Origin of the sequence: Companilactobacillus jidongensis (genome assembly GCF_003946575.1) — a bacterium.
Classification (GTDB): domain Bacteria; phylum Bacillota; class Bacilli; order Lactobacillales; family Lactobacillaceae; genus Companilactobacillus; species Companilactobacillus jidongensis.
Map to the genome: position 1 here is coordinate 57672 of NZ_RHOP01000009.1, position 43403 is coordinate 101074.

General features: G+C 35.5%; 32 protein-coding genes (1 of these 32 only partly in view). 10 read left to right on the top strand and 22 right to left on the bottom strand.

Annotation, left to right across the window (positions count from 1 at the left end):
• Nucleotides 1-1553, bottom strand: partial view of an ATP-binding cassette domain-containing protein gene (locus EKM68_RS07240; RefSeq protein ID WP_125589298.1) — the 5' portion only. 52 nt of this gene lie to the left of the window's left edge; the window shows 1553 of its 1605 coding nt (coding positions 1-1553); its start codon is at nt 1551-1553; the stop codon falls past the left edge of the window.
• Complete coding sequence (locus EKM68_RS07245) at nt 1487-2389, bottom strand: energy-coupling factor transporter transmembrane component T (protein ID WP_125589300.1); 903 nt, start codon at nt 2387-2389, stop codon at nt 1487-1489. Before EKM68_RS07245 ends, EKM68_RS07240 begins: the two co-directional genes overlap by 67 nt.
• A gap of 180 nt (nt 2390-2569) precedes the next feature.
• Between EKM68_RS07245 and EKM68_RS07250 the strand changes: the two genes are divergently transcribed.
• Entirely contained in the window at nt 2570-2923 is a 354-nt protein-coding gene (locus tag EKM68_RS07250) for a DUF4430 domain-containing protein (RefSeq protein ID WP_225422978.1), read from the top strand.
• Nucleotides 2924-3030: 107 nt separating this feature from the next.
• Here the strand turns inward: EKM68_RS07250 and EKM68_RS07255 are convergent, their stop codons facing one another.
• Nucleotides 3031-3993: an agmatine deiminase family protein gene (locus EKM68_RS07255; protein ID WP_125589304.1), complete on the bottom strand. Its 963-nt coding sequence runs from the start codon at nt 3991-3993 to the stop codon at nt 3031-3033.
• A 169-nt stretch (nt 3994-4162) separates the two neighbouring features.
• A complete protein-coding gene (locus EKM68_RS07260) occupies nt 4163-5512 on the bottom strand; it encodes an NCS2 family permease (protein ID WP_125589306.1) in 1350 nt (449 codons plus the stop codon).
• Between the two features lie 354 nt (nt 5513-5866).
• Here EKM68_RS07260 and EKM68_RS07265 point away from each other — a divergent pair, with 354 nt between their 5' ends.
• On the top strand, nt 5867-7846 hold the full coding sequence (locus tag EKM68_RS07265) for a glycosyltransferase family 2 protein (RefSeq protein ID WP_225422977.1): 1980 nt from the start codon (nt 5867-5869) through the stop codon (nt 7844-7846).
• A gap of 19 nt (nt 7847-7865) precedes the next feature.
• Complete coding sequence (locus EKM68_RS07270) at nt 7866-9719, top strand: ABC transporter permease (RefSeq protein ID WP_125589308.1); 1854 nt, start codon at nt 7866-7868, stop codon at nt 9717-9719.
• 169 nt (nt 9720-9888) lie between these two features.
• On the opposite strand, the gene EKM68_RS07275 is transcribed toward EKM68_RS07270, so the two are convergent.
• Entirely contained in the window at nt 9889-11985 is a 2097-nt protein-coding gene (locus EKM68_RS07275; RefSeq protein WP_125589310.1) for an ATP-dependent Clp protease ATP-binding subunit, read from the bottom strand.
• Nucleotides 11986-12002: 17 nt separating this feature from the next.
• Nucleotides 12003-12224, bottom strand: a complete 222-nt coding sequence (locus tag EKM68_RS07280) for a transcriptional regulator (protein WP_125565439.1) — start codon at nt 12222-12224, stop codon at nt 12003-12005.
• A 143-nt stretch (nt 12225-12367) separates the two neighbouring features.
• On the opposite strand from EKM68_RS07280, the gene EKM68_RS07285 reads away from it, so the two are divergent.
• Nucleotides 12368-14077: a DUF6792 domain-containing protein gene (locus EKM68_RS07285; protein ID WP_125589312.1), complete on the top strand. Its 1710-nt coding sequence runs from the start codon at nt 12368-12370 to the stop codon at nt 14075-14077.
• Nucleotides 14078-14110: 33 nt separating this feature from the next.
• Here EKM68_RS07285 and EKM68_RS07290 read toward each other — a convergent pair whose 3' ends face one another.
• From EKM68_RS07290 to EKM68_RS07335, 10 genes are all read right to left on the bottom strand, one after another.
• Nucleotides 14111-14962, bottom strand: a complete 852-nt coding sequence (locus EKM68_RS07290) for a lysophospholipid acyltransferase family protein (protein ID WP_125589314.1) — start codon at nt 14960-14962, stop codon at nt 14111-14113.
• Nucleotides 14959-15915 (bottom strand): glycosyltransferase family 8 protein, encoded by a 957-nt coding sequence (locus tag EKM68_RS07295; RefSeq protein ID WP_125589316.1) that lies wholly within the window; start codon nt 15913-15915, stop codon nt 14959-14961. Before EKM68_RS07295 ends, EKM68_RS07290 begins: the two co-directional genes overlap by 4 nt.
• 14 nt (nt 15916-15929) lie before the next feature.
• Entirely contained in the window at nt 15930-16751 is an 822-nt protein-coding gene (locus tag EKM68_RS07300) for a glycosyltransferase (protein ID WP_125589318.1), read from the bottom strand.
• Between the two features lie 2 nt (nt 16752-16753).
• Nucleotides 16754-17524 carry a lysophospholipid acyltransferase family protein gene (locus tag EKM68_RS07305; RefSeq protein WP_125589320.1) on the bottom strand — a complete coding sequence of 257 codons (771 nt, stop codon included), beginning with the start codon at nt 17522-17524 and terminating at the stop codon, nt 16754-16756.
• Nucleotides 17525-17638: 114 nt separating this feature from the next.
• Nucleotides 17639-18250: a TetR/AcrR family transcriptional regulator gene (locus EKM68_RS07310; RefSeq protein ID WP_125589322.1), complete on the bottom strand. Its 612-nt coding sequence runs from the start codon at nt 18248-18250 to the stop codon at nt 17639-17641.
• A 10-nt stretch (nt 18251-18260) separates the two neighbouring features.
• Nucleotides 18261-19652 carry an Nramp family divalent metal transporter gene (locus tag EKM68_RS07315; RefSeq protein ID WP_125589324.1) on the bottom strand — a complete coding sequence of 464 codons (1392 nt, stop codon included), beginning with the start codon at nt 19650-19652 and terminating at the stop codon, nt 18261-18263.
• A 278-nt stretch (nt 19653-19930) separates the two neighbouring features.
• Nucleotides 19931-23623, bottom strand: a complete 3693-nt coding sequence (locus tag EKM68_RS07320; RefSeq protein WP_164509386.1) for a beta strand repeat-containing protein — start codon at nt 23621-23623, stop codon at nt 19931-19933.
• A 323-nt stretch (nt 23624-23946) separates the two neighbouring features.
• The gene (locus EKM68_RS07325) at nt 23947-25842 is read right to left on the bottom strand and encodes an SLAP domain-containing protein (protein ID WP_164509387.1); all 1896 of its coding nucleotides are present in this window, start codon (nt 25840-25842) and stop codon (nt 23947-23949) included.
• A gap of 109 nt (nt 25843-25951) precedes the next feature.
• Nucleotides 25952-27292 (bottom strand): glucose-6-phosphate isomerase, encoded by a 1341-nt coding sequence (locus EKM68_RS07330; RefSeq protein WP_125589330.1) that lies wholly within the window; start codon nt 27290-27292, stop codon nt 25952-25954.
• Between the two features lie 51 nt (nt 27293-27343).
• A complete protein-coding gene (locus EKM68_RS07335) occupies nt 27344-27973 on the bottom strand; it encodes a VanZ family protein (RefSeq protein ID WP_318530725.1) in 630 nt (209 codons plus the stop codon).
• 101 nt (nt 27974-28074) lie between these two features.
• Between EKM68_RS07335 and EKM68_RS07340 the strand changes: the two genes are divergently transcribed.
• A complete protein-coding gene (locus EKM68_RS07340; protein ID WP_125589332.1) occupies nt 28075-30222 on the top strand; it encodes an LTA synthase family protein in 2148 nt (715 codons plus the stop codon).
• A 217-nt stretch (nt 30223-30439) separates the two neighbouring features.
• Nucleotides 30440-32602 (top strand): LTA synthase family protein, encoded by a 2163-nt coding sequence (locus EKM68_RS07345; RefSeq protein ID WP_125589334.1) that lies wholly within the window; start codon nt 30440-30442, stop codon nt 32600-32602.
• Between the two features lie 50 nt (nt 32603-32652).
• Here the strand turns inward: EKM68_RS07345 and EKM68_RS07350 are convergent, their stop codons facing one another.
• Nucleotides 32653-34155, bottom strand: a complete 1503-nt coding sequence (locus EKM68_RS07350) for a sensor histidine kinase (protein WP_125589336.1) — start codon at nt 34153-34155, stop codon at nt 32653-32655.
• Nucleotides 34156-34157: 2 nt separating this feature from the next.
• The gene (locus EKM68_RS07355) at nt 34158-34907 is read right to left on the bottom strand and encodes a response regulator transcription factor (protein WP_125589338.1); all 750 of its coding nucleotides are present in this window, start codon (nt 34905-34907) and stop codon (nt 34158-34160) included.
• A 102-nt stretch (nt 34908-35009) separates the two neighbouring features.
• On the opposite strand from EKM68_RS07355, the gene EKM68_RS07360 reads away from it, so the two are divergent.
• Complete coding sequence (locus EKM68_RS07360) at nt 35010-35789, top strand: Cof-type HAD-IIB family hydrolase (protein WP_125589340.1); 780 nt, start codon at nt 35010-35012, stop codon at nt 35787-35789.
• Nucleotides 35790-35824: 35 nt separating this feature from the next.
• Here the strand turns inward: EKM68_RS07360 and EKM68_RS07365 are convergent, their stop codons facing one another.
• On the bottom strand, nt 35825-36820 hold the full coding sequence (locus EKM68_RS07365; RefSeq protein ID WP_125589342.1) for a zinc-binding alcohol dehydrogenase family protein: 996 nt from the start codon (nt 36818-36820) through the stop codon (nt 35825-35827).
• Nucleotides 36821-36960: 140 nt separating this feature from the next.
• On the opposite strand from EKM68_RS07365, the gene EKM68_RS07370 reads away from it, so the two are divergent.
• Complete coding sequence (locus EKM68_RS07370; RefSeq protein WP_125589344.1) at nt 36961-37332, top strand: hypothetical protein; 372 nt, start codon at nt 36961-36963, stop codon at nt 37330-37332.
• Nucleotides 37333-37458: 126 nt separating this feature from the next.
• Here the strand turns inward: EKM68_RS07370 and EKM68_RS13810 are convergent, their stop codons facing one another.
• On the bottom strand, nt 37459-38157 hold the full coding sequence (locus EKM68_RS13810; protein ID WP_318530726.1) for a hydrolase: 699 nt from the start codon (nt 38155-38157) through the stop codon (nt 37459-37461).
• A gap of 306 nt (nt 38158-38463) precedes the next feature.
• Here EKM68_RS13810 and EKM68_RS07380 point away from each other — a divergent pair, with 306 nt between their 5' ends.
• On the top strand, nt 38464-39012 hold the full coding sequence (locus tag EKM68_RS07380) for an NADPH-dependent FMN reductase (protein ID WP_125589346.1): 549 nt from the start codon (nt 38464-38466) through the stop codon (nt 39010-39012).
• Between the two features lie 39 nt (nt 39013-39051).
• On the opposite strand, the gene EKM68_RS07385 is transcribed toward EKM68_RS07380, so the two are convergent.
• The gene (locus EKM68_RS07385) at nt 39052-41757 is read right to left on the bottom strand and encodes a glycoside hydrolase family 3 protein (RefSeq protein ID WP_125589348.1); all 2706 of its coding nucleotides are present in this window, start codon (nt 41755-41757) and stop codon (nt 39052-39054) included.
• A 49-nt stretch (nt 41758-41806) separates the two neighbouring features.
• Nucleotides 41807-42007 (bottom strand): hypothetical protein, encoded by a 201-nt coding sequence (locus tag EKM68_RS07390; RefSeq protein WP_125589350.1) that lies wholly within the window; start codon nt 42005-42007, stop codon nt 41807-41809.
• 77 nt (nt 42008-42084) lie between these two features.
• On the opposite strand from EKM68_RS07390, the gene coaBC reads away from it, so the two are divergent.
• Nucleotides 42085-43287, top strand: coding sequence for a bifunctional phosphopantothenoylcysteine decarboxylase/phosphopantothenate--cysteine ligase CoaBC (gene coaBC, locus EKM68_RS07395; protein WP_125589352.1), 1203 nt, complete (start codon nt 42085-42087; stop codon nt 43285-43287).
• Nucleotides 43288-43403: the final 116 nt, after the last annotated feature.

The following is a 43403-nucleotide window of genomic DNA, read 5'->3' on the forward strand; positions in this document are numbered from 1 at the left end:
GATGCTTTATTTATTTCTGTTGTATAAAAGAATTTATCTTTGAAGAAGTCCACTGGTCGTTTGAATTTACTGAGTTTACCATCAAACATCATCGATACGTAATTAAATTTCGTTGCGAACACCAGATCATGACTATTAGCGAATAAAATTCCTCCAGTCGCCAAGTAATCCTTTAACAAATCATGCAATTTCAAAATCATGTTTGGATCTAATCCTTTGGTCGGTTCATCCAAAAATAAAATTGCCGGATTCTTGATCAAACCGATTATTAAGGCCAAAAATTCTTGCTGACCTCCACTCAGATCATAAGGACTAGTATCCTTCAATTCAAACAAATCATACTGCCTTAAAATCAAGTCAACTTGCTGTGAAGTTATTTCTGGATTATTTTGTTTTAATTGAAATTCAACTTCTCCAAAAACCGTATCGGCAACAAACAACAGAGCGGGATTTTGTGGCAAGATAAACAACTTTTGATAAATATTTGTATTTTTATTATTGACAATTTTGCCATTTAAAATAATCTTGCCAGATTGTTGTTTAAGTTGTTGTGAAATAACTTTGATCAATGTGGACTTGCCCACTCCGTTTGGACCAACTAAACAATATGAAATTCCCTTATTCAACTCAAAATTAACTTCATCCACAATTTTTTTAGATTCAAAATCAAACCGAAATGACAGATTCTTAAGTTGTAATACCTCTTTGGATTCATTGATTTTGCGTGAATTATTAACATATTGTATTTCATGCTCGTGTCTATTTAGCAGCTTACTAAACTGGCGATTATTAAGTGGTAACTCTGTTTCATCCCTAAACTCCAATTCCATAAAAGACCTATTTATTTGAGACAAATAATTCTTATAAAACTCATCTTGATACATTTTCCGAAGTGCAGTATCAATTTTTTCATCCAACAATATTGATCCAGACTCAATGATAGCCAAGCGATTAGCATAAAAAGTATTACGTTCTAGTGAATGCTCGACCATAATGATCGTCACATTTAGTTCTGAATTAATTTTGTGAACCATTTGAAGCAGTTTCTCAGCCGCAATGGGATCCAGTTGTGATGTTGGTTCATCCAGTAACAAAATATCTGGGTCAACTATCAGAGCCGCTGCCAAATTGATCAATTGCTTCTGACCGCCTGACAATTCTTGTTCTGTTAGATCCAACAATTCGATGATACCAAAATAACTGGCTACTTCCGCAATTCTCATATGTCGTTCATCGACTGAATATCCCATATTCTCGAGAATGAAATTAAATTCGTCTCTGGCACATTCAGTTATCATCTGATTATCAACAAACTGTGAGATATACGAAATATTCTGATCATTAGTCTGACAATCTAAAGTACCTTCAGTAATATCACCGACCACTAGACCCGGTTTCAATTGTTTCAATAACGTACTCTTGCCACTCCCTGTTTTACCGATCAACAACAAAAAATCGCCTTTATCAATGGTTAATTCAACGTTACTTAGCGAAAGCTTTTGACTGTTGGCATATTTGAAGCTGTAGTTTTTGAAATGTACCATTTCCACCATAAGTATTGAGACACCCCTATTAAAATTGGCATTGTAATCATAAGTATGTTTAAAACACTGATGATTATTATATTAGAATTCATGATGAAACTAACGGAAGCCGAACCAAAACTAACCTTACCGTTTTTTAACAACACCATCGTCAAATTAAAAATAATTGCGGTAAAACTACCAATAGACAATATATAATCGGTCTTAGTGTTGGCATAGTTCCTTGAAACACTGCGGCGGCGATCATATCCTCTAGTTATTAGTACATCGGATACATTCATGAAACTAGCAATCGCCTTGTTTAAGACAATCTCCAATAGATTCATTTTTTTATAAGCATCTCTACTACGAAATTTATATAAATAATTAGTGTTCTCAAAAATTTCGATTATCTTTGGAATAAACTTAATTGTCAAAATAAAAACAATGGCAATATTTCGTAAACTTTTTGAAAGTAGATCAAAAATAACTTTGACATTAGTTAGCGCATCATAAATATAGAAAGCTAACAGTAAATTAACAAATGAAAAAGCTAAAATACCGGCATTCAAAAGTGATTCAGTTGTTATTTTTATTAATGGTATTTGGATAAGAATGTTATTGCCTCTTTGATTTATAACTAGATTAAATATAATGGTTGTTAAAAAAATAATTAATGTAAATTTTAAATAACCCTTTGAATTTTCCTTCTGAGTAAACTTGGCAACTGACAATAGTGAAATAAGAACTGCCAAAATAATTATTGGATTGTTAAAAACTAGCGATGAAATAATAATTGACAATAAATAGATTAATATTGAAAAATTATTAACTACTTGTCTAAATCCAGAATAAATTTTTTTCAACTACCAATCACCTTCCCGTCTACTCACTAGCACATTTAAGAATAACACAATTCCAATGTATTATTATTCACATGAAATCCTTATATATTGATAAACAAATTCTCTGATATAATTAGAAATCGCAAGTCAATTTTATCTGAGGGAGTATATATTATGAAAAAAAGAATCACCGTTTTATTAATGTCATTGTTATTGCTTATTGGCGTTATTGCACCAGCTGCCACAACAACTGCTGATGCGAAGACAAACAATATCAAAGTTACTTATGTCTTGAAAAAGAATAAGAAGCAAATCGCCAAGAAGACTGTTACCTTGAAAAAGAATGCTACTGTTATGACTGGCGTAAAAAAAGGCTGGAAAGTCACTGAAAAAGGTGGTTTCATTTCAGCCATCGATGGCAAGAAACAAAATAACAAAAAGAAGATCTACTGGACATTTACTGTTAACGGTAAGCAAGTTAATGTAGCGGCCAACAAAAAGAAGTTAAAGAACAAAGATAAAGTTACTTTTACATTATCAAAATATAATGGTTAATCACTCTATCTGAAAGAGGTCATGACACAACTTTCTTCGTTTAACTACATAAATCCTCGTATTTACTGTGTAAATACGAGGATTTTTTTGTGCTAAGATCTCTTTTTTTATTTATTAAACTTATTAGGAACTTCCCAGGTCAGACAATGAACAGAACCACCCAGTGTTGATATTTCACTAACATCGACTGGAACTACTTTTTTGTTAGTATTACTTTGAACAATTTTCATTGCTCGCATATCATTCTTCAGGCCATATTGTGGGAAATATATCGTACTTGTAGTTTCTAACATATTAATGTACAAACCTCGTGCAGAGGCTATTTTTTTGTCATATTGCCCCTTGTCAGTATATGAAGATGGGAGAACAACAAATTTCATTTTTGGTTCAATTGACAAAATCTGATTTTTAATTTTCTTCAAAAATCCTGGTTCATAACTGAAATCGTTAATATACATTTTGCGTGCGGAAATAAATTTAACCATCCCATCACTGTGACCCAATACATCACCAGGTTCTTTAGAAATAATAATCACATGTTTCACTTTAAGTTGATATTTTAATTCTGCAATAATTTCTTTTTTTGACCACTTTGAATTATCAGTCAAAATTTGCTTAGTAACAACCACAGTATCAGATCCATTCCACTGCACGTTACCACCATCTAACTTTAATTTCGAATTAGAATAATTATATCTACCTCTCAAAAATTTCTTAAATTGGCGGTTCAAATATCGGCTGTCAGATTTTTTTAAATAACTTGGTGAGTAATCGAATTTAACCATTCTAGTGGTTATTACTGGCGCAACATCCCGAATCCAAATATCTGGATAATAATAATTAACCGTATTAAACTTCTTTGGTTCCATCGATAAAGATGTAATTGTATTCTCATTAGAATTTAGTTGTAGGTCCTCATTGAATTGATTGAATGAATCTTCAAATGGCTGATAATATTTATCTTCAGAATCGGGCTGACTTGTATAAATAGTGTCAGCCTGAATATTGATTGTATCCATGCCAAGTAGTGTTGCGAAGCATAGAAATGCTGTAATAATAGTTTTTGTCATACTTATCTCCTCGTTTCGAAGAAAGTATATCAGGTGATTTTTTATATATAATATATAAAAAATATAAGTCTGATGTTAAGGCATAAATTTGGTATTGACAGGATCTGGATATAATAAATATATATATAAATAAAAGCGGATCTCCTCATTAGGAAATCCGCTTTTGTCATTAGCTATGTGGTAAAACATTAATAATATAAAGCAATAATAGAAAGACGAAGAACAATCCGTACATAATACCGTTAACTTCTTTTCTTCTTCCTGCAGCAATCATTGTCAGTGGATAAGCTAGAAATCCAAAGGCGATACCGTATGTAATATTATATGTGAGTGGCATTGCCAAAACTGTTAAGAACGCTGGCAAAGCGATTTCGAATTTTTCCCAATGGATGCCCTTCATTGACTGAGCCATCAAAGCACCAACAATAATCAAGACCGGTGCCGTTACATTTGATGTAACGACTGTCAATAATGGTGAGAAAAACATTGAGATAGCGAAGAAAATACCAACAACTACTGATGTCAATCCAGTTCTACCTCCAACAGCAATACCAGCACTTGATTCAACGTAGGCTGTTGGTGGAGTTGTACCAAAGATAGCCCCACTGACCATTGAGATAGAATCAGCCATCAAAGCACGACCAATTCTAGGCATTTTACCATCCTTCATGATACTTGCTTGTTCTGCAAGCCCAATCAAGGTACCGGCAGTATCAAAGAATGCTACCAATAGGAAAATAATCACTACAGCCCACATCTGAGGTTTATTAATGATGTCCCCCATGTGCGCCACACCAACACCGAATGTTGGTTTCAAACTAGGAATACCAGATACGATATGTTTTGGCATCGAAATCAATCCTGTAACCAATCCCGCAACTGTTGTAAAGACCATTCCAATAAAAATTGAACCAGGAACCTTTTTACACATAAGTCCAGCTGTAACAATCAATCCAGCTATCGTCAACAAGGTTGTTGGGTTAGTGAACGATCCAATTTCAACTAATGATGACTTGCTAGCTTCAATCAAGCCACCACCTTGTAATCCAACAAAGGCAATAAATAACCCTAACCCCGCTGAAACGGCAAGCTTCAAATCCTGCGGGATTGAATTTATAACTAATTCACGTAGCTTCAATAATGAAACAATTAAGAAAATAATACTGGCAATAAAAACACCTGCCATCGCTGTCTGCCATGGAATACCCATCGCAATAACAACTGAATAACTGAAGAATGCATTATCTCCAAGTCCTGGTGCAATAGCAATCGGATAATTAGCCAAGATCCCCATCAAGACAGATCCGACAATTGCCGTCAAAGCCGTAGCAGTGAATAATGAACCCTTATCCATTCCAGAATCCCCTAATACTTGAGGATTAACGAATAAGATGTATGCCATAGATACAAAAGTAGTTAATCCCGCTAAAACCTCACGTTTAACAGTAGTGTTAGCTTTTTTTAGATGAAACAAACGCTCTAAGAAACTTAGATTCTTTTCATCATTTAATGATTCCAATATAAACGCCCCTAATCAATTCTTTTTCACGAACTTATATAGTATTACAAAGTTGAATTGTTTTTTCAATACAAATATAAACATTTTCTATATAAATTTAATTATAGTTCGTGTTTTGCTGTTATTTTCGATATTAATCCAGTTATGTAACATTATGTCAATAAAATATAAATATCTTTTCAGAAATATTTGTATTTATTTTCTTCATATGTTCAATAATCAAAACTAGTAATCTAGTAAAACCCGAACATTATACACTTACATCTAAGATATTTAAGTTTTCCATTTTACTATTTCAATTTAGCGTTATTATTGAAATATAAGTTTTTTAATAAAGAAAAGTGGGCAGATTGAATGAGGATTTCAACCAAGAAAAAAATTATTTATATTTTGGCAATCGTATTATCGGTAATTTATTTGTTGTGGCGTGTATTCTTTACCATTCCTTGGCATGCTCATATTTTTACACTTATCTTTGCCTTACTACTGGTTGGTAGTGAATTGATCTCTAATTTTACTGCTTATGTTCTGATAATCTTTCGTATCATGCAGTCCAAAAAAAATCATAGTCTAGAAATCCCAAAATTCGATTTAACTCAGCCTATTCCAGATATTGATATATTAATTGTGACCCATAACGAAGATGTCGACTTACTGAGGAAAACCGTCAATGCAGCTACGTTCATGAGGTATCCTGATAAGAAAAAAGTCCACATTGTCATTTGTGACGATGGCTGTAGAGATGAAGTAAAAAAATTAGCTGATGAATATCGTGTTAACTACGTCAAAATGGAAAACAATAAAAAAGCTAAGGCTGGAAATATCAATCATGCTTTGGAACAATTGAGTTCACCATTGTTTGCCATCTTTGATACCGATATGATTCCATTCTCGAGCTTCTTATATAGTAGCGTTCCCTTCTTTACTAATAATTGGGTAAATTTAAAAGATGATCCGGACCACACAAAAGCTCTGGGATTTGTACAGACACCACAAAGTTTTTACAATGCTGATATTTTTCAATTCAACCTATTCGCCGAAAATTATGTTGCTAACGAACAAGATTTCTTCTCACGTGACGTCAACGTTCTCAATGGTTACAACCAGACCGCTCTGTTCACTGGTTCTAATGCCGTCTTCTTGCGCAAATCTGTCGATCAAGTTGGCGGATTCCCAACTGACACTATCACTGAAGACTTCGAGCTAGGAACACAGATCAATATGGAAGGATATACTAGTATTGCCACAACACAGCCAGTCAGCAGTGGTATTACACCGGTCGACGTCAAGGGTGTAATTAAGCAACGTACACGCTGGGCTCGGGGAGTTATTCAAAGTTGTCGTAACCTACATATCTTCACCAATCCTAATCTGTCCCTGTCGAACCGTATCATCTTGATCAATACTTATTTATATTGGTGGACCTTTACTCGTCGCTTAATTTATATCATAGCGCCATTATTGTATGCACTATTCAAAGTTCAAGTCGTTAATGCTAATTTTTGGATTTTAATGATCATCTGGGCTCCAGGATACTTTCTATTACATTATGTCCTAGGTGATGCTTCCAGTAAGATTCGTAACGAACGTTGGGGTGAAATTCAAGAAACATTTTTCGCACCATATTTGTTCATTCCGGTCTTCTTGGAAACAATCGGTATTAAAGCGAAAAAATTCAAAGTCACTGAAAAAAACGTTACTTTCTCATTTAAAGATCGACTATATATTTTGCCGTATCTCTTCCTATGGTTACTAACACTCTGGGCAATCATTAAGTTTAATTATGGTAAATGGGGTTCGGAAATCATTGTCGGAAGTGTTATTACTTTTTGGCTGGTTACTCACTTCATCAACTTAAGCTTTTGTCTTTTTGTATCTATGAAGCGAAATATTTATCGTAAAAGTGAACGTTTCTTGCGTGAAGCTACAGGAAAAATTCAATTGCCTGGTGAGACAGAACCAACCGCTGAATTCAAAACTCGTGATGTTTCCGAAGGTGGATTTTCATTTGAATTTAATGATCCTTCTATCAAATTAAAACAAAATGAAGAATTCAGTGGCATCCTGTATCACGATAAATTTTCGATCAACTTTACCAGTCGTGTCGTTCGTGTAGTTGAACAGGAACCAACCTGGTATGCCGTCACTATTAAGATTGACAGTGTAGCAGGACAAAATCACTACTTGGAATTGATTCACGATGGCGATAATGCCCTATTGCCAAAAATGCAAGATAACTGGATCACGCCACTTGATGAATTACATTTGAATGCTGTCATGCATATGAAATCGATCGAACGTACTTTATCCAAAGTTATCCGTAATAACTCTTAAAATATAGGAGTAAAGCAAATTGTCTGTATTCGGTTTTATAATTTTTATTATTGCCCAAATGGGTTATGCCGGAGGTCTTCGAGAATTCGGTATAAATAAGCATTTGTCCTGGATAACTGGAATGATCGTTCAAACATTGTTTCTGTACGTCTTTGCGATGCTCAAATTACTACCGTTTGCGCTAACTGCGGTGGTAATTTTTGGTGTCCTGATTGAAGCAATTAGAATAGTTTTATTACTACTTCATAAAGGGCGTACTAAATTTGAAGAAATGCATTATTTCGATGTTTGGATGTTAGTCATTGGTATCATCTTAGGCAAAACTCTAGCAAACAGCCCGCTACTCCATTATGACAACTACTCTCACTGGGCCCTGATCGTCAAATTTTTACTGTTCCAGGGTCATCTGCCTACCGCCACTGACTCACTGATCTCATTCACATCTTATCCACCTGCGACTGCACTATTCATTACTCAGTTCGTTCACTGGGTCGGATTCAGTGATGGCGCCATGTTGGTAGCTCAATTTCTACTCATTTGGGCAAGCTTTTATGCGATATTCTCTGTTTTGAGAGATCGCACTAGAGCATTAAATGCCTTCATCTTGTGCTTCATTATTTCAATTACGAACGTTTTTAATATTGCCATTCGAATGAACAACTTATTGGTAGACTTTGTTTTGCCAGTTGTAACGGCCGCTGGAATTGCCGGTATCTATACTTATCGTAAAAAATGGAAAATTGCCTGTTTCATTGCATTTGTCTTCAGTGCTGAATTACTGCTGATCAAAAACTCTGGTGCTATGTACGTTGTCATGACTGGTTTTTATCTTTGGTACACCTTAATGAAGAATACCAAAGGTAATTTGTTCGAACGTATCGGCAAAAGTTCGCTCTTATCTATTCCAACCATGGTGCTAGGTTATCTTCCATTCTTCTGGTGGAACTTACACGTTAAATCGACTTTTGCTGCTGTATCAAAACATCAAATCAGTTCACAAGCATACAAGCATCAATTATCCAACGAAGGTACAACCGTTATTCTAAAAATTGGTCGCAAGTTTATTCACGAAATCACGAGCACAAATTCTTTATCGACCAAGGGAGTCATTCTGATCAATATCGGTCTGATCGTTGCATGGTTGATAATTCGTATTTTTCTTGATAAGAAAACCAATCTATTTGCGACACTAGTTGCCTTAGATTTGAGTTTTGTTGCCTATTACATCAGTGTCTTTGCTATGTATATTGTTTCAATGCCCTACGCTGAGGCTATCAAGCTGGATGGCTGTGAACGTTATTTATCTAGCATGGTCATCTTGAACTTGCTTCTAGGCTCTATGGCATTAGTGGTAGCCATGGATCGAGCATATTTCGAACAAGATATTTCCAAGCGTTCATTACGTTCCTTCTATTCGATCATCACTAAGAATATGTATCAAATCATGGCATTAGTCTTGATGATTTTTTCAGTTATCATGATGTTCTCCGAGATCAACGGTATCGAATATAATGACACTTTGGGTAAAGAAGAATTACCCGTTCAGATGAAAAACCTTGCTTCACAGACAACCAAAATGAATCATACCAAAATTCTATTAGTCGATCCTCACGTCGTTGACGCTGACGATTACTACGCCGGATATGTCGGCAGATATTACTTCTTCTCGGACAAAGTTATTGGTCAGGAAAATTTCACTATGTCTAAAGAACAGTTCAAGGCTACAGTTAATGGCTATAAGTACGTTGTCATTCCTGAGTGGCACCGAACTTTTACCGTTATGACGCAAAGAGTCTATCATCAACACTTAAAAGTGGGAATCTTCAAAGTTACACCCAACAAATTAGTTAGAGTTAAAAATATTAAAGTATAAAAAATGGGGCTGTGGCATAACTATAAAATTACTCAAATTTGCAGTTTAAACGCGTAAAAAAACACAACTTCCTCCATCTAACTACAAAAAATCCCGTATTTACTATGTAAATACGGGATTTTTTGTAGTTATACTCAGAAGCTAAACGTGTTTTTTCACGCTCTTATTTTTATCCTTTAGTGATTTTAATTGTGCCATCTACTAAGTCAGCTTTGAGATTCTTAACATCCAAGTTGTCCAGGTAGAATTCAGCAACCTTATCTCTGATCTGTTGTTCGATGACCCGACGAAGTGGTCTTGCACCCATTGCTTCATCGTAACCTTCATCAATCAACCATTCCTTAGCTTCAGGAGTTACTTCAAGTGTAATACTCTTCTTAGCTAAGTTCTTACTTACATCATTTAATAACAAATCAACGATTTGATTCAAATCGGCTTTTGATAGATGAGTAAACTCAACGATGCCGTTGAATCTATTCAAAAATTCTGGACGGAAGTATGGTGCTAATTTGTCCATTAGTTTTTCATCTTTATTACTCTCGTCACCGAATCCGGCATTAGATGTGGCAATAATAATTGTATTCTTGAAGTCAACAACATTGCCTTGTCCATCAGTCAAACGACCGTCATCCATAACTTGCAATAACAATGTCAAAACTTGTGGATTTGCTTTTTCGATTTCATCTAACAAAACAATTGAGTATGGATTACGTCTTACTCGTTCTGTCAAAGTATTACCGTTATCCTCGTAACCAACATATCCTGCAGATGTACCTATCAACTTGGATACAGCAGTTAAATCAGAATACTCACTCATATCCAAACGAACAATGGCATCCTTACTGCCGAACATATCACTTGCTAATTGTTTTACCAATTCTGTCTTACCAACACCAGTTGGACCAACAAATAGGAAACTACCGATTGGACGATTACCTTCATCAAAACCAGCACGGTTACGACGAATAGCACGTACAACCATATCAACGGCCTCATCTTGACCAATTACATGACCTTTGAGACGTTTGCCCATTTCCTTTAGTCTCTCGATATCACTAGCACCCATTTGTGAAACAGGTACACCAGTTAATCTTTGAACTGATGCGGCAATGTCATTAACAGTCGCAATTGGTTCAGTTTCACTAGACTTGTCGTCATTTAATTTAGCATTCAAGTCTTCTATTTTCTTCTTCAAGTCAGCAGCTTTTTCGAAATCTTCTTTTTTAGCAGCTTCAGCCTTTTGCGTTTCGGCCTCCTTCAAGGATTTCTCCAAACTAACTTTGTCAGTTACCGGATTCTTAGCAGCCAAGTGAGCAGCCGTCATATCGATCAAGTCGATTGCTTTATCAGGGAGTGATCTTTGTGGAATATATTGAACTGAATAATCCACAGCAGCTTTCAAAACATCATCAGGCAACTTAACGTTGTGGTGATCTTCGTAAGCTTTGCGCAATCCTTTTAAGATCGCTACTGTAGCATCTTTACTTGGTTCATTGATTGTTACATCATTGAATCTTCTAGCCAAAGCAGCATCTTTCATGATCGTATTACGATACTCATCTTGAGTAGTAGCACCGATAATTGAAATTTCACCACGACTCAAAGCTGGCTTGATAATATCTGACAAACCTTTGCTACCAGCATCTCCGCCAGCGGCACCAGTACCAATGATTTGGTGAATCTCATCGAAGAATAGAACTACATTACCAGCTTTTTTAACTTCCTTAAGCAAGTTCTGAATATTCTCTTCAAATGAACCACGGTATTGAGTACCCGCTTCAAGCGAAGATACATCAACAGAAATGATCTGCTTATCTTTGATGGCTGCAGGAACGTCCCCCTTAACGATTGCTTGTGCTAATCCTTCAATAACCGCAGTCTTACCGACACCAGCGTCACCAACTAAAATCGGATTATTCTTAGTACGACGACTTAAAATCTCAGCCGTCTCTTGAATTTCTTTATCACGCCCAATAACGGGGTCAAGTAAACCGTCACGAGCCTCTTGTGTTAAATTACGTCCGATCTTGTCTAATAACTTACCATTACTTCCAGAATCAGCTTGTTGCGATTCCTCACTGACAGGAACTTGCTTGCCAGCTGTACGCATTTCTTGATATCTAGCCAATTCTTCAGGTGTTAATTCATGGCCGTTGACATAATACTTCGTGCCATTACCGTTATTGTTCTCACCCATTAATCTGTTGAAAATATCATCCATATCGTTGTTTGAAAATAAATCGTCATCCCAAAATGATCTTGCCATAAATAATTACCTCTCTCTCATTTTAGATAATGCAATTCCAAGTCACGTAGAACGCGCCACATTTCAATATCTTGTGCTTTGGCTAAGGCCTCAATATCGCGCAGATTGAGTGGCGTTGCGGAAGATTGTTCCTTATTAAAGGACTTATGCAGAGTGGTATAACCGTATCCACTCTTCTTCGCTATGAAGTAAATCGTTAAATGCTTATCCTCTAAATAAGTCTTAATGTCTATTTCCATATCTCCAACCTCCACAAGTACATTATAGCACATCTGTGATATAATACAAGTGTGAAGTACCACATGTGTGCTATGTTTTGTAATAATTATACTTTCATATCATTATTTTGGTACACTGAGTATAGAAGACTCGAGGTGATTTTATGAAAGAGCTACTCAAATCTTTAGACAGATTGAACAAGATTTATGAACAATTTGACCTGTTAAACTTTCGAGCACATAAGGCCATGCCATTGACCTTCAACAAAAAAGATAGCAAGGAATTACTACGCCAAAATAAGCGTATGTACTTCAGCTACTCTTATTTGAACAAGGAAAAAACCAGACTTACCAACTTGATATTATCCCAAACGGTAAATCTCAAAGATCCACTTTTTAAACAAAAAAGAATGCTTCATCCTGAACTAATCGACAAAGCACTCAAATTAAAAAATATTGACGAATCTCATGCCAAAGAAATGGAAGACATTCCCAATCGTAATCGTAAGATCAATAAGTTGAAGCGCTTGATAGCTATGATTCAAGATGAAAGTATTGGCTTATGTCAGGGCTATTTAACACAAATGAAAGTTTTGATCTATCAAAACAAAATGCACGTCTTCGAAGAACGAACTGAGAAATATCAACCTAAGGAATTATTGAATGATTTAGACTTCAGAACTAGAATCATGCAGTTTGATTACGATCGTTATATGTTCGAAGAATTCACTCCCGAAAGTTTCTTAGATTATTTGATTTTTGAAAAAATCCATCGTCACGCTACGTATATTCGTTCCTATGATGCCAGAGTTCTAATTCCTGAAGCCGATGTCTGTGGATTTTCAGGTATCGCATATGAAATCGAAGTAGACGGCATCCGTGAATGTTACGTCACCTTTAAGGGAACAGAAGCTGATATGGATTATACTGAAAGTTCACGACGTAAACGTTTGGACAAGTTTCTACTTGAGGGATATAAAGACTGGAATTATAACGTCAATGCCATTCTAATCGGTAATGACACTGAGAATCGGCAAATGTTAGTTGCGCGTGATTTTATCCGTTATCTTCAGAGTAATATTCAAGATAATTGTTCACTATATGGCTTAGGTCACTCTCTCGGTGGTCATTTTGTGCAGACCTTACAACTAACTGACGATTGTTTTAGCGGTGGTTACACGCTTAATTCCGCGCCAATAAATCTTAAGCAGGTTCAGATCATTGACCCTGAACTATTTGATTCAGCTACTTGGAATAAACTATTCGAGTTGACCGAAGATAAGACCAATGGCAACATTCGTAATAAGGAAATTAAAAAACTTTTGCCAAGAGAATATCCCGAGATAATCAACCAAAGTTTTCAACAAGATTTGACTCAGGTATTCTACGAAATTCCTTATACTATTTGGATCGGACACAAGTGGGAATACAATCTTAATACTTGGAAATATCCATTTAGAAGTCATTTAGCTTCATATTTGAATGCCGGTGAGATCCACTCATATCAACACTTTTTTGAGCAACTTTTTGCTTACCTGCAAGATTCAGAATCTGGCGCACAGTTGATGCGAAGTTCATTAGCGTTCTTACGAGCCCGTGTAAAGATACTTCATGATGATATCGACAAACCGCAGACGACTGAATTCTTCTACGCTTATTCTAATTACTTATTTGAATCAGGAATTTTTCTTGATCATCCACAACAAGTATCTGAAGACTTCAGCAAGTCACAACCGACAATGTGGAAATCATCACGTCGTGAATGGCCCTTCTTGAAGAGCCTCAATATGGACATGCTCGAGCTTTCAGTGTATTTCCATATCATATCCGGAGTTAAATATTTCTTGAATCGTACTCCAAACAAAATTGATTAAAATAAAAGAGCTTATCGATTTTTCGATAGGCTCTTAATTTCTCCAACCAACAATATCAGTATTTTCAAAATTATAATTCAACTCTTCACCATAGGCAGCCTCATAGGCGGCCTTTTTTTGTTGATAATCCTGATTCATCATTTCAATACTGTCATCTCTTATACTTTTTCCTTGTGGATAAATCGGTTTTAATACATGAACTATGTATTGTGTTTTATTGAATTCCTTGTTATCAGGTTTTCCTGTATCGATTATTTCAACAAAGCATGAAATGATGGGTACTTGAAATTTGGCAGCATAATAGTACGCTCCTCGCTTTGGAGGTCTTGGTTTCCGATAATTGAACCACATCTCTTGTTCTGGGTAGATAAGTACTAATTTTTTTTCATTTAACACCTTTTGAAGCATTTTGGGAAACTCTTTGCCGACATAGTCAATATCACTACTAATAGGAATAGTATCGTAAAAATTCATCAAGAATCCAATGAGACCCTTCATACATAGATTAGTATCTTCACTAACAATGAATAGCCTACGTCGACCAGCTTTATGTACCATTGCCCTGATAGCAGTATTTTCTAAAGGATTAAAATGATTGCTTGTAACAATTGCACCAGTCTGTATATTTTTGATGTTTTCCAGTCCAACAATACTGGTATTAATATTCAAAATCGAAGTCATAATATTTGCGATCGTTCTCGATACCAAATTATTTACTCGGTAAAACGGACTATGTAAATCATGTAAATATTTTTGAATAACATCCCGACTTTCATCTTTTGTAAGAACAGGATCATCGATCTCGACCTTATCATTGAATTTTTTGTCATTAATTGCTTGCTTGATATTCTTTATAACCTCAACCTTTGAATTACCAATAATCATAATTCTAAAGCTCGACTTGATTCAATCTTTTTACGGGTTTCACCCGCTTCAACTACTGACAAAGCTTTCTCTAATAAGTAATGAACATTTTTATTATCATTTTGCTTGTCTTCTTCCGAATACAGATCTCTTTCTTGTCGCAATAATACATAATAATTAGAGTTACTTGCGTAATTCCAAAAATATTTTTCATTTTGAATATCACTGTAATGCCATGGTTTGTAAAACAGGCAATAATGGATAATTTGTGGGTTACTATCATCGACTTTTTGAATTGTTGGTGTTGCATTCCAAATCCGCTCAAGAGGCAACACATGTCCAAAAGCCATCAAATTCAAATAATCTTGATCCGCCGCTAACACATCCAATTGATACGTATTCAAGAATTTCAAAAATCTACTTGCAAATTTAATCTCACGAAACTGTGCCAAATCCATTAATAGAACGCCAGAATTAAAGTACTTATTGATAGGTATTCCTAATGCATCCTGCACATACTTAACAGTTTCGGGATTATCAGTTGCAAATGTATCTGGGGCAGCCGCCAATAAATTACCTTGTAAATCAATGTGATAAAAATCAGCAATGTCACAATTTACAACCGTGTCAGCATCTAAATATATTGCCTTATCCAATTCGTCGAACATTTCAGCAATAAATAGTCTGAAATAAATTGTATATGTGAAATAGTCACCACGTAACTTAGTATGTTCAGATCCCATCTTTTCAGTGAAATCTTCATCCATAGATATGAATTCGATTTTTACATTATTTCTGTTTAACTTTGATAATTCTTTGATGCTTCCCTTACTCAATTTTTGATACAAAATTTTTATTCGGTAAATATTATCATCTGATGCATTTTCGATGATTGATTCAATTGACACTGATAAATAAGGAACATATTTGTCGTTGATAGAATAAAAAATTGGAATTTCTTTTAAATTTGTCATGTTTAAAACCTACCTTATAAATTTTCTTTTAGATTCTGATATTGATTTAATATGGAATCATATTCGTACAATCCTAATTTTGAATGCATTTCATCAACTTGCCATGGTTTCACAGTCAGCGTATGTATCCACGGAAACAATCTGAAGCTAGTCGTAAAATGCTGAAAAACTGTATTTTTATGAAGTTTACGTTGCTCATTGAATCTACGACCACAAACTTTTTTAGTTGTCGTTAATTTATTCAGCGACGATTGATCTGGCATGAACATCTTTTCATTGCGGCACATTGTTCGACATTTTCTGAATAATCCAGTTCTCCTGATCATTTCCAAATTCAATAACATTATTCCAGAGTTTAAATAATCAAAGCTGGTAATACAATTATGAAAAAGCCACTTACCGTAATAATCCAACACTCCAGCTACTTCATAACCATTCAGGTTCTGATAATAATAATCACTGAAGTCTTTCCGGCAAATAACATCAGTATCAAGATACAAAATTCTTGCTGGTAACAATGAAACCTGATCGGCATATAGTCGCAACATACATCCTGGAGTGAAAATAGTCTGCATATTAGCTGTTGGCTTATTAGAATCGAACAAATTCGTAATATCAATTTTGTTTATATTATTTTGTTGATTAGATTTTTTTAAAATAGAATCCAAATACTTTATAGTTCTGTCATCAATTGGATAATATTCTTTTTGACTTGTTTTGATATCAGCTGTTAAAACATAAATCTTAAAAGGTCCATTAGTATTTTTTATCAACGATAAAATAGAAATTAACAAACCATCTTTAATATTGCTATCCCCACAATATAAAATATTCAATTTTACCCCTTCTTTTTGTAATGAATGTATTCATACGTACTCAGTTGCGCTCGCTTTTTCATACAATTTCTTATTTCATCACTCAAATATCTTTGCTGTTCTTTTTCAGTTGCCAATTTGGACACGGTAAATGGTCCATCTATGAAAACTGTCTTTTTAGGTTTTTTAAAAAATTTTCTTCGTTGATAGGTCGTTGTCATGCAAAACGATTCAACATTATTCTCAACTGGAAAGTGAAAGGCTGCTTTTGAGAAAGGACGAATATCCGTGTAATATGGCCAAACATGTTGTTCAGGGTAAATCATCAAGAAATTATTATGTTTCAATCGCTTGATTATTTCATTATTAAAATTAGCCATTTGGTGCATCGAATCCGGTATTGGCAATCCTCCGCCATATTTGATGAGCTTACCAATTATTGGAATCCCAAGATTTGCAGGACTAGCAATGACATTAAAACTTGAACGTTTACTTAAAACATTAGGTAACAGAACATCTCCAGTTGGTTGAGTATGATTTCCATACATAATAAATTTCGATTCATTAGTTAACTTTTCGACTCCAACAATTGATATTCGCGTGAACTTGATATAACAAACTGCAATCAGCTTCAAAAAGAATCTGATAAAGAATTCAAATAATTTACCAATCCATGAATTAATCGACCAATCGTAATGATCTGCCACGGAAGCTTCTTGATTCTTACTTTTTATAATGTCATCCGAAAATTCTCGATAATAATTAGTCCTAACGAAATCATTTCTTGAAATCATGATATTGTCCTTTTTATTTTAGTAAGTGTTCAATCACTTTTCGACATTAATATACCATAACCAGAATAAAATACAAATATTTTTCACGAAAAAAGGAAGCCATATTATGACTTCCTACTTAGTAATCAATCTTATAAACAATCTAACCTGTGATACAGTGCGGTTTCTTACCTCTGGTCCGATTGATTTTTTATTTTTTATTAATAATTCTTCGTATATCGAGCGCTGCATTATCGCAACAATTATATCAGTCAAAGACGCTACATCTTCATCTGATATGCGAATTTGATTTTGAATCGATTTTACACTTGCCGTCAAATTCATCTTGATTCGCGTCAATACTTGAGAGATCCACTCAGATTGTTCATTCGATAAAATTGCGCGTTCTCTGATGGTGATCATAAATGATCGATATCCTTCTTCATCTGAGAAAATTTCACAGATTCGATCATACATATCCATAATTTGCTTTTCAAATTCTTCCAAATTATGAACTTCAACAGCGGAACGGACGACACCCTGTTCACGATGAATCATACCTTTTTTGACGATCATATTCAAAATTTGCTTTTTCCCATCTGGAAAGTAGTAATACAAAGAACCGTCAGAAATTCCAACGGCTCGATTTATTTCTCTCGTGGTAGTTGCTTCAAATCCCTTTTCGGCGAATAGATTTTGAGCGGCCTTTAATATTTTTTCTTTTTGAATGTCACTCTTTTTTACCATTTATCCTCCACTATGCTTCCGCAATTGTTTGAACAATCAAGTAAATATTTAATATTATTAAGACAATTGTTGCAAACCAAGCGCAATACTTGACCCACTTCTTATTCTTGAATTGACCCATTATCTTCTCATCACTAGTAAATAGTACTAGTGGAATAATAGCAAATGGCAAGGCAACACTCAAGAATACTTGTGAGAATGTCAGCAGATTCTCAATCTTAGCTTCATTGTCATGATAGTAAAATGCAAAAATCAAAACTGGTGTAACTGACAAAAGTCTTGTTAATAATCGCTGTGCCCACAATGGCATCTTTAATCTAATGAAACCTTCCATGATGATTTGACCAGAAAGTGTTCCCGTGATTGTTGAACTTTGACCTGATGATAACAATGCCACGGCGAACAACATACTCAAAATAGGACTGGCAATAGCACCAACAACTTGCTTATTGCTCAATGCGTTGAACAAATCAACGAAACGTCCTAATTCACTGTTTGTACCATAAAATAATGCAGCTCCTAATATCAAGAGCAAACTGTTTACGATGAAGGCTAAGAATAATTGAATATTTGAATCAATCGTTGAGAACTTGATTGCTTTAGCTATATCCTTCTTATCTTCACGATTAACTTTTCTAGTTTGTGAAATTGATGAACCTAAGTACAAATCATGTGGCATAACTGTGGCACCAACGATACCAAGTGACAGATACAACATACCATTGTTAGTAATAATGCTGCTCTGTGGGAAATATCCGTTAATAATTCCGGTAACGCTTGGCTTTGCCAAAAATACCTCATATAAGAACACTAATAAAATAACTGAAACTAATGTAGCAACGATGGCTTCGATCTTACGAAATCCTAACTTCATCAATAACAGTAAAATCAAAACATCGGCAGCTGTAATCAAAATACCAACTATCAGCGGTATATTGAACAACAGCTTAATCGCAATACCAGAACCAATGATCTCAGCAATATCAGTCGCCATGATCGCCAGTTCAGCGATAATCCAAAGGATTATTCCTCCAGACTTTGAAGTCTTCTCACGAGTTAACTGGGCCAGGTCTTTTCCGGTAACAATACCCAATTTAGCTGCCATCGATTGCAATAACATAGCAATCAAACTTGAGATAAGTACAACTGATAACAGCGTGTACTTATACTGAGCACCACCGGCAATTGACGTGATCCAGTTACCAGGATCCATATATCCAACAGCAATCAAAATACCAGGACCAGTGTAAGTCATCAACGTTCTCCAGAACCCGGCGCCTTCAGGAACTTCAATACTACCGTTGATTTCGTCCAAGCTCTTATTATCTGCAGAACTGGAACTTACGAGTTTGCTACGCTTTGCAGTTGTCTCGTTTGCTTCTACTTCACTACCATCTTTCATAGTAGTACCTCTTTTCTATTGGTTTAGAAATTCGGCGATATATTATCATTTATAACTTATGATGTTATCTCCGTATTTTTCATAGTTATTGAGCACACGATTAAGTCATACAGCACTTATAATTATATTAATAATGAATAATTTGAGCGTGCGCTCAATTAGCCATTGATATAATATCATGCTTTACAGAAAAAAGCATTGGTTTTTTTGTAAAAGCTAAAAATAATTTTATGTTTAATAAAAAATACTGAATCCCATATACGAGATTCAGTACTGTCTTAATCTTTTTTTCGTCTAAATCCAATTACACCTAAAATTGTTAGTAAGAACATCCCTAATTGTGCATACCAAGTAGTAGATTGTTCCCCCGTTTGTGGGAATTGACTACTGTTTGAACTGTCAGTTCCATTAAGATTGTTTTTGCTGGATTCATTTGTGCTTAATACGTTAGTAAAAATACTACCAGTCATATTAGTTGAATTACCTGACACAATAACATTTTCATCTTTATTAATTTTGTCGTTAATAACAGTTGATGAGGCAGTATCGCCAGAAGGATCAACTATAGTGGAAGAACCATTATCCCCTGTTGATCCATTATCAGAATTATTATCTGGTAAAACAGTTGTACCATTACCCGAATTATTATTTGAATCTCCGGTGTTATTTTCGTTATTAGAACCACTGCTTGAGCTTCCACCTGAAGATCTGCGTTTAATAGTCAAAATTGAAGTTGCGGTCTTAATATTCCCAACCGAATCTTTATACGTATATGTAATTGTATAAGTGCCAGGTTTGGAAGTATCTAGATTATCAGGATCTACAACATTACCATTCGAATCAGTCATAACAACACTTAATGTTTTATCTGCTAAATCTGAAGCAACAGAGCTTGTTACATCTTTGCCATTTTCATCAACTAATGACGTAATGTTATCAGCTGGAGACCAAATTGTACCAGTCGTAATAGTTTTATCTGGTGCAACAACATCAATACCAGAAGCAATGACCGTAACAGTTGTGGAACTTGTTACCTTGTTCCCAAGTGAATCAGTATAATCGTAAGTTACCTTGTAAACTCCACTAGGAGTACTACTGCTAATGACATTACCTGTAATAGGTTGACCGTCTGAGTCAGTTATTTTATACGTTAAACTATTATTTTCAAAAGCTTCTGATGCCGTCACGGACGGATCATTAGCATCAGTCAATGTAACTCCTATAGTTGGATCCCAATTAGACATACTTGGACCAGAAACCAGTGTATTCGATGATGCTGTGAGATCAGGAACGGTTATTTGACTATCATCATTGATCACATTGACATTTGCTGTCTGATTAATAGTTTTAAATCCATCGTTATAAGTATACGTAACGGTGTATGTTCCTGGTGTAATAGTATCTACATTATCTATGTATGTTAAAGTATTTCCCAAAACCTGGCTAATGGTTACTTGATTGCCATATGGATCAGTTATTCCAGAAACATTATCGGTCGGTGTCCAATTTTTGCCCACAGCAATGGTCGAATCCTTTGTGGAAATAACACTATCTTGAATAACGTTCAGTTTTGCTGTACCAATATCCGCATGTTCCACACCATTTTGATCAGTATAAGTATACTTGATTGTGTATTGACCTGGTTTAGCAGTATCAATTGCTGAAATTTGTGTGCCATCACTGTTAAAATATGTTTCCGTAATCTTGGCAGTAGATAGGTCAGTAATCGAATCACCATTACTATCAGTCAATGACTTGATATTATCTAGTGGAGTCCAACTTGTGTCACCTTTAGCAATTGTCATAGGTTGAGTCTCTAATTTGCTATCATTATCTGCAATCGTAATTGTTAATGGATCAGAATCAATAGTTTTACCCGTTGTAGGATCTGTATAATGATAAGTTATCGTCTGTGTTCCAGCCTTAGAAGTATCAATACTTGTAATTGGATCACCGTTTGAGTCAGTGGCTGTTAATGATTTAACCCATGCGGTAGCCGGATCTACTGAATTACCATTGCTATCAGTTAATGATGTAACACCATTTGACAAGGGCCAATCTTGTCCTGTTACCAAGTTTGGATTTGAAGTAGCAATGGAAGACTTATCCACATCTTTGACGGTTACCGTTGCTGTAATACTAGCCGTTTTTGCAACCCCAGTATTACCATTAATAAAGGTCTTATTTTTCTGAGCATCAACATAACTATATTTGACTGTATATGTTCCAGCTTTTGTAGGATCAACAGTCGAAATAACTGTCAGAACATTACCCTCAGTATCGGTATATGTATAAGTTCCAGGAGCCGATATAGCAGAACTGCCGCCAGTCATATCACTTATCTTAATTGAATTTCCACCCGGAGCAATGATTGAAACATTAGAATCAGGATTCCAAGTTGAATCACTACTTGCATTAATGGTTGAATCATTTCCCGTTAATTTAGTTTTTATTTCATTAACATAGACATAATAAGTATTACCTGCAACCGCACCTGTGGAACTTGTCTCTAGCTTTGTCGGTCTCAGAACCATTTCATCGGTCAGTGTTCCATCACTAATTGTCATTGAAGGGTACCAATATTTATCTGCTGTAAAATAATGAGTGATATTTGCTGGATTATCAGTTAAATCAGTTCGTTCATAGACAGTCCCATCTTGCCCCGTTACGATTTTTGGATATCCAATCCTAGCATTAATATCATTATCCCAGGCAATGTACGTATCAGTTACATCGACATGAGTGTATGTTAATGTCTTTGCAACACTATTTCCAAGAGAATTAGTATATGAAATACCAACCATATTTTTATCTGGTGCATTAATTCCTAAATCACTTGTAGCAATTGTTTTATATAATGGTTCAGTTGAAAAATTGTCACCGATACCGGCAAATAATACATCAGATTCTGGAACCTCAGCATCTTTTCCGGCATTTATGGTTATTGTGGCAGGGGTAGTATCAATATCTGCTCCAGTTTGAATCGGAAGTAACAGTTTTATACGTTTGGAATCAGTGGTACCTCCTTGATTGACATCAGGATCAGGTACTAATACGTGAGCATCATCATCAGGACGGAAGTAAAATACTTCACGTCCATCAGTAGTATTGTTCAATTGAGATACATTCAAACTGGAAAGCGATATATCTGTTGATGCTTCCTCTCTTACTACGTAGTCATCAGCAGCAGTCTGAAACTCATCCAAATCTCCCGTAACAGATTTTGGTAACACAATATAAAATCCGAATAATGGATCATTTTCTGCCATATGATTTGTACCATATGGTAAAACCGATGCGACAGCTTTAGCATTATAAAGTACATATTTTCCGCTAACTCCGATTTCGAAGTTCGCAAGAACAGGAACATAACTACCGTTATCTTTGGCAGTCGGAGTTGTCGAACTTTGTGTAGAATCAGTACTCTGCATATTTTCAGTATCTGACGAATTCGTATCCCTTGTCTCTATGCTATCAGCTTGTGGATTACTTGCGGCATAGCTTATTGGCTGCTGGTACTTACTATCATATGAACTTTTTTGAACACTAGCATATTCAGATACTGATGAATAGGATCGTGGTGTAGATACTGATGATACGTTATCAGTATCTTTGATATCCGTGACAGTTTCATTGTTACTTTGATTGCTATCGAATACTTCAGAATTATCAGTTGTTACAGATTGATCAGTCAAATCATCTTTGCCTGTAACATCTTTTTGACTTGTCTTTTTATCTAATATATCAGCATTAGTTGTTCCATCTGAACTATTAGTATTTGACTCACTTGTTGTAGGCTCATTATTGGTTGAACTTGCTTCATTGGTGGCAGCATTAACTGGAGTAGTCACAGCTAATCCTGCCACAATTGAGGCAGTTGCAAGTGGAACAGCAAGCCACAATTTGTCTGTTTTATATGGTTTCAGCTTATCGTCAGAATACAATAGTTTACGCCCATTACTTAACTTCATAAATAAAACTCCCATCAAAAGCAAGAATCAAACCATTAGAAAAATTGGTTCTGTACTTTATTAATAAATCGATAATAGCACTCTATTTAAACCTGTTTACGCCCATATATACAAATTGTATTTACGAATACTGATTTTTTTATAATTACGAGATAATTTGGGTATTTTTTCATAATTAACATCCAAGAACTCATTAATAAATCAAAAAATAATAATAATAATCGTTATATACTAGTATTATTATAAATCTATATGAAAAAATTAGACCAATTAAAATCAAAACGGGCAAAAAAATAGTGGCCATACTGGCCACTACCCAAATATTAATTAAATGTAACATCACTAGCTTTGACCCATTCATCAGTCGCTACTCGATACATTGTTTCATTATTAATAGATTTTGAAACCTTATCAGTGATGAATTCAGAACTTCTGGCTAAAGCACGATTGGACTTCTCACCAGTATCTTTATATAGAGTGGCTTGAACATTAGCTTTCACCACACCATTTATACTATTGATCAAAATAACATCGTCGGCTTTGACCCACTCATCAGTCGCTACTCGATAGTACTTAGTTCCATTGAATTCAGCCGATCCATTATACAACCAATCAGTTGTATGCTTCAAAGCACGATTCAATCTAACACCATTAAGATTCAATATATATTTATCTGAATCAGATTTAGTCTGTAATACACCCGATTCTTTAACATATTCTCTAACATCGTCAGCTTTGACCCATTCACCATCTGAAATTTCATAGTAAGTATTGCCATCGACGACATCCTTCTTAGTCGTATTAAAAGTTGTCAACTTGCTTAAAGTTTTATCTGATATTTTTTTACCATTTGCATCATAAATTGGAATTGAATCTGCTTTTTTTGTGATCAATGACAAATTATTGATATCAGATATATCTGATGCGCTGGAACTTGAGCCATTGCCTGAAGAATCACTTGCTTTTGGAGTGACTGTAACAGTTATTGTTGCAGGAGGTACGCCAGCAACAATATATGTCACATGGTATATTCCTGGTTTATTAGTATCGACTATATCACCTGTAACTGATATTTTGTCTGTGTCAACAAGCTGTTTAAATGCATCACTACTTATCGGGAGAAATTTACCCTGATCTGTATAACCAGATAACCCGCTGGATGAATCCCATGTTTGACCTTGTTTAATAGAAACATTATTTGTATTTAGACTTGGTAGCAAAGTTTTAGATGCCATTTGCTGAGTTAAAATGATCTCAAACGGATAATCCTTACCATTTATATTTAATTCTTGTTTAATTGTAACCGTCATTCTATCACCTGTTACTCCACCAACATTAATTGTTGACGTTGATGAATCATAAACCGCTGTAGGGTGACTACCATCATTAGGGTCAAATGCAGTAATAGATGGCGTAACTGTTGCATCCTTAGAATAAATGTATTTACTTAAGTCAACTGTTCCTGAATCTGCATCGACATAAAGTGGATCCATATTAATATTTTGTGTTCCTAAAGTAACATTTGTAAGTGATTTATTCGATTCAAGTGACTTGTAATCTTGAATATTGTTATCTCCGGACAAATTCAAGGTCTTCAAATTATTCAAATTTGAAATACCTGATATATCAGTTAGCTTTAAATTATTAGACAGATTCAAATCCGATAACGAAGTTAATCCTGAAAGATCATTAGCATCAGTTATGGCACCACCACTTAGATTCAACGATTTTAGTTGATTCATATTCTTCAATCCAGAAATATCACTAATTGTTCCGTCACTATTATCAGTGCCAACATCCAATGAAGTCAAATTAGTAAGCAGCTTTAAATCATCCAGATTATTAAAGTTCTTAACAAAATCTGTTCCATTTAAATTCAGGGTTTTTAAATTGGTCAAATTGGATAATGGACTTATATTTGACACATTACTATTATGTAAATCGATTAAACCCATTTTGGTACCATAATTCAATCCAGAAATGTCATTTAACGTGCTTCCTTGGATATATTCGAACTGTACCAAGTTTCCAATATATTCTGGAGTCACTATTTGCGGTACTCCCACAGCAATTTGATTTTTTAATTCTTCTGATATTCCATCAGCACTAACATCGGCTTTAACAATGTTAATAGATGGCTGACGTGTAACCATATTCGTACCCATCATAATCATTCCACCAGCAAGACCCGTAGCAATCAAAATCATACTTTTTTTCACAAATAACATCCCCGAATAACATATTTTATATAATACAATTATAATTCTTATTTTAGGACTCGATCAAATAAAAAAAGTGATTGCCATAACGGCAACCACTTTTAAAATATTACAGACGTTCGTTTAATTCTTTACCAAGTTCTTCAAAGCCTGGTTTGCCAAGCAATGCAAACATGTTCTTCTTGTATGCTTCAACACCTGGTTGGTTGAATGGGTTGATACCATTCAAGTATCCAGAAACACCAACAGCAATTTCGAAGAAGTAGATCAAGTAACCTAATGTATAGGCGTTTTGTTCTGGGATGTGAACGCTCATCACAGGAACGCCACCGTCAGTATGAGCAAGTACAACACCTTCGTAAGCACGTTTGTTTACGTAGTCCATTGACTTACCTTCAAGATAACCTAGGCCATCAAGATCTTCTTTTTCACTAGGAATAGCCATTTCAAAACGAGGTTTGTCGATGACAACAACTGTTTCCATCAAGTTACGACGTCCTTCTTGAATATATTGACCTAATGAGTGGAGGTCAGTTGAGAAGTTAGCTGATGACGGGTAGATACCCTTTTGGTCTTTACCTTCTGATTCACCCATCAATTGCTTCCACCATTCACCGAAGTATTGTAGGTTTGGCTCGTAGTTCTCAAGCAATTCTGTTGTGTAACCTTTACGGTATAAGATATTTCTTAGGGCAGCATATTTGTAAGCATCGTTCTTTGATAGATCAGCATCTGAGAAGTCATCACGTGCTTTAGCAGCACCTTCCATCAACTTGTCGATGTCAATACCAGCAACGGCGATTGGCAATAGACCAACAGCTGTAAGAACTGAGAAACGTCCACCGATGTCATCAGGAACAACGAATTCTTCGTAGCCTTCAGCATCTGATTCTGTCTTCAAAGCACCCTTAGCACGGTCAGTAGTAGCATAGATACGGCCCTTAGCACCATCTACACCATACTTTTCAACCAACTTAGCTTTCAAAATACGGAAAGCGATTGAAGGTTCTGTAGTTGTACCTGATTTTGAGATAACATTAATACTGAAGTCACGGTCTCCAATAACTTCTAGTAAGTCAGCAAGGTAGTTAGGAGAAATTGAGTTACCTGCAAAGTAAACTTCTGGAACATCCTTGCTGTTTTTAACGTTATAGAATGATGAGCTTAGAAAATCAATAGCAGCACGAGCACCTAAGTATGATCCACCAATACCGATTCCGATAAATACTTCTGAATCAGATTGAATCTTCTTAGCAGCTTTCTTAATGCGAGCAAATTCATCCTTGTCGTAATCAACTGGCAAGTCAATGAAACCACGGAAGTCAGCACCGGCACCGGTACCTTTACGTAGTTCACTATCGGCAGCAGTTACAAGGTTTTGCATTTCGCCGAGTTCATTTTCATGAATGAACTTATTTAATTTTGAATCATCAAATTTAATATGTGTCATTTTCTCTCCTCCATTTATTCTAAAACTAGATTATCATTTCCACTGAAAATTTCAAATCTTTATGCGATTTTTCAACCAATTTCCGACAAAATAAATCAAATATCCAATTGCAGCACCAATTGTATTCAAAATCACATCGTCAATATCCGTCACACCGGTGTTTAAAATGAATTGTAGACCTTCTATAGAAGTAGATATTAAAGCACCGATTAAGACGACTTTAAAAAACTTCCGGTCTTTCTTGCCCAAAGCAGGAATAAAAATTCCCATCGGAACGAACCATACAATATTACCATATAAATTATAAAAGAAATCCACTAAAGACTTGGCATTTAATAATTTAAAGGTCTGTACGAATGGTATCGTGTTGATTTCTGAAAGCGGCCGATGAAAAAAGAATTTAAATTCCCACAAAAAGTAACTATCTCTAAAGACAGTCAGTGCAAAAAGTAGGAGCACATAAAAAGCGAAGGCAGTCACCCAAAATTCATGAATAAAACTTGTCTTCTTATGTTTCCACTTAATCCAAATAAATCTTAATATAATGAAGAAAAGCGTATATAATATAGCTTTATCAACAGCATAGAAAGATAGGCGAATCAACGGAAAATGATTAATTCTAGTTGCATACATATTGGATACATAATTATACAAAGGTCCTAAAAATATCATTTTTCTCATTCTTTCCCACTTTTTACTTAATACGTATTATACTAACAATTAAGCAATTTATTTAGAAGAATATAAATTTATTAAAGAAATTTTACAAACAAGGAACTTTTATGAATAAAATTAAATCGTTTTTGAATAAGCGCATCGGCTTCGTCAGCCTGTTGGTCTTTTTTTTATGGCTAAAAACTGTCATAGCCTACTACGCCGAATTTTCGTTGGGATTAAATGATCCGTTACAACATTTCATTTTGATCATTAACCCCATTGCTACAGCAATCATCTTGCTAAGTGTAGCGTTATACATCAACAAGGCTATTGTATCCTACATCGTGATGGGGGTTATCTATGTTTTAGAAAATATTTTATTATATGCGAATATTTTATATTACCGTGAATTCTCTGATTTTATCTCATTCAACACCATCGCCGGTGCCTCCAAAGTTACCAAGGGTTTAGGCGGTAGCTCTGCCAGTTTAATGCAGGGACACGACTTTATTTACTTTTTAGATTTTGTATTAATTGTTGTTTTATTTGCCAGCCATTATATCAGAATGGATCGTACAAAGATACGTAAACTAACGGCTTTTGCGACCACCATGATTGGTGTATTCCTGTTCTCACTTAACTTGATGCTGGCCGAAACAAATCGTCCACAATTGCTTGGTCGGACATTTGATAACAGTTATATTGTTAAATACTTAGGCTTTAATACTTTTTTAGGTTACGATGCCATTAAGTCAGCTCAAAATAATCAGGTCAGATCGACTGCAGTTGGAACTGATATGGACAATGTGCTCGATTATGTTAATCAAAACTACGCTGCACCTAATAAAAATTACTTTGGAAATGCTAAAGGTAAGAATATCATTATTATTCACTTAGAAAGTTTCCAGCAATTTTTAATTGGCATGAAGATCAATGGTCAAGAAGTTACACCATTCCTGAATAGTTTATATAATGACAAGAATACTATGTCATTCAATAACTTCTTCCATGAAGTCGGTAGTGGACGAACTAGCGATGCTGAAAACATGATGGAAACAAGTTTGTATGGATTACCTGAAGGATCGTTATTCTCCAAATTGGGTTCAGACAATACGTTCCAGGCTGCACCAGCCATTCTCAAGCAAAAAGAAAATTATACTAGTGCCGTCTTTCACGGTAATGTTGGTAGCTTTTGGAATCGTGATGATGTCTACAAAAACATGGGTTATGATTATTTCTTCGATTTAAATTACTTTAACCAAAGTGATGATTCCAGTATCGGTTACGGGATGAAGGATAAGTTGATGCTATCCGAAAGTGTCAAATACCTCGAGCAACTACAACAACCTTTCTATACCAAGTTCATTACCGTTACTAACCATACTCCGTATGATTTAGGTGATGAGGATCAAACTGCTGACTTCCCTAAACCAGATACTGGTAATAGTGTTGTTGACAATTACTTCGTCACAGCGCACTACCTTGACAGTGCCCTAAAAGAATTCTTCCAATATCTCAAGGACAGCGGAATTTATGACAATTCAATGATTGTCTTATATGGAGATCATTATGGCTTGAATGCTAGTCAGGATAAAGTTGTTGCGCCAATGCTCGGCTATGATACCAATAACAGTGATTTCAACGAAGTCCAAATGCAACGTGTACCATTTATGATCCACATGGATGGCTTAAAGGGTGGACTTAATGATACTTATGGTGGAGAAATCGATGCTCTGCCAACTATCCTTCACCTTGCTGGTGTCAATACCAAAGGTTACGTTCAACTTGGTACAGACTTATTATCAAAGAAACACAGTGATATTGTTGCCTTCCGTGACAAAGAATTCATAACTACTAAGTACACAGTTATTCGCGGAAATGATGGTGGACATATTGTTTATGACAACAGTACTGGTGCTCAAGTAAACCTCAATGACAATGCACAACTATCCAAAACCGTTGATAAATGGCAAGAAGAAGTTAACAAGAAGTTGAAAATATCAGACACTATCAACAATAAGAACCTCTTGAGATTTTATACTCCAACAGGTTTCACACCGGTTGATTCGTCAGAGTACAGCTATCAAAATGAAATTCAACGATTGGTCAAAACCCGTGACGATCTAGGGCTCAAATCAACCAGTGTTTATTCAAAGAATAACGATAAATCGACTACACCAATGTATAATACTGATGCACCAGAATTGAATGGCGACAGAACATATATCGATAATTGGTCCAGTGTTCTTAAAGGTTCAAATACTGGTAATTAAAACTTCATTTAACAAATCTATTGATAGTTAAAATACAATTATTAAAATGGAATATTGTTAATGCGACATGCTATATTTAACTCGTAAAAAGAATATGACTATTCTAGGTAAGACCAACACAAATACCCCTGACAGCTCTATCTGTCAGGGGTATTTTTTCGTGGGTTAAAATATAACTGATATAATAGGACTATATGACACAATTTAAGGGATTTGTATGAATAATATAAAATTAAAATTTAAGTCGTTGGTTAACCAACGAGTGGGTTTTATTTGTTTTTTGGTATTTTTACTGTGGATAAAAACCGTTATTGCCTACTATGTTGATTTTTCCTTGGGCTTAAATGATCCACTGCAACATCTCATTATGATAATCAATCCGATTGCCACATCATTGATTCTCTTAAGCATCCCTTTGTATATCAAAAGAACCAAAATTTCGTATATCATTATGGGACTGATTTATTTAATCGAATCCATATTTTTGTATGCGAATATTTTGTATTACCGTGAATTCTCTGACTTCTTAACATCATCTGTTATTCTTGGAGTTGGCAAAGTATCAAAAGGCTTGGGCTCCAGCACTTTCTCACTCATGCAGATTCATGACTTTATCTATTTCGTCGACTTGGTCATCTTGATATTATTATTTAGTTTCAAACTCATCAAACTAGATACTAAACCAATTCGTAAGTTAACTGCTATAGCAACTACTTCAGTTGGTGTTTTGATTTTCTCAGTCAATTTGATGATTGCTGAAGGAAATCGTCCACAATTATTATCACGAACTTTTGACCATGCCTATGTCGTTAAATATCTCGGATTCAATTCATTTCTCGGTTATGATGCAATTAAGTCAACAATGACCGACCAAGCAAGATCCACTGCGGTCGGAACTGATATGGACGATGTGCTTAATTATGTTGATACTAATTATGCAGCACCTAATCCAAAATACTTTGGAAAAGCTAACAGAAAAAATATTATTATTATTCATCTGGAAAGTTTTCAACAATTCTTGCTTGGCATGAAGATCAATGATCAAGAAGTTACACCATTCTTGAACAGTCTATATAGCGATAATAATACAATCTCATTTGATAATTTTTATCATGAGGTTGGACTCGGTCGGACTAGTGATGCTGAAACAATGTTAGAGTCGGGATTATTTGGATTAGGTAGTGGAACGTTCTTCCCTACCAATGGACCATCGAACACATTCCAATCAGCCCCTGCCATCCTGGCACAGAAAAAAGGTTACACTAGTGCCGTTTTCCACGGTAATGTTGGTAGTTTTTGGAGTCGAAATGAAGTTTATAAAAATATGGGCTACAATTATTTCTTCGATCAATCATATTATGATAATTCGATTGAAAATGCCAACATGAGATACGGTATGAAGGATAAACTGATGTTATCCGAAAGCGTTAAATACTTAGAACAATTGCAACAACCTTTTTATACCAAATTCATAACTGTAACTAACCACTATCCATATTCACTAAGTGAGGATGACAACGATGGTTTCACTGCACCCGATACAACTGATCATAGTGTTGGTAGTTACTTTGTGACTGCTCACTATTTGGATAATTCACTTAAGGAGTTTTTTGACTATCTAAAAGATTCTGGATTATATGATAACTCCATGATTGTTTTGTACGGTGATCACTATGGGATTTCAGAAGATAGGGTTAAAGCACTAGCTCCAATAATTGGACTTGATCCAAATACTTTCAACTCCTATAACAATTCTCAACTTCAGAAAGTACCATTTATGATCCATATGAATGGGTTAAAGGGTGGGATCAATCACACTTATGGTGGCGAAATTGACGTCTTACCGACTATCTTACATCTGGCTGGCGTAAATACTAAGAACTATGTTCAAGTCGGCTCTGATTTATTATCTCAGCAACATAAGGGCCTAGTAGCGTTCAGAGATAAGAACTTTGTCACGACCAAGTACACTGTAGTCAACAACAGCAAAGGACCACAAGTTTATAGCAATGAAACGGGGGAATTGATCGACCTACAAGACAATCCTGACTTAGAGGACAAAGTAACTAATTGGCAACAAGAAGTTAATACTAAGCTAAAAATATCAGACGCTGTAAATAACAAAGACTTATTGAGGTTCTACACTCCAAACGGCTTCACTCCGGTTAACCCCACTGATGAATCGTACAATTATCTCAACCAGATTCAACGATTGATCAAGACGCGTAACTCACTAGGAGCTGGTTCAACCAGTTTGTATTCTAAGAACGATAACAAATCTACTACCCATCTCTACAACACTGATGCACCCGAGTTAAATGGCGACAGAACGCCAATTGATGATTGGTCATACGTATTGAAGAATGATGCTAATAACTAAAAAAAGACCTAGGACAAATATTAATATTTGTCCTAGGTCTTTTGGTTAGATCAATCAGGTACTTTATCTTTATCTACTTTGTGCTCATAACCTTCATCAAACAAAGTTACAGTGAAAGTCGTACCTTCATTTAGCTTACTCTTAACATAAATTTCACCACCGTGGTTTTCAATCAACTGGTGAACAATCGATAATCCTAATCCAGACTCACCATACTTGCGGTTCTTACGTGATGGATCAGCCTTATAGTACCTATCCCAAATATTCTTGACTTGATCTTCAGACATACCGATACCAGTATCTTGAATCTTGAAGATTGAAGCATGTCGATCATCAGCACGATATCCAGTAACAGTAATTTCACCATTATCAGTGAATTGAATCGAATTCTGCATAATATTGAACATAACTTGTACAAATCTGTCGTAATCTGCATATGTTTCCAATTCATCTTCTGGAGTTTCCAAAGTTAATTTATCTTTGGACTCCGCAGCCTTTTTCTGCAATTGTGAAACAATATCTTTTAACGGTGCATTCGCATCAAAGACACGTTTTGCCAAAGTGATTTGATTAGTCCGAATTTTCTCGTAATCAAGGTTCTCATTGACTAATCTAATCAAACGATTAGTTTCATTACGCATCAATTGAATACTTTGCCCCTTAGATTCTTCAGGAATGGCATCATATGCAAGACCCTCTAATAGGCCATTAATGGTCGTAAGCGGTGTTCTCATCTCATGTGATGCATCAGCCATGAATTCCTTGCGACGCTGTTCCTGACGCTTGATTTCTTTATCTGAGGCTTCTAGTGACTTAACCATGGTGTTGAAATCATTGGCTAAGTCATCTAATTCATCGGTATTTTTACTTTCGATATGAACTGAGAAGTCATTATTGGCAACTAATCTCGTTGCGCCACGAAGTCGATTGATACGGTTGACTTGGTAACGTGACAACAAAAAGCTAAGAATAATCGCAGCTAATAGAGATATTAACAAGGCAAAGTACAAACGTTTATTTAGCTCACCAATATTTGTTTGTAGTTGTGAGACATCAGATCCGGCCCAAACAGCCGCAATCAATTTACCATTTTGGAACCACGGTGTCAGAACATAAACATAACTCAGATTATCCTTTTTGTTACTCAAACGAGGATTACCTTCAGAGCTCTCAGGCTTTTGAATATTACGAATCGTCTTACCTTGCTTCAATTTATTCCAATATGATTGCTTTAAGTGCAACTTCACATTTGTTGGTGGAGTTGGATAAACTTGATCATTTTGATAATCAAAAATTGCGAATTGAACATTTTTATCCGATAAAACTTGCTCGACAGTCTTAATATTATCCCCAGTGATATTATGAATCTGTCCTGTTTTTGAATCAGTCTTCAGAGCTATTTTTTCCAGATTACCAGCATAACTCTCAAGATCCTTATAAGTTCGATTGTATTCTGAAGTGGTCGAAGTACTCGTAACAGAATACAGAATAATCCCCAAAGTCGTAAGGATAACGATCAAAAAACTCAGCATATTTTGATAAATTAACTTCATAATTAATCTACCTTACGTCCAGAATCATCAAACTTGTAGCCCACTCCCCAAACGGTCTCGATGACCTGTGGTCCAACTTTTTCAATTTTTTGACGTAACTTTTTGATATGGGCATCGACAGTTCTTTCTTCCCCAAAATAATCATAATCCCATACTTGTTCCAATAACTGCTCACGTGAGAAGACTTGCTTAGGTTTACTTGCTAAAGTCTTCAAAAGATCGAATTCCTTAGGTGTCAAATCAGGAATCTCCTTATCACCTAGAAAAGCTTCACGAGTATTAGAATTCAACTTGAAATAACCAGTATTAACATCGAATCCATCATTATCTGCGGTTGCATCAGATTCAACATTGGTACTACCTTTGGAAGCTTCTTCAGCAACACTTTCATTACGACGATGAATAGCCTTCATCCTGGCGATCAAAGTAATAGGACTGAATGGCTTAGTAACATAATCATCAGCACCGAACTCTAATCCTAGAACTTGGTCACTCTCAGTATCACGGGCCGTCAGCATAATGATAGGAACCGTCTTAGAAACTTTTCTGATTTCTTTGGCAACTTCCATTCCATCTTTACCAGGTAAATTCAAATCCAGTGTAATCATATCCCAATCATCAGGTGCCTCATTGAACATATCAACTGCTTCGTTTCCGTCATATGCAAAGTGAGCATCCCAACTTTCTTTTTGGAAAAACATACTCATCATTTCTGATACAGACTTGTTATCTTCAATCATTAAAATTTTCATTTATACTTCACTCCATCTACTTTCGATTTAAGACTATAACAATTCATTAAAACTTGCTACTATATATATTAGTATAAAAATATGAATTAAGTTGGTGATTTTTTGAATAAAGATTATAAAGGTACTGTCTTTTTCGACCTTGACGGTACATTGATGAACGAACATTCCAAAATAGATCCTGATGTAGCGGCAGCTATCCACAAGTTACGCGATAATGGTTATCTTCCTGCTATCAGTACTGGACGCGCACCGAGCGAATTAGTCGATGTAACTGGTCCAACTGGCATTAATACTTTTGTTTCATTCAACGGAGCTTACGTTCAATCGGCTGGCACAACTATTTACAAGAAAAACATCTCACCAGAGACTGTTGCTAAGGTTATCGAAGAAGCCAAACAATACAATGATATTATCACAATGCACTCACTTGACAAAACGTACACAACTAAGAGTACCAAATTTGTGAATGATTTTTATAAGTCAGTTAAAATCCCCATTCCAGGTGTTGACCCTAAGTTCTATGAAAAGGAAGAGCTCCCAATGATCTTAGTAGTTACACCTGATGGTCCTGAGCGCTATTCTAAAATCTTCGGCAACGAATTAACATTCTATAAAACTGGTCCTTATGCAATTGATACAATTGCCAAAGGTGTTTCAAAAATGAATGGTATCAAACACCTATTGAGTGGGCTAGAGCTTGAGGACAAGCCTGTCTATGCATTTGGTGACGGTCCTAATGACTTGCCAATGATTACGGAAATTGAACACAGTGTTGCAATGGGCAACGGTATTGACAGTGTCAAAAAAGCTGCCGAATTCGTTACTACTGCTAATACTGATCACGGTATCGTCAACGGACTCAAACATTATAATTTAATTTAGCCTTTTAAAAAAGCTGGGAAAAAATCCCAGCTTTTTTATTTTATAATAACAACTTTTCCCATCATGTGACCTGCTTCAACTAATTCAGTTGCTTTGGTCAAAGTCTCGACATTTAATCCATGCAAAACTTTAGTTGTTGTAGATTTGATCATCCCACCATCAAGTCCAGTAGCTAGTTTTTCAAGATAGACTCCTTGAGTCGACATTGAATCAAGATTATAAAAGGCCTTTGTAAACATCCATTCCCAAGCAAAGTCAACTGACTTTTGTTTCAGATCACCGATTTGAGAATCATGCAAGTTAGTAATAGTTGCAAAAATTCCAAATGGTTTGATCAACTCGACAATTTCATTCCAATGTGGATCATTGTCACTTAGTCCTAAGATATAATCAACTGTATCAATACCCAAATTGTGAACTTGCTTAATCAAATCTTCATGATGGTTGACCACTAGATCAGCGCCAAGATCTTTGACCCACTTAATTTTTTCATCCGTTGATGCAGTCGCAATAACTTGTAATCCTGCCAAATGCGCCAGTTGAATGGCAATCGACCCAACGCCTCCTGCACCATTGATGATCAAAATTGTTTTATCACTATTATCTTCTTTTGGATCAACATGCAATTTTTCGTACAGTAATTCACTAGCAGTCAACGTTACCAGTGGCATGGCGACACTTTCGTCAATCGATGTTTTTTCAGGCGCTAAAGCAACGATTCTCTCATCAACTAATTCATATTCCTGATAACTGCCATCACGCGTGTGATCTCCAGCAAAAAATACTTTGTCACCAACTTTAAATTTATCCGCCTGATCACCTATTGCCGTCACTGTGCCATAGCCATCGAATCCTAGAATAAGCGGCTTTGTACCATTCTCTGTGAATCCTTTTCTGGTCGCAATATCAACTGGGTTGATTGATAGACCTTCAATTTTTATCAAAATATCCTTTCCAGATGGAACTGGAATTTCTTTTTCAAACTCTTTTAAACTATTTAATTTATTATTTGTCATGCCATATGTTTTCATATGATCACCTCGTGATACCTATTTTACATCATTTCTGACAATAGTTTTACATTCTGTATTAGACCTAATCTACCAATACACTTTTCTTCAATTCCAACAAAAATCATATTATGATTCAGTTAAAAATCGAAGTGATTCTAATGGCAAAATTCATTGACGTCAAATATCCTGACGGATCAGAGAAGATTTTTAAAAGTATTTCATCTGTTGAAAATGATTCCACGTATCTCACACTGGACAACACTGTTAATGAGGTTCATGTTCACATTCCAACTCAATCAGTTGCGCCAAAACTTTACTTCTACGTGATCAACAGTGATGAGATCAACGATACTCTGATTGAAAACTTACCTAATGTTTATACTACACATTCAGCATTGATTAGATTCTTTGATGGTAAATATAATGTCAACGCTAAAAAGAATATCAAATTAGATGGTAAATATCTGACCTACATCAGTGGTGATAATATTATTTTTGTAAAAATAGATAAGAAAAACGACCATACATAGCTATATGGTCGTTTCTTTGTGTATTTAAACAAGTCCCCAAGACTTGTTTTTATTAACTGTGATTTGCTTTATAGTTTGTGTTCTGAATCGTGTTTACCAAAGATAACAACCTTCTTTTAACACGCTCTAAACAATTTCCACAGTTGCACTAGTAATTCCATAAGAAGGAATCATGCTATTTGGCATTGCGACGTCAATCTGATAAGGATTGTCATAAGCAAATGTTCCTGTATCATTGACTGTTCTATACCAGACATCACCTTGTGCAGTTGTAATTTTCAAGCGTGATCCACGTGGGATAACGCCTAGATTTGTAGCTACACCACTGTAACCCATGTCTGATCCTAATACTGCTGGATCATAAAAACTAATTTTAAATGTACCAACAGTCCTCGCTGTTGATTGTTGAGCAGCTTGCGTTGTGGCCACATTTGTTGCAGTAGCCTGTGTTTGTGCTTGCTGTTGAACCTGTGCTGAAGCTTGTTCTTGCTCAGCTTTGATTGCTTCGTTCTCTAAAGTTACAGCATCTACTTCCGGCTGTGCTTGTCGTTCTGCTGAGACTTCTCCCATTTCATAGTCTCTTTCGCTATTTTCAATTCCAGGAATAAATTCTTTACTCCCTGGTAATGAGACCTTTCTATTAAAGTCATCTTGTTTGTCGTTTGATGAATCTGACAAGTTTGATAGGTTTACAAAGTCTCCGGCATTACTTATTGACGGATCACTGTTTTCTGCATCGGCTTGAACAGTAGCTGTATAGCCCATGAATCCAACTAAGATTAACCCCATGAAAAATAATGCGTCTAATTTAAATTGCTTTATCAACTAATCCCCCCGGTTTTCTTAATCACAAGAGAGAACTATACAAGATAATTGTTTCAATTGTATTACGCTAAGAATAAGAAAATTCCTTTTGAAGCCTTTTTTGTAATATCGCTGTAATGTAGTTCATAATATCGGTCTTATTTTTCAATTATATGATTATTTTATCTTTTTCGTTGAGATTGTGAATTTATCACAAATTGATTATTTGCTTCATCGGAAATAATATCACCCTCTTCGAGAACAATTATTTGTCGAAAATGCCGCAACATGATAGTTTGGATATATAAGAAATCGGAGGAATAATATATGTCAAAAAAAATTGCCGTAATTGTCGGTAGCTTACGTAAAGAATCTTATTCACGTCAAATTGCTAATAACCTAGTAGGGATGTTCCCCAGTGAATACGAACCAGAATTCGTAGAAATCGGTGACTTACCACTGTACAGTGAAGATCTTGATACACCGGGAAATGTTCCCGCTGCCTGGACAAAATTCAGAGATACCATGAAAGAAGTCAGCGGTGTACTATTCGTAACACCTGAATATAATCGTTCAGTACCTGGTGGATTGAAGAACGCTATCGATGTTGGTTCTCGTCCATATGGCGAAAGCATCTGGGATAAGAAACCAGCTGCAATTGTTTCAGTATCACCCGGTGCAATCAGTGGTTTTGGTGCAAACCACCACTTGCGTCAATCATTAGTATTTCTAAACATGCCAACGCTTCAACAACCAGAAGCATATATTGGTAATGTTACAAATATGCTTGATGAAAATGGAAAAGTATCAGAAAACTCAGTTGGATTCTTACAAAGCATCGTTGATGCATATGTAGAATTATTGAATAGATATTAATCAAAATGGGATTACGACATAAAATCGTAATCCCATTTTTTACTTTGTAGTGAAATAATCATGTAACTTCATATCTTGATTGTAAGTAATTTCTTTTAATCCGTATTTTTCTGCAAATCGATCAGATTTCAAAACAACTTTCAAAATATTCATCACTGATTTCTGTAAATCACCGATATACAAATCATTGTTATCTTTCCAATTGCCCTTTAACAAAACTGTATCATTATCGATAACTTGAGCAGAACCGTCATAAAATATCTTCTTCATATCATCAGCTAATTCTTCAGATACATTAATACGAATATAATTTTCACCATCAGCTGATGGTTCGAAATCATTCCACAATTCTTCAGTGGTTTCCTTGAATGCAGCAATATCAAATGATTTTTTAATAGCAATATGACCATTTTTAGCAAATTTTGGTTTTAAATCATCGACTGACGATAATAGCTTATCTTGCGAACCACCCGGCATTATCAAATCATTTCCCGCATGCATACTGCGTTTAGGATCAGCTAGGCTGAACCAATCGGTCATCACCAATCCCTTAAAACTCCATTCGTCTCTCAAAATATTGGTCAGAGATTCATAATTTTCACCAGAAAAAACTCCATTGACCATATTGTAGGAAGACATGACAGCCATCGGTTGCACTGTTTTGACAACTATTTCAAAATTTTTCAGATATATTTCTCTCAAAGCCTGTTCTCCAATAATACTGTTACCAGTATTACGAACAGTCTCCTGATTATTGCCTAGAAAATGTTTAATGGTAACACCAATTCCAGTATGCATCTGAACACCCTTAGTTTCGGCAGCAGCGATTGTTCCAGATAAGACTGGATCTTCAGCAAAGTATTCAAAGTTACGACCGCCAAGTGGATTACGATGAATATTCATTCCCGGTGCCAACCACATAGTTATGCCGAACTCTTTCATCTCCGTACCAATTGCAAAACCCACTTTTTGAACTAAATCACGATTCCAAGTTTGAGCCAGCAATGTTCCAATTGGCCAGGCCGTTGCATATTGATGTTTTGTTTGTCCATTATCATCATACGTCTGAGTTAATCTTAATCCAGCTGGTCCATCAGCATTGACGGTTGCAGGAATGCCTAATCGATCATTACTTGTTGTTTGACCCGCAGCACCAGCTACTAAGTCAGAAGCGTTACCCACCATACTTCCCTCAGCATTGGGTTTGAGGGAACCTTCAACCAGATCAATTAGTTCAGAATTAGTCATATTTGCGACAAATTCATCTAGCGTGATTTTGCGATTATAAACATCTAGTAAATTCAAATTTTTGTTATCTGGGACTTTTTGCAGTTTCTCATCATAATCTTTGCCTGGTAATTTTTTATCCAAATCAGTTGTATATGTGAGAACTTGAGCTTTGTCTGAATAATCTATTGGTTTAATTGCGTCAAAATTCTCCGCTTTTAAAATGAAGAATGGTACTCCACCAACCTGTTCAGAACTAAATTTTCCTTCTGTTAATTCCGTTGGATCGTTGGCAGGAGTTAATTTATGTTCTAATTGCTGAATCACCACTAGTTTATCAAGTTTGAATTGACCAATAACTTTAGTATTACGAGAACTATTACCAACTCTGATCAAATAAATTCCCGGTACCATGACCCATGCCGCAATTCGAGCATCAAACACCGCCAAGTTTTTTGTAGCAATACTTAAAGTTAGGCTTTGCTGTTCATCGGGGCGTAAGTCTCTAGTCTTATCATAACCTTGTAGAGTTTGATACGGTGTTGGAATTTCTGACTTAGGATTAGAAACGTATAATTGAACAACCTCTTTGCCACTAAATTTTTCACCAATATTTTGAACATTAACCTTAACTGTTATTTGATGTTCATTAACACTGACCTTGTCAGTATCAATAATAAATTTGGTATAACTTAATCCATATCCAAATTCATATCTAGCTTTAACTTCAAAACTATCAAAATATTTATATCCAACATAAATACCATCGTTATAACGAGGGTTCTTTTCGCCAAAATATTTTGAAGATGGATAATCATCATAATCATTAGCCCATGTATCAGTTAACTTACCTGAGGGTGTAATTGTCCCATCAAGTATTTCTGCAATTGCATTTCCAGCATCCATCCCTGGTTGTGACACCAACAAAATACTATCCAACAACGGACATTTTTCAATAAAGCTGGTATCAATCATGCCACCAACGTTTAATAGCAAAATACTATTTTGATAATATTCGCTCATACGTTTAATATTTGAAAATTCATTATCTGTTAATTGGTAATCGCCTTTTTCATTTTTTCGATCATGCCCTTCACCTGAGCTACGCGAAATAACATAGACACCCGTCATGGCATCTTCAAATTCATTTACTTCCATATCATCCATCGAAAAGGCGGGAGCTAACAATGAGGCAAGTGAGCCGCCTAGCTTGTCATAATATTCTTTTTTTCTGGTATTATAAAATTTTTGAAATCTTGATAGCCACGACTCAGTTGTAATTTCAAAACCGTGCTCTTTAAGACCACTTATAATAGAAGAAACATGACGCTGATTGACATTTCCGGAGCCTGTACCTCCTTTGATAGTAGCAAATGAGCCACTTCCATAAAGTGCTATTTTTTTATTACGTAACGGTAGTATTTTATTTTCATTTTGCAGTAAGACCATTCCATCTTGTGCTGCTTGTTTTGATAAATCTAAATTTTTAATTTCTCGCTGTGACATCTTTTGTTCCATCACTTACCACTCCTTTGGTGAAACATCTCAATTATAATTTTACTCTTTTTCACTTAGATTTATTTGCAAAAACACGCTTCAATACAAACTTGTTTAGTAAATATATCAGAACAATTATAATTATGGCAATAATTATTTCACTGATTACAAAATTCATTCCAAATGACTTTTGTAAGAATTGTAACAAAGGATTATTAACAAAAATAATTAATATAATAGCGACAATAATATCTATAGTTGCAGTATTCATAAGTTCCTCCTGTATTAGTTTCATTATAATGCAATAAAACAATGTATAATATAGTAGAAAGAATATGAGGTGACTGTATGTTAAAAGGGAAACACATTACGCTTTACGTAACTGGCGGAATTGCCGTCTATAAATCTTTGAATATCGTTCGTGAATTGATCAAGAATCAAGCTGAGGTCCAAGTGGTCATGACTAAGGCCGCACAGGAATTTGTTACACCATTGACGTTTGCAACCTTGAGCCAACGTCCAGTCCTGACTGATAATTTTGTTGCACAATCAGCGCAGGATGATTTCATCCCTCACATTAAACTCGCGCGCTGGACCGACCTAGCTGTCGTCGTGCCTGCAACAGCGAATATCATTGGTAAATTAGCGAACGGTATAGCTGATGACCTAACGTCAACAACTTTGATGGCCACGAGTGCCCCTAAGCTGATTTTTCCAACTATGAATACAACAATGTGGAATAACCCCGCCGTTCAAACTAATATCAATACTTTGAATCTCATGGATATTAGAATTGTTGATCCAGACTCAGGATTCCTTGCCGAAGGTGAAATGGGCAAAGGTAGATTGCCCGAATTAAATACTATCATGGTAGAAATCTTCAAAATGTTCACTAAACCTTTGCTTGCTGGCACAAATGTCATCGTTACAGCCGGTGGTACAAAGGAAGCTATCGATCCAGTTAGATTCATTGGAAATAATTCATCTGGTAAGATGGGAATTGCTATGGCAAACGTTGCCGCAGATATGGGCGCACATGTCACCTTGATCACTACGGTTCATGACAGCTTAAGCTCACCTAATCTTAATGAAATCAAAATTTCTACTGCCTTAGAGATGCAAAAGGAACTCGAAAATCATTTCGAAAGTAGTAATGTTCTCATTATGGCCGCTGCTGTATCTGATTTTAGACCAGCCCATAAGGCTGATCAAAAGATTAAGAAAAATGATGATAAAGAATTATACACAATTGAATTAAAAAAGAATCCCGATATTTTGAAAGAAATTGCTAAAAAGAAATCAGGTCAATTTGTTGTAGGATTTGCAGCTGAAACTGAGAATCTCATTCCTTATGCAAAAAAGAAATTGCATGAAAAGAACGTCGATATGATTCTCGCAAATGATGTATCAAAGGCTGGTTCAGGTTTTAACGTGGATACTAATGAAATAACTTTGATTCGTCATGACAAAGATCCAGAAACTTGGCCATTGATGTCTAAGAGTGACATTGCAGCTAAGTTCTGGGAGTATTACGAACAAAATATTAAATAAAATAAGACATTGCCACAAATGGCAATGTCTTATTTTATTGGTTCTATACTTTCTGGTATTGATGAATAATCAATACCAGTTTTTTTGTACTCTTTTAAAACAAAAAGAACATCACT

Excerpts from the sequence above, each read along its gene's own strand:
- EKM68_RS07250 (WP_225422978.1), top strand. The coding sequence starts at position 2,570 with ATGTCATTGTTATTGCTTATTGGCGTTATTGCACCAGCTGCCACAACA.
- EKM68_RS07255 (WP_125589304.1), bottom strand. The coding sequence starts at position 3,993 with ATGACAAAAACTATTATTACAGCATTTCTATGCTTCGCAACACTACTT.
- EKM68_RS07265 (WP_225422977.1), top strand. The coding sequence starts at position 5,867 with ATGAGGATTTCAACCAAGAAAAAAATTATTTATATTTTGGCAATCGTA.
- EKM68_RS07275 (WP_125589310.1), bottom strand. The coding sequence starts at position 11,985 with ATGGCAAGATCATTTTGGGATGACGATTTATTTTCAAACAACGATATG.
- EKM68_RS07280 (WP_125565439.1), bottom strand. The coding sequence starts at position 12,224 with ATGGAAATAGACATTAAGACTTATTTAGAGGATAAGCATTTAACGATT.
- EKM68_RS07285 (WP_125589312.1), top strand. The coding sequence starts at position 12,368 with ATGAAAGAGCTACTCAAATCTTTAGACAGATTGAACAAGATTTATGAA.
- EKM68_RS07290 (WP_125589314.1), bottom strand. The coding sequence starts at position 14,962 with ATGATTATTGGTAATTCAAAGGTTGAGGTTATAAAGAATATCAAGCAA.
- EKM68_RS07295 (WP_125589316.1), bottom strand. The coding sequence starts at position 15,915 with ATGACAAATTTAAAAGAAATTCCAATTTTTTATTCTATCAACGACAAA.
- EKM68_RS07305 (WP_125589320.1), bottom strand. The coding sequence starts at position 17,524 with ATGATTTCAAGAAATGATTTCGTTAGGACTAATTATTATCGAGAATTT.
- EKM68_RS07310 (WP_125589322.1), bottom strand. The coding sequence starts at position 18,250 with ATGGTAAAAAAGAGTGACATTCAAAAAGAAAAAATATTAAAGGCCGCT.
- EKM68_RS07315 (WP_125589324.1), bottom strand. The coding sequence starts at position 19,652 with ATGAAAGATGGTAGTGAAGTAGAAGCAAACGAGACAACTGCAAAGCGT.
- EKM68_RS07320 (WP_164509386.1), bottom strand. The coding sequence starts at position 23,623 with ATGAAGTTAAGTAATGGGCGTAAACTATTGTATTCTGACGATAAGCTG.
- EKM68_RS07330 (WP_125589330.1), bottom strand. The coding sequence starts at position 27,292 with ATGACACATATTAAATTTGATGATTCAAAATTAAATAAGTTCATTCAT.
- EKM68_RS07335 (WP_318530725.1), bottom strand. The coding sequence starts at position 27,973 with ATGAGAAAAATGATATTTTTAGGACCTTTGTATAATTATGTATCCAAT.
- EKM68_RS07340 (WP_125589332.1), top strand. The coding sequence starts at position 28,075 with ATGAATAAAATTAAATCGTTTTTGAATAAGCGCATCGGCTTCGTCAGC.
- EKM68_RS07345 (WP_125589334.1), top strand. The coding sequence starts at position 30,440 with ATGAATAATATAAAATTAAAATTTAAGTCGTTGGTTAACCAACGAGTG.
- EKM68_RS07350 (WP_125589336.1), bottom strand. The coding sequence starts at position 34,155 with ATGAAGTTAATTTATCAAAATATGCTGAGTTTTTTGATCGTTATCCTT.
- EKM68_RS07355 (WP_125589338.1), bottom strand. The coding sequence starts at position 34,907 with ATGAAAATTTTAATGATTGAAGATAACAAGTCTGTATCAGAAATGATG.
- EKM68_RS07365 (WP_125589342.1), bottom strand. The coding sequence starts at position 36,820 with ATGAAAACATATGGCATGACAAATAATAAATTAAATAGTTTAAAAGAG.
- EKM68_RS07370 (WP_125589344.1), top strand. The coding sequence starts at position 36,961 with ATGGCAAAATTCATTGACGTCAAATATCCTGACGGATCAGAGAAGATT.
- EKM68_RS07380 (WP_125589346.1), top strand. The coding sequence starts at position 38,464 with ATGTCAAAAAAAATTGCCGTAATTGTCGGTAGCTTACGTAAAGAATCT.
- EKM68_RS07385 (WP_125589348.1), bottom strand. The coding sequence starts at position 41,757 with ATGGAACAAAAGATGTCACAGCGAGAAATTAAAAATTTAGATTTATCA.
- EKM68_RS07390 (WP_125589350.1), bottom strand. The coding sequence starts at position 42,007 with ATGAATACTGCAACTATAGATATTATTGTCGCTATTATATTAATTATT.
- coaBC (WP_125589352.1), top strand. The coding sequence starts at position 42,085 with ATGTTAAAAGGGAAACACATTACGCTTTACGTAACTGGCGGAATTGCC.